The organism is Methylomonas sp. (assembly GCF_023228165.1).
In the GTDB taxonomy this organism is placed as follows: domain Bacteria; phylum Pseudomonadota; class Gammaproteobacteria; order Methylococcales; family Methylomonadaceae; genus Methylomonas.
Map to the genome: position 1 here is coordinate 1 of NZ_JALOBS010000029.1, position 57671 is coordinate 57671.

General features: G+C 53.3%; 41 protein-coding genes and 1 pseudogene (1 of these 42 running past the window's edge). 34 read left to right on the plus strand and 8 right to left on the minus strand.

What is annotated here, in order from left to right:
• Positions 1 to 144 precede the first annotated feature (144 nt).
• The 5 genes from M0R33_RS18590 to M0R33_RS18610 all read left to right on the plus strand — a co-directional run bounded on the left by M0R33_RS18590 (position 145) and on the right by M0R33_RS18610 (position 11192).
• Positions 145 to 1389: an exonuclease SbcCD subunit D C-terminal domain-containing protein gene (locus M0R33_RS18590; RefSeq protein WP_292572809.1), complete on the plus strand. Its 1245-nt coding sequence runs from the start codon at positions 145 to 147 to the stop codon at positions 1387 to 1389.
• Positions 1386 to 5120: an AAA family ATPase gene (locus M0R33_RS18595; protein ID WP_292572812.1), complete on the plus strand. Its 3735-nt coding sequence runs from the start codon at positions 1386 to 1388 to the stop codon at positions 5118 to 5120. The genes M0R33_RS18590 and M0R33_RS18595 overlap by 4 nt, the downstream gene beginning before the upstream one ends.
• Before the next feature lie 138 nt (positions 5121 to 5258).
• Positions 5259 to 5693, plus strand: coding sequence for a hypothetical protein (locus M0R33_RS18600; protein ID WP_292572815.1), 435 nt, complete (start codon positions 5259 to 5261; stop codon positions 5691 to 5693).
• A 48-nt stretch (positions 5694 to 5741) separates the two neighbouring features.
• On the plus strand, positions 5742 to 5951 hold the full coding sequence (locus M0R33_RS18605) for a hypothetical protein (RefSeq protein WP_292572819.1): 210 nt from the start codon (positions 5742 to 5744) through the stop codon (positions 5949 to 5951).
• Positions 5952 to 6110: 159 nt separating this feature from the next.
• A complete protein-coding gene (locus M0R33_RS18610) occupies positions 6111 to 11192 on the plus strand; it encodes a hypothetical protein (protein WP_292572822.1) in 5082 nt (1693 codons plus the stop codon).
• Positions 11193 to 11325: 133 nt separating this feature from the next.
• Here the strand turns inward: M0R33_RS18610 and M0R33_RS18615 are convergent, their stop codons facing one another.
• From M0R33_RS18615 to M0R33_RS18625, 3 genes are read right to left on the minus strand one after another with little or no spacing between them, the layout of a single operon-like run.
• Positions 11326 to 12564, minus strand: coding sequence for a DUF1173 family protein (locus M0R33_RS18615; RefSeq protein WP_292572825.1), 1239 nt, complete (start codon positions 12562 to 12564; stop codon positions 11326 to 11328).
• Positions 12561 to 12881: a hypothetical protein gene (locus M0R33_RS18620; RefSeq protein WP_292572826.1), complete on the minus strand. Its 321-nt coding sequence runs from the start codon at positions 12879 to 12881 to the stop codon at positions 12561 to 12563. The genes M0R33_RS18615 and M0R33_RS18620 overlap by 4 nt, the downstream gene beginning before the upstream one ends.
• A complete protein-coding gene (locus tag M0R33_RS18625; RefSeq protein ID WP_292572829.1) occupies positions 12865 to 13911 on the minus strand; it encodes an integrase domain-containing protein in 1047 nt (348 codons plus the stop codon). Before M0R33_RS18625 ends, M0R33_RS18620 begins: the two co-directional genes overlap by 17 nt.
• Positions 13912 to 15695: 1784 nt before the next feature.
• On the opposite strand from M0R33_RS18625, the gene M0R33_RS18630 reads away from it, so the two are divergent.
• Positions 15696 to 17264: a Fic family protein gene (locus M0R33_RS18630; protein ID WP_292572831.1), complete on the plus strand. Its 1569-nt coding sequence runs from the start codon at positions 15696 to 15698 to the stop codon at positions 17262 to 17264.
• A 731-nt stretch (positions 17265 to 17995) separates the two neighbouring features.
• Here the strand turns inward: M0R33_RS18630 and M0R33_RS18635 are convergent.
• A complete protein-coding gene (locus M0R33_RS18635; protein ID WP_292572833.1) occupies positions 17996 to 18877 on the minus strand; it encodes a pirin family protein in 882 nt (293 codons plus the stop codon).
• A 72-nt stretch (positions 18878 to 18949) separates the two neighbouring features.
• Between M0R33_RS18635 and M0R33_RS18640 the strand changes: the two genes are divergently transcribed.
• From M0R33_RS18640 to rfaD, 22 genes and pseudogenes are all read left to right on the plus strand, one after another.
• Positions 18950 to 19882 carry a LysR family transcriptional regulator gene (locus tag M0R33_RS18640; RefSeq protein ID WP_292572836.1) on the plus strand — a complete coding sequence of 311 codons (933 nt, stop codon included), beginning with the start codon at positions 18950 to 18952 and terminating at the stop codon, positions 19880 to 19882.
• Positions 19883 to 20172: 290 nt separating this feature from the next.
• Positions 20173 to 20271 (plus strand): annotated as a pseudogene (locus M0R33_RS18645) (rubredoxin); the annotation flags it as partial.
• Positions 20272 to 20488: 217 nt separating this feature from the next.
• Positions 20489 to 20698: a hypothetical protein gene (locus M0R33_RS18650; protein ID WP_292572839.1), complete on the plus strand. Its 210-nt coding sequence runs from the start codon at positions 20489 to 20491 to the stop codon at positions 20696 to 20698.
• 133 nt (positions 20699 to 20831) lie between these two features.
• The gene (locus M0R33_RS18655; RefSeq protein ID WP_292572842.1) at positions 20832 to 21992 is read left to right on the plus strand and encodes a D-alanyl-D-alanine carboxypeptidase family protein; all 1161 of its coding nucleotides are present in this window, start codon (positions 20832 to 20834) and stop codon (positions 21990 to 21992) included.
• The gene (locus M0R33_RS18660; protein WP_292572844.1) at positions 21992 to 22831 is read left to right on the plus strand and encodes an aminotransferase class IV; all 840 of its coding nucleotides are present in this window, start codon (positions 21992 to 21994) and stop codon (positions 22829 to 22831) included. The genes M0R33_RS18655 and M0R33_RS18660 overlap by 1 nt, the downstream gene beginning before the upstream one ends.
• A complete protein-coding gene (locus M0R33_RS18665; protein WP_292572847.1) occupies positions 22828 to 23094 on the plus strand; it encodes a DUF493 domain-containing protein in 267 nt (88 codons plus the stop codon). The genes M0R33_RS18660 and M0R33_RS18665 overlap by 4 nt, the downstream gene beginning before the upstream one ends.
• A 7-nt stretch (positions 23095 to 23101) precedes the next feature.
• Complete coding sequence (lipB, locus tag M0R33_RS18670; protein WP_292572851.1) at positions 23102 to 23716, plus strand: lipoyl(octanoyl) transferase LipB; 615 nt, start codon at positions 23102 to 23104, stop codon at positions 23714 to 23716.
• Complete coding sequence (gene lipA, locus M0R33_RS18675; RefSeq protein ID WP_292572854.1) at positions 23713 to 24687, plus strand: lipoyl synthase; 975 nt, start codon at positions 23713 to 23715, stop codon at positions 24685 to 24687. The genes lipB and lipA overlap by 4 nt, the downstream gene beginning before the upstream one ends.
• A 442-nt stretch (positions 24688 to 25129) precedes the next feature.
• Positions 25130 to 27448, plus strand: coding sequence for a DUF3772 domain-containing protein (locus M0R33_RS18680; RefSeq protein WP_292572856.1), 2319 nt, complete (start codon positions 25130 to 25132; stop codon positions 27446 to 27448).
• 128 nt (positions 27449 to 27576) lie between these two features.
• Positions 27577 to 28815, plus strand: coding sequence for an MdtA/MuxA family multidrug efflux RND transporter periplasmic adaptor subunit (locus tag M0R33_RS18685; RefSeq protein WP_292572859.1), 1239 nt, complete (start codon positions 27577 to 27579; stop codon positions 28813 to 28815).
• Positions 28816 to 28817: 2 nt separating this feature from the next.
• On the plus strand, positions 28818 to 31925 hold the full coding sequence (locus tag M0R33_RS18690) for an MdtB/MuxB family multidrug efflux RND transporter permease subunit (protein ID WP_292572862.1): 3108 nt from the start codon (positions 28818 to 28820) through the stop codon (positions 31923 to 31925).
• Complete coding sequence (locus M0R33_RS18695) at positions 31922 to 35035, plus strand: multidrug efflux RND transporter permease subunit (RefSeq protein WP_292572865.1); 3114 nt, start codon at positions 31922 to 31924, stop codon at positions 35033 to 35035. Before M0R33_RS18690 ends, M0R33_RS18695 begins: the two co-directional genes overlap by 4 nt.
• Positions 35036 to 35050: 15 nt before the next feature.
• Entirely contained in the window at positions 35051 to 36523 is a 1473-nt protein-coding gene (locus M0R33_RS18700) for an efflux transporter outer membrane subunit (RefSeq protein ID WP_292572868.1), read from the plus strand.
• Positions 36524 to 36879: 356 nt separating this feature from the next.
• Entirely contained in the window at positions 36880 to 37332 is a 453-nt protein-coding gene (locus M0R33_RS18705) for a hypothetical protein (protein WP_292572871.1), read from the plus strand.
• Positions 37333 to 37450: 118 nt separating this feature from the next.
• Positions 37451 to 37729 carry a hypothetical protein gene (locus M0R33_RS18710; protein ID WP_292572874.1) on the plus strand — a complete coding sequence of 93 codons (279 nt, stop codon included), beginning with the start codon at positions 37451 to 37453 and terminating at the stop codon, positions 37727 to 37729.
• Between the two features lie 287 nt (positions 37730 to 38016).
• On the plus strand, positions 38017 to 39360 hold the full coding sequence (locus tag M0R33_RS18715; protein ID WP_292572877.1) for a hypothetical protein: 1344 nt from the start codon (positions 38017 to 38019) through the stop codon (positions 39358 to 39360).
• Positions 39361 to 39473: 113 nt separating this feature from the next.
• On the plus strand, positions 39474 to 40502 hold the full coding sequence (locus M0R33_RS18720; protein WP_292572880.1) for a M14 family metallopeptidase: 1029 nt from the start codon (positions 39474 to 39476) through the stop codon (positions 40500 to 40502).
• 155 nt (positions 40503 to 40657) lie between these two features.
• Positions 40658 to 41092, plus strand: coding sequence for a 30S ribosomal protein S6 (gene rpsF / locus M0R33_RS18725; RefSeq protein ID WP_292572883.1), 435 nt, complete (start codon positions 40658 to 40660; stop codon positions 41090 to 41092).
• A 24-nt stretch (positions 41093 to 41116) separates the two neighbouring features.
• Positions 41117 to 41347: a 30S ribosomal protein S18 gene (gene rpsR / locus M0R33_RS18730; protein WP_292572886.1), complete on the plus strand. Its 231-nt coding sequence runs from the start codon at positions 41117 to 41119 to the stop codon at positions 41345 to 41347.
• Between the two features lie 24 nt (positions 41348 to 41371).
• On the plus strand, positions 41372 to 42283 hold the full coding sequence (locus tag M0R33_RS18735; protein ID WP_292572889.1) for a hypothetical protein: 912 nt from the start codon (positions 41372 to 41374) through the stop codon (positions 42281 to 42283).
• Positions 42284 to 42328: 45 nt separating this feature from the next.
• Complete coding sequence (gene rplI / locus M0R33_RS18740) at positions 42329 to 42775, plus strand: 50S ribosomal protein L9 (protein ID WP_292572891.1); 447 nt, start codon at positions 42329 to 42331, stop codon at positions 42773 to 42775.
• Between the two features lie 4 nt (positions 42776 to 42779).
• The gene (gene rfaD / locus M0R33_RS18745; protein ID WP_292572894.1) at positions 42780 to 43724 is read left to right on the plus strand and encodes an ADP-glyceromanno-heptose 6-epimerase; all 945 of its coding nucleotides are present in this window, start codon (positions 42780 to 42782) and stop codon (positions 43722 to 43724) included.
• 30 nt (positions 43725 to 43754) lie between these two features.
• Here the strand turns inward: rfaD and M0R33_RS18750 are convergent, their stop codons facing one another.
• Positions 43755 to 44939: a hypothetical protein gene (locus tag M0R33_RS18750; RefSeq protein WP_292572897.1), complete on the minus strand. Its 1185-nt coding sequence runs from the start codon at positions 44937 to 44939 to the stop codon at positions 43755 to 43757.
• 668 nt (positions 44940 to 45607) lie between these two features.
• On the opposite strand from M0R33_RS18750, the gene M0R33_RS18755 reads away from it, so the two are divergent.
• The 4 genes from M0R33_RS18755 to M0R33_RS18770 are packed head-to-tail and all read left to right on the plus strand — an operon-like array spanning position 45608 to position 51614.
• Positions 45608 to 45871 (plus strand): hypothetical protein, encoded by a 264-nt coding sequence (locus M0R33_RS18755; RefSeq protein WP_292572900.1) that lies wholly within the window; start codon positions 45608 to 45610, stop codon positions 45869 to 45871.
• Between the two features lie 33 nt (positions 45872 to 45904).
• A complete protein-coding gene (locus tag M0R33_RS18760) occupies positions 45905 to 47275 on the plus strand; it encodes an efflux transporter outer membrane subunit (RefSeq protein ID WP_292572902.1) in 1371 nt (456 codons plus the stop codon).
• A complete protein-coding gene (locus M0R33_RS18765; RefSeq protein WP_292572904.1) occupies positions 47272 to 48453 on the plus strand; it encodes an efflux RND transporter periplasmic adaptor subunit in 1182 nt (393 codons plus the stop codon). Before M0R33_RS18760 ends, M0R33_RS18765 begins: the two co-directional genes overlap by 4 nt.
• Positions 48450 to 51614: an efflux RND transporter permease subunit gene (locus M0R33_RS18770; protein ID WP_292572906.1), complete on the plus strand. Its 3165-nt coding sequence runs from the start codon at positions 48450 to 48452 to the stop codon at positions 51612 to 51614. The genes M0R33_RS18765 and M0R33_RS18770 overlap by 4 nt, the downstream gene beginning before the upstream one ends.
• A 243-nt stretch (positions 51615 to 51857) precedes the next feature.
• Here the strand turns inward: M0R33_RS18770 and M0R33_RS18775 are convergent, their stop codons facing one another.
• From M0R33_RS18775 to M0R33_RS18790, 3 genes are all read right to left on the minus strand, one after another.
• The gene (locus M0R33_RS18775; protein WP_366044261.1) at positions 51858 to 54257 is read right to left on the minus strand and encodes a TonB-dependent receptor; all 2400 of its coding nucleotides are present in this window, start codon (positions 54255 to 54257) and stop codon (positions 51858 to 51860) included.
• Between the two features lie 178 nt (positions 54258 to 54435).
• Positions 54436 to 55419 (minus strand): FecR family protein, encoded by a 984-nt coding sequence (locus tag M0R33_RS18785; protein ID WP_292572915.1) that lies wholly within the window; start codon positions 55417 to 55419, stop codon positions 54436 to 54438.
• 69 nt (positions 55420 to 55488) lie between these two features.
• The gene (locus M0R33_RS18790) at positions 55489 to 56001 is read right to left on the minus strand and encodes an RNA polymerase sigma factor (RefSeq protein ID WP_292572919.1); all 513 of its coding nucleotides are present in this window, start codon (positions 55999 to 56001) and stop codon (positions 55489 to 55491) included.
• A 602-nt stretch (positions 56002 to 56603) separates the two neighbouring features.
• Between M0R33_RS18790 and M0R33_RS18795 the strand changes: the two genes are divergently transcribed.
• A complete protein-coding gene (locus M0R33_RS18795) occupies positions 56604 to 57086 on the plus strand; it encodes a Uma2 family endonuclease (RefSeq protein ID WP_292572922.1) in 483 nt (160 codons plus the stop codon).
• 61 nt (positions 57087 to 57147) lie between these two features.
• On the plus strand, positions 57148 to 57671 hold the start of the coding sequence (locus tag M0R33_RS18800) for a sialidase family protein (protein ID WP_292572924.1). 727 nt of this gene lie beyond the right edge of the window; only the first 524 of its 1251 coding nucleotides appear in the window; its start codon is at positions 57148 to 57150; the stop codon falls past the right edge of the window.

The following is a 57671-nucleotide window of genomic DNA, read 5'->3' on the forward strand; positions in this document are numbered from 1 at the left end:
CATCGCCGAAGCCGCGCTCGATGAGGATTTCGATAGGGTTTGCCCAAAACCCGGCAATCCCACCAAAAATTCACTGGTCTCGGTGTTGCTGCGCATGGTGGCTTGATTATTTTCTGGGAAACTTCAGGTAAATAAAAATATTTCATGAAAATCATTCACACCTCTGATTGGCACCTTGGCCACAGCCTGAAAGGCTTTGACCGTCATTATGAGCATCAATGCTTCCTCGATTGGCTACTCGTGCAACTGCGCGAGCAAGACGTCGATGCGCTGCTGGTCACCGGCGACATTTTCGACAACGCTAATCCATCGGCGGCAGCACAAAAGCAGTTGTACCGGTTTTTGCAGGCGGCACGAGAAGCTGCGCCTCACTTACGGGTGGTGGTGATTGCCGGCAATCATGATTCGCCCGGTCGCTTGGAAGCGCCTTCGCCGTTATTGGATTTATTCGATACCACGGTGGTGGGCCAAACGGGGCGTAATGGAGCAGGCGAAATCGATCTCGAGTCGTTGATCGTACCCTTGCATGATCGCGAGGGCCTGCGCCGTGCCTGGTGTTTGGCGGTACCATTTTTACGCCCCGGCGATGTGCCGCGCATCGAAACTGACGGCGACACTTATCTGGCAGGCGTGGATGCCTTGTATCGCGATGCCTTGCAGCAGGTTCTGCTGAAACGGCAAGCTGGCGAAGCGATTTTGGCCATGGGCCATTGTCACCTCGATGGCAGCGCGGTGTCGGCCGACTCGGAACGGCGGATTGTCGTCGGTGGCTTGGAAGCCTTGTCGGTGGCGATGTTCGACAAGCATATCGCCTATGCCGCACTCGGTCATTTGCATTTGCCGCAAAGTGTCGGTGGTCGCGATTGGGTGCGCTACAGCGGTAGTCCGCTGCCACTGTCGTTTTCCGAAATCGAGTATCCGCATCAAGTGGTGGTGTTGGAGCTTGAGGGCGAAGCAGTCAAATACATTGATAGTTTGCGCGTGCCGAGAGCTGTAGACTTGTTGCGAATACCCACGCGGCCGACACCGTTGCCGGAAGTACTGGCGCAATTAGAGCAATGGACAGCGGCCGAGCCTGAGTTGCCGGAAGAGCGTTGGCCTTATCTGGAAGTTCGGGTGTTGTTTGATGCGCCGGAACCCGGTGCACGGGTGGCGATTGAAGCAGCATTGGCCGGCAAAGCCCTGCGCCTGGCGGCGATTGATGTCAGTTACGCACGGGTTCAGCGTGCGGCGGATGAGGGTGCCGGATCGTTGCAGGGTGATCTGAGTCGATTGCAGCCGGAGGATTTGCTGCAACGCCACTATCAAAATCAATATGGTTCCGCCTTGCCTGAAGAATTGTTACAGGCCTTTCAGACCTTATTGCTGGAAACGGGGGACGAAGCATGAAGATTTTGGCGATTCGCGGTAAAAATCTGGCTTCACTGGCTGGCGAGTTTGCCATCGATTTTCTGCAACCGCCGCTGGCATCGGCCGGATTGTTCGCGATCAGCGGCCCGACCGGTGCCGGCAAATCCACCCTGCTGGATGCGCTGTGCCTGGCGTTGTTTGATAAAACCCCGCGCTTGCACCAGGCCGGCAGCCGAGGCGTGCAATTACGCGATGTCGGCGATGAAACCCTGCCGCCCAATGATTCTCGCAACCTGTTACGCCGGGGCTGCGCCGAAGGCTATGCGGAAGTTGAGTTTATCGGCAACGACCGACAGCATTATCGTAGCCGCTGGAGCGTGCGGCGGGCACGCTTGCGGACGGACGGCAAGCTACAGGCGACCGATATGGAATTATTTCGTTTGCCGGATCAACAGCCGATTGGCGGCAAGAAGACCGAAGTGCAGGAAGCAATTGTCGAACGGCTTGGCTTGAGTTTCGAGCAGTTCACCCGCGCGGTGTTGTTGGCACAGAATGAGTTCAGCGTGTTTCTCAAAGCCCCCGACGACGAACGCGCCAGCTTGTTGGAAACCTTGACCGGCACCCATGAGTACAGCCGCATCTCCATCCGGGCCTTTGAACGCGCCAAACAGGAGCGGCAAAAATTGGAGGCGTTGCAGCAACAACTGGTTAGCCAACAGCCTCTGGCCGAGGACCAACGCGAGGCGTTGCTGGGGCAAATTCAAGTGGCGCAGACTGCGGTAGATACCGCGCAGAACCAAAAATCCGAATTGGACGGTCATCTGGACTGGCATCGGCGCTACCGGGCCTTGCAAACGGCGGAACAACAAGCCCAAAGCCAATGGCAACAAGCTCAGCAGAGCCATGAACATGCGCAGCCGCAACGTCAGCACCTGGCGCTGATCGAGTCCTTGCAAGCCGCACGGCCATTTCTGGTTGATTTGGATCGCTTGCAGAGCGAATGTGCCGAAATGCAAACGCAGTTGGCTAAGGCTGAACAGATGGTAACGTCTGTCACAGCGTTGCATGAACAGGCGCTACTCAATCAGGCGAACGCCGAAACCCACGTACAGCAGGCCGAACAGCAAAAAAGCGCAGCGGAGCAGGACATTGTTCAGGCGCGCAGTCTGGATGCGCAAATCCAGACCCTGCAACCGCAACATCTGAAGCAACAACAGGATAAATTGACGGCCGTTCAGCAGATGGCTGATTTGCGCCGGAAATACCACCACACGCAGCAGAACGAACAACAACTGACCGGTGAATTGGTGCTGTGCCAGACTTGGCTGAACCAATATCAACATTGGCTGATCTTGAGCGAGCAATGGCCGCGTTGGGACACGCTATTCCGCCAAGGCAAAATACTGAACGGCGAAATGCATACTGCGCGCTCTGTGTTGACGCAATCTGAAAGCGCTTTGGCTCAGGCCGACGCGGCCGCGCAAACAGCCCGGCACGCACTCGACGTGTTGTTGCCGCAACTCTCAGCCGCCGAACTGCAATGGCAAACGGCAGACGCCGAGGCTAAGGGGTTTGATGCGGATGCACTAACCCAAACATCGGAACGGCAACAACTCCGCTTATCTCAATTGCGTCAGGCTGATACCGTGTGGCGGGAACTGGCGCGGTTGAAATCAGAAGTCGATCAAAAGACAACCACGTTGCAAACCGTATCGGCCCAGCAACATCAAGCCAGCGCCGCGTTACAGGACGTCGAAACTGCGTTACCGCGTTTGATTGCCAGTCACGAACAGGCGACCAAGATGCTCGAATTGGCCAAACTGGCCTGCAGTGAGCGCGTGGAGGCTTTGCGCGCTCAACTCAAACCCGACACGGAATGCCCGGTGTGCGGGGCCATGCAACATCCGTTTGCCGAACACGATCATCCCCTGCGGCACGAATTACAGGCGCTGGAACGCGAAGTCGAGGCGTGTTGCCAGCGTCGGCAACAGGCGGAAAGTGATCGTCAGCGTTGGCAACTAGACATCGCGCACTGCGACCAAACGATACAAGCAACCCATGATTTGCTGGCAACGCTGAGTCGCCAAGTCGAATCTCAACAGCAAAGCGGGTTGGCATTGGCAGCGGCATTATCCATTGCGGACATGCCCGACGAAGGCATCGCCGTGTGGTTGGCGCAGGAAACCCTAGCGACGGAACAAGTCTTGCAAGGAGTTGGTGAGAGTTTGAAAGCCATGAGCGCGGTGATGAAGGTTCGTGATCAGGCTTACGCAAAGTTGGAGCAACTCAAATCGCAACAGCAATCCTTGCAGCAGCAATGGGAGCAAGCCAAGGTTGACCGGCTCAGCGCGGATCAAGCATTAGTCAAGGCCCGTGACAATCTCCAAGCACTGTCTTTAAAGTTGGAACAGGTATTGGACGAACTGGATGGTGCCTTTGACGACTCGAGCTGGCGTCAAGCCTGGCAAACCGATGCGGAGGGGTTTTATCAAACCTGTTTGCAAAACGCACAAGCCTGGCACAGTCATCATCAACAGCAAGCTCAGTTGAGCCAAAAACTGTCTATTCTTCAAACGGAATTGCAGGCGTTGCAGGGCCAGGTAACCCAAGCGGAACAACGACAAGCCGAAGCCGATGCTGCATTTGCGGCCATAGATGCAGAGCTAGTCGCCAAACAGCAGCTGCGGCAAGGTCTGCTTAACGGACGTTCGGTCACGGAAGTCGAACAAGCGTTGGTCAAGACTTTGAACAACGCCAAGACCAAACTGCAGAGCGCCGTGACTGCCGTGCAGGATGCGGTAACCAAACTAGCCACGGCACGAGAGGCTGTTAGCCAAATCACTCAGTCGCTTACCGCGCGGCAGACCGCGTTGCATGCCGCCGACGCGGCGGTGTCGAGTTGGCTGCAAACCTTTAATGCCACGCACCCCAACCGGGCGGCCCTGGGGCTCGACGATTTGCGCAGACACTTGCTAAAGGATGCGGCCTGGTTGCAGCGCGAACGCGAGGTATTGCAACAATTGGATCAGACATTGATGCAGGCGCAAACGGTATTTGCCGAGCGTCGCGCGCAATGCGAACACCAGTTGCAATTGCGCCGCTCTTTGGAAAGTTTCGAAAGCTTGGAAATTCAGCTGACCGATCTTACCGAACAAATTAAGGCGTTGATCAAGCAATTGAGCGATTTGCATCTGCAACGCCGCCTGGACGATGAGCGCCGCCAAGCTTGCGCAGGTTTACAAACCCAAATTGCCGCGCAAACTGCCGTCAACGACACCTGGGCCAAGCTCAGCAGCCTGATCGGTTCTGCCGACGGGAAACGCTTTCGCAATATCGCGCAGCAACTGACGCTGGATATTTTGCTGGGTTATGCCAATCAGCATTTGAAAGACCTGAGTCGGCGTTATCGTCTGGAACGGGTTAACGATAATCTTGCACTGCAAGTCGTCGATCAGGACATGGGCGACGAAATCCGCTCGGTTCATTCCTTGTCCGGCGGCGAATCCTTTCTGCTGTCGTTGGCCCTGGCTTTGGGGCTGGCCTCGCTATCCTCGAATCGGGTGCGCGTCGAATCGCTGTTCATCGATGAAGGCTTTGGTAGTCTGGATGCCGACACGCTGCGAGTGGCTATGGATGCCTTGGACAGTCTGCAAGCGATGGGTCGTAAGGTTGGGGTAATTTCCCATGTGCAGGAAATGACGGAGCGTATCGGCACCCGAATCGAAGTCAAACAGGTCGGCAGCGGCTTGAGCAACGTCAGGGTGATTTGAGGGAAGAAACCTTGGACCTTCGCAATTCGTGCTGGTGCTGGTGCTGGTGTTGGTTTCGGCCATCACCGACCACAGGGTTTGGTATGCTGAGGTAACTTACCGTCTCTAACCTTTAGATTACCATCGATAATCAATCCCATGTCCACCAAATCCAGCATCGCCTGCGGGCCGAATTTCCACTTTTACCACGAAGCGTTTGAACAAGATGCCGTCTATCTGGAACTGGAGCAGGCATTTTTCGAAGCCTCACCCGATAAAGTCACGGTGGCCATACCAGTTGTGGTTTGGGAAGTCATCCGCCAGTATGCCGGTGCCGATTTGTCCTGGGCTGCCAAATCCGATGAGGAGATTTGGCAATGGGTGGAAAATGAAGTGGATGAACGGATTGCGTTGTGTCAGACCGCTACCGCTAATCGTGCATTTTTCCCGATGTGTGGAAATTTGACGTTCGGTTCTGTTGACGATTCTAGAGAAATGCAGCTCGAGCGCGGTCTGGCACATTGTTTTGAAATGCGGGAAAAGCAACGCCAGTTGATTGCTCAGGTCAATGAATTGATGAGCAATCAACGTTAAGCCTAATTTCCACTGAGGATTTACTGACACAACTTCATTTGTAAAACCATGGCTAACCAATTTACCAAAAAAGCCGAACAACGCTGGAACGCGTTGCCGGAACAAGACCGGCAACTATTCTTAAGCACTGTTTGGTGCGGACAGTGCCGGGATAACACCACCATGGTGGACCTAAGATGTACTACGGTACAAAACGACTTGTTGCTGGAGGGCAAGTGTCAGCATTGCGGCGCTAAAGTCAGGCGCTTGATCGATTAGGGGACGGCATGAGTATCAATATTACTAATTCCGGGCGGTAGACAAACCTTTAACCCCGCAGCAGCAACGCGCGTCTGGTTAGATCTCAAAGACCAATTCTACACTAGTCTTTGAATGACTTCCCCGACTAAAGAAACATTAGAACACTTGGTAGATTGCATGAATGGCCCAAGCCAGAAACGAGTTTCAAGTCCGATTTCCACCGGTGGTGAGGGCGTGTTCTTCGAGCAACACGTCGCTGCTTACTGGCTCGTCCAGTTGCTCGTCCGCAGCATCCCGCCGATCTTGACCGATACCGGCGTCACCGAAGTCCATTTCCAGACTGAGCATCTCGGCTTCAATACGGACGACGTCCTCGTCGTCTGCGCGCGCGCAGACGCGGCGACTGCGCGCCTCGTCGGGCAGGTGAAGCGCAGCTTCACCATCAGTGCTGCCGACGACGAATGCAAGAAGGCCATTGGCGATTTCTGGAAGGATTTCAAGAAGGCCGCCCCTTTCAATCCCCAGCACGACCGCTTTGTTCTAGTGACGTTGCGCGGCACGAACGTGCTCCTCGAGAATTTCGTCGGTCTGCTCGACTGCGCCAGAGGCGCGGCTGACGGCGAGGAGTTCGAAAGACGGCTGTCCCTCAACGGATTTATCTCGAAGAAGTCCGTTCATCAGTGCGACGAGCTTTGCGAGATCGTCAGCACCCTGGAAGGGACGCCCATCACCGCCAAAGACCTGTGGCCCTTCCTGCGCGTGCTGCACGTCCTGAGCCTCGACCTGCATACCTCCACGCGCCAGACCGAGGCGCACGTCAAGACGCTGCTCGCCCTCAAATCAACCGATCCGGATCCTGTCGCGAGCGCGAAGGCCGCGTGGGACGATCTTCTGACTTTCGCGAGCGAGGCCGGACCGGGCGCGCGGAGCCTGAAACGCGCCGACCTTCCAGCCGCTCTCGTCCAGGCGTACGGCGAGGTGGGCGCGAACGAGCAGCGCGTACTGACGGCACTGAAGAACCACACAGACTTCGTGCTCCTGAAGATCCGCACCACGATCGGGCCGGCCTTCCATCTGCGGCGCCCCGGCATCGTCCAAAAGGTGCTTGCGGCCATCAAGGCGAAGCAAGTCGTCCTAATAACGGGGCCAGCCGGCAGCGGCAAATCCGTCATTGGGAAGGAAGCTGTGGCCTTTCTCTCCCGCGAATTCTTCGCCTTCGGGTTCCGAGTGGAGGAATTCGCCGTCGCTCACATCGACGAATCACTCCACAACAGCCAGATTCCGGCGCGTGCCACTGAGCTTCAAGCCATCCTCGGCGCGCAGGGTCGCAAGGTCCTCGTGATTGAGAGCGTCGAACGCCTGCTCGAAAAGCCGACGCGCGACGCGTTCAGCGACCTTATGACGCTCGCCCAGGGCGACGACGGCCTCGGCATCCTCATGACCTGCCGCGATTATTCCGTGGAGCAGGTGCAGGCCAGCTTTCTCCAGGCGGCGGGGATTGATCACGCGGTCATCGATGTTCCGCCGCTTGACGACACCGAATTGCAGGAGGTCCAGGCCGCTTTTCCGTCGCTGGCAGTGCCGCTCGCCAACCCCGCCCTGCGCGAGATCCTGCGCAACCCGTACTTCATCGACAAGGCATTGCAGATTCCGTGGGATGCAGGACGTCCGCTTCCAGAGAACGAGCGCGATTTCCGTGCCATCTTCTGGCGGCAAATCGTGTGCGCAAACCAGAATCCGGCCAATGGCATGCCGCGTCTGCGCGAAGAGGCGTTGCAAGAGCTGGCGGTGCGCAGGGCGCGTGCCCTGTCGGATTACGTGCCAGCGACGGGTCTCAATGCCGCAGCCATCGGCCTCCTAAAACAGGATTCCCTCGTTGTTTCGCCGGAAAGCAATGCTTTGCTCGTGGCGACGGCGCACGACGTCCTCGAGGATTGGGCCATCCTGCAATGGATCGAGGAACAGCACCTCACGGATGAGACGGCGTTCAAGGCATTGTCGTCAGCGATAGGGCCGCATCCTGCGGTGCGCCGCTCGTACCGGAAGTGGGTTGCCGAACTGGTCGACCGCGACGCACCCGCAGCGGACCGGCTGTTCAGCGCGGCCATTGCCCAGCCCGACGTGCCCGCCCAGTTCCGCGACGATACGTTGGTCTCGCTGCTCAAGGCACCGTCTGCGCCAGAATTCCTGTCGCGGAACGAGGCTGAGCTGCTCGCCAATGACCGCGCCATCCTCAAGCGGGTCATCCACCTCCTGCGCGTCGCATGTGTGACGTCGCCCGCGTGGCTTGCTGATGTGCGCGGCCACAGCTCCATCCTGAGCGTGCCGGACGGCGCGGTCTGGGCAACCGTCGTGGGACTGGTTCACCGCAACATCGGTAGCTTCGGAACGGAAGACGCACCACTGCTTCTCGCATTGATCGAGGATGCCGTGCGCGGCATCAGTTGGTGGGCACCGGACATCGACGGGGCCGAACATGTTGCCGGCATTGCCCATTGGCTCCTCCCACACTTTGATCACTACAGGGGAGACGATGCCCGGAAACGCATTCTGAAGGTGATTGCGAAGATCCCGAAGGCCGCCCCCGCGCGCTTCGAAGCCGTTTTGCGCGGACAGATTAGGGAGGGATGGCACCACGATCCCGTCGCCGAAGACTTCCAGGACATTCTTCTTACGGGCTTCGACGGCGCGCCCACGGCGCGCGACCTACCGGACCTTTTGATCTCCGCCGCACTGGATAGATTCCTCGCAACGGAGGAGTATCTGCGCGAGGAACCGTACGGCCGATTGACCATCGACGTTGACCTTTACTTCGGTATCAAGGAGCACCTGCACCACAATTTTTTCCCTGCCAGTGCCTTCCGAGGGCCGTGGATCAACCTGCTCTCGCACCACCCGAGAAAGGGTCTCGACTTCCTGATCCAGGTCTTCAACCACAGTGCCGAGTGGTATGCGCATCCGCGTCTCCATGACCCCCTCGAACCCGCCTGGGAAGTCGAGCTCATGTTTGCGGACGGCACAAGGCGGAAGCAATGGGTCAACTCGCGCCTCTGGGGCCTTTACCGCGGCATGACTGTCGGTCCTTATGTGCTCCAGTCGCTGCTGATGGCCTTCGAGAAGTGGTTGCTCGACTACGCCAAATCCCATCCCGAGGGGCTCGACGCGGTGCTGCTCGAAATCCTCCAACGTAGCGATTCCGCCGCGCTCACAGCTGTCGTCGCAAGCGTGGCGACTGCTCATCCTCACCGGTCGGGCGAGGCCCTTCTGGTGCTGCTGTCGGTGCAGGACTACGTCGAGATTGATCGTAGCCGTATGGCCGGCGAGCACCAGTCTTCGAGCCTCACGGGATTGTTTCCTGACTTCCGCGCCGACAACAAAATCTACGAAGAGGAGCGGAAGAAGTCGAACGCACTGCCGCACCGCATACATGACCTTGAAGCGGCTATCGCAAACCTGCAACTCGGTCCTCTGGCGCCGCGGGTTCACGCCATCATCGACCGCTACATCGCGGCACTGCCCGAACCGAAGAAACGCGACAAGGAAGACATCACTTGGCAGCTTTCACTGCACCGGATGGACTTCCGGCAGTACGACGTGGCCGAAATCCAGCCAGCAGAGGACGATACACCGGCAGACGACGGCGAGGAGCCTCAGAAAAACTACATTCGGCTCGAACCCAAGCCTCCGGCTCCCGAAGTGCAGCAACTCGTTGACGAGAGCAAAAAGACACTGGGCGAAATGAATGCCCGGCTGGCTGTGCTCATGTGGGGCCTCAAGACCTTCCGGCGCGACGCAGACTCTGCCGACCCTGCGCGGTGGAGGGAGATGTTAGCAAGTGCCAAGGGCATGGACCGCACCGCGGAACATCCGGGCAACAGCCGCAACGCTCCGGGATTTGTCGCTGCCGTCTGCGTCCGCGATCGCTGGGACGAGATGTCGCCGGAAGAGAAGGACTGGTGTGTCGACATCATCTGCTCCGAAGTCTCACTGCACGCAGACCAATGGGGAACAATCGACCGCTTACAGCGTTTCTCGATGCTAGCGGACCGCCCGTGTGCCTTTGTTGTGCCGTTGGTGCTCTCCAGGCCCCTGACGGAGACCCAGACGCCGTGCGTGCGCCAGGCCTTTGTTGCCGCGCTAACCCATCCGATTGACGAGGTCCGTTGGTACGCCACCTGGGGCATTGACAACAAGTTCTGGGCCGCGAACCCCGCCCTTGCCCTGCGCGCCGTCAATGCAATCGCAACCGAGGCCGCTATTGCCGACCGCGACTGGAACGCCGAGGAGACGAAGTGTTACGACAAGCGGCGCACGCCGGTCACGATCTCCGCCGCTGCGGCCGCAGACGTTCGCGGGCGGTTCTGGACCGAGGGGGAAATCGCCGAAGATGCGCACGTCAGGTTCGACATCACCGAGATATTCGGAGCCGAGGCGCACGCGAAGGTCCTCGCGATCCTCGGCCAGGTCCCCAACGAGCCTCTGGCCGTGGCCGCACACCGACGCGCCAGCGAAGACTTGGTGGAGTGCTGGAACCGTATGAATGATCGTTCTCCCGACCGGCTCAATAGGAATTTTCACAGGGAGCAGGAGATATCCAACCGCATTCAGCAATTTGCGATGCGGGCGCCAGACGCCGATGCCAAGAAAGTCCTCCAGCCGATCCTCGACACCGTCGACCGGCATCCGCGCGAGGTCCACAACGTCATACAAGGGTTCACAACAAGCGAGGACAGCAATCCCAACACACCGCACTACTGGTTCCTGTGGAATCTGTTTGCCGAGCAGGTTAAGAGCGCCAGTTGGCTCGCGCATCTGGACAGGGAACATCCGCACGGCAGCGAAGTGCTGTCGACGATCTTCCTGACTGCGTGGTGGAAGGACAACGTGCGGCACTGGCGGAGTCTGGAAGGCTATGCCCACAACGTCGACGCGCTCTTCGACGCGCTGCCGCCGGTCTGGATCGTGCTGGACAGCTATGTCCGCTTCCTCTACCACATCGGCGAGCGTTCCATGCCCGCCGCGTTTGTGCGCATCTCGAACGCGCTCAGGCGCGGGAACCGTGCCGACATGCTGCGCGAGTCCAACACCGTCTTCATGCTCGAAGTCCTTCTCCAGCAGCATGTCTACGCAAGGCCACTGGAACTCAAGCGCAGTCCGGCCTTGCGCGAGGCGATCCTGTATGTGCTCGATGTTCTTGTCGATAGCGGTTCTTCCGCCGCGTTCAGGATGCGGGACGATTTCGTTACACCAGCTGCCTGATGCTCCCCAATATCTTCCCAAATAATTGGCTGTAAGATGTGCCGTGGACTTTCTCAACACTAGAACGTCACTTGCTATTGATTTAAAAAAGCGTGGTGGTCGGCTTTTGGCCGAGACCTGCCGATGGCACAGTTCATGTCTTAACCGGAAATGCCGGTATCACTTTATCGACTACTGGCTCCCACTGCCAACATGGAATGCCATGGTCCCGATAATACTGCAGCTTTTCCAGTTTATGAGCCTGGTATTTGTCATCATTGGTCATGCCAAACACCTCTAATACCCAGAGTACCTGGCAATCGTGTAACAGAAAATCTGGCAGGTATCGCAGTTCGTCATCCAGTTTCAACGGCTTGCTGAATGTGCGCCGTTCGGTGATCAGTTTGTCGGCTAGCTGCAGTTCATAGGACGAGTCGACCGGAATGAATTGCCGGTTGGTACGGATCAGTCCAATGTCACTGACGACAAAACTGGTTTTGTTGTGAAATACTGCCGCAATCGCCAGAATACGCCGGTCGGGTTTGCCAATTTCGTCGAATAACTGGCCAAAGCTGTTGGTTGCCTTTTTGGCCAAGGGCGGTGGCAGCCACAGCGGGACGTTCAACAGTTTCAATTTGAGCCCAAGGGAGCCTTCTATTTTGGTGGAGTTCCGGTACGCCATGATTTCACCGACCACGATGGCCGCTTGTTGTGGATTGGCTGTGCGGGTTTGCAGCGCAGCCAGGTTAATGGCTTGGCTATGTTCCAGGCTCCGTTCCCAGAGGGTAATGACCAAGCGTTCCGCGACGGGTTGCTGTTTTTCCAGGGTGACGGTTTGCGCCGCTTTCTCAAGTGCTCGGGTAGATGCAGCAAACGGGCGTTCCGTTTGCTGTGGCTGCCAGTCGTTTAGTTGGGCTTTCTGAATCAGGGCATGGAAAAATCCTACTAGCCCGGTGGACGCCCGACCCGGTTTAAGGCTGGGCGCCTTGCTTCGAGGGATATTAGGTTTGTCTTCAGCAACCGGCTTGTCGTCAGTTTGCATTGTCGCGAAACTGGTGCGCATCAGCCGAGTCTGCAGTTTCACATTGACGATATCGCCTTCGTACTGGATGGCGGGTTTTTGTTTAGCTGATGGGCCTGCCGTTTCCGGTGGTTCGTACAAGAGGCACCATTCGGCATGGTGGTGGCTGGTGTCGGCTTTACGAGCCAGATAATAACGTTGACCACGCGCTTTGATGACCAATTGCCGATTCCGTGTATCCCTCAGACACTGACAGCAGGGCCGTTCGGTGCAGCCATGATACCGGTGCAATATCTGTTGGGCTTTGGGATGGCTGCGATCGGTCAGCCACAAATAGTCGTAGGTTTCGCCGTCCAGAAGTAATTCGCTCATGGCTGATCCTCCTTAAGTTCGGATTTGGCAATACATAACGGTTTCGGCGGCTGGCCGGGTTTATCGGTCCAATCCCAGATCACGCATAACGCCAGCCAATAGGCATGGGCGGTTTTCGGTGCCAGGTCGCGGTGCGCTCTCCAGAAGGCAATGACGTGGCGTTTGCCGATTTCGTGCAGGTTATGGGGGTGTTCGGTCTGTTCGATAAATTCCACGAACTTGATCATGCGCCCGACCTGCAAGCGGCGATGAGCTTTGGAACCCTGGCGGACATAGTGGTGGGCCAGAGCCTGGATCTGTTTAACCAATATAGACACGCACCACCTCCAGACGCTCGTGGCCCAGTTCCTGAGAAAGGATGCTGCGGGCGCGTTGGTCCAACGCTTCAGCGGCTGTCAGATCAATGTTGAGCCGGGTGGCCATGTAGCTATGCCAGTCCGATACGGCGATAGATGTGTTAATCGGTGCTGGAACGCCAGTCAAAGTTTCATAACGTTGCTGAGCGTAATGATGGCGCTGGCCATGAAACTGGAATGGCTGTTGTTGCGCTTGGCTGTAGCAATGGTCGCGAAAGTCGACATAGCGCAGATTGGCGGGAACCATCGATGGTCCGTCCTGCAGGGTGGCGGCTGTTTTCAACGCTTCCATGGCTTCTGCGGATACCGGCACGTGTCGCCGTTTGCCGCCCTTGGTGCCGCTGAAGACCGTGATGCGGCCTTCCCGTTGCGCCTGACGAAGCGCTTTTTGCGCATCCAGCAAGGCCGATTCCTTGAAACGCAATCCCAATGTCCGTTGCAGATTGAGCAAGACGGCAATGCGTTTGTCGTCGACACTGGTTTGCAACTGGTCGTGCTGCGACTGTGGCATGGCTTTGCTGGATTCCGGGATGTAACACCGTTTAGGTATGCCGCAATCTCGGGTCGGACTGACCGTTTGCCATTCGCCTTGTGTGGCGGAGTTCATGATGCTGTTGACCGCCGAGACATACAGTTGCGCAGTCGAGGCTTTCAATTCGTTGCGTTCCACCCTAGCTTTCAACGCCTGGCCATAAGCAATCACCAGCTCGCGGTTAATGTCTTCCATGCGTTTGATGCCTTGGGTTTGTTCCAGCCATTTGGCAAATACCGACCAGCGCTCGGCGAGTGTGCCGCGCGTGGCAAACGCTTTGCCGGATTGATGGGCGCAGGTTTTTCCTGCTCGGGTCAGATTGCGACTGCCAAGACCGAGATTGCGGCCTCGCTTTCGACTCGCCATCAATGGTTTTGGCGCTGGGTCATCAGGAGGACTGACACGCGCGCCTGTGCCAGTCTGATTTACTTGGTATTCGTCAGGTCGATCGATTGGCATGGTTAACCTCCAGAAAAAAGTGGGCAACAGACTCCCTTGTCCAAAGCGGACTGGAACTGAACACATTGGCAATGCCATGCACATCAGCAGTCGGCTTTGAACAAGGGAGCCGGGGTGGCCTTGGTAAAACAGTTTTTCTTTCGTCATGAGCGGGGAACCCCGGCTCCAACCCCACTTGGGTATACAAGGCCAAACTCATGACGATGAGTGTTGACGCACGGGTTGCCTACCCGGCGGAGGTGTATACCCAGTGTGAGGTGCGCGGCTTATGACTCGCTGCGCGGGCGAGTAATTTTTGTCGGTCGGTAACGAACTCGGGGTGCTGGCCAGACGCATTCAGCGTCCACTTGCGACGCTAAACTCGGCCCCTTACACGTTCGAGACAGACTGACCCGGCAAAACCCGTGATTGTTACGCAGGTATCCGGTTGATTTACTTAGTAGAAATGCTTAAATCCCTTTCTGTTTCTGTTTTTTAGAAACGGCGAAACAGCGGGCTTAGGCTTTTACCGGAAGACGTTATTGAAACGTCCGGGTATGACTTTGAAGGGAATCCGAATCCAATCCGCGTGACGCAATCAGTTGTTTCGCCGGCAAACGCGACTGCCGGTGGCACAGGCCGATCTGAAAACGGGACGACGGGATTCTTAAGAGATGTTCAATCGCCTTGCTCGGGTGGGCAGGCAGTCGCCTGTCGCCGATCCAGATGGGAACGATTGATATAAAACCCTAGCTATAAGATTGCCACCACTGAACCGGTTAAACACCACTTCAGTTATCCATTTTGCGGAACCGGGGTTCCAGGCAAACTTTCTGCGCGGCTGCTTACGCGCAACGGCAACACCACCTTTCGAAACTCTACTCGCGCGGTCTATTGGTTTGCGCCATTGAGGCGCTTTGGATTACTCAGCGATCGGCAGACGATCGTTGATGAACTTATAAAATACTTCGCTATCGACAGCGACTGTGCCTTTCATCGAGGCGCATTTTCCCTGCCGACCCAGATAGAGCGTTTTCAAAACTCCATCTGCACCAAAAATAAATTTAAGCGTGGACGCATTGCCCTAAGGCCCAACGGACACAGTACATCCAGCGGCGTTCCTCTGCCATCCCACTAGGGACTCTATAGCTGGTACGTCTTCGCTTTTTATACTGCCGAAGTGCAGTCTATGAAAATTTCGTCCCGAAAAGTTCTACGTGCGGGGCTATTTTGGGGTTGAAATTGAGCGACTGTCAAATGGTTTTTTCATTTTATTTCAATTGTTTAAGTGGTGAATACAGGCTGGACGGCGTTGGATTTTATTGGACAATTCAGAATTAAAGATATGAATGACTTTCGTACCAACCGCCATTGAAAATCGGGGTATTAAAAACTGGGGTGACGCCAAAAGCGATTAAATCGATTTCGATAAGAGACAGACCTCGATGATCTGGAGGCTTATTTTATTTATAGACATCGTCTGTGAGTAATACCGGTAATACTGGGTAATCCATCGAAATGTCCTCTGCAGCCTACGCCAGATAGGACGGTAACACCGGTAATACCAGTAATCTCACTGCACTAAAAGTCCGATAGTTACGACGCACAGGTCTGCCCAAGAGTGGCAATACAGGCTGTTGTGAGCTGTCAACTGGCGTTGATCGACGTGGTCATCAAAAGTTCTAAATCTAACGAGCCAACCCAACAACGAATGCCAGCCTCTATATAATATTCATAAATTACTTATGATTTTATATAAAAAATCATTATGATAAACAAAAAATGAATAATAGGAGCGGTTTTATATGTCTTTAGGTCAGTGGGTGGGCTATCGATGGCTGGCTGAAAGGTACAACATCAACCCTGTTCAACCGTTTCGAATAGATAGCCAAATCGTAAAATCACGCTTAACCGAGCGAGTCGATGGGTTTATCCATGAATTCTATCCGCCAGCCTTCAAGCCGGAAGACACCTTCGTGGATCATATGACTTTTGCGCTCAAGCGTGAAGGCATTCATCTCGAGTTTTTAGCGCGACTGTTTGAAGTTGTTCCGGTTGCCGAAATTGAAGAATGGGTTAATGCTGAACCCAGTGGCCAATATGCGCGGCGAACGGGTTTTTTTTATGAATGGCTGACCGGTCGGCAATTAAATTTCAAGGGTGTGAGCGTTGGCAATTATGTCGACGCCATTGATGCCAATCATTATTTTACGGCAAGTAACCCTGACAACAATCAGCGCTGGCGGGTTCGTAATAATTTGCCGGGTAACCGCAACTATTGCCCGGTGATTTATCGAACAGATAAGGTAAAAGCCGCAGAATCCTATGATTGCCAACAAAGCCTGAGCAAGCTCGAAGCTGAGTATGGTCAAGATTTACTCATGCGCAGCGCTGTGTGGCTCACGGTCAAGGAGAGTCAGGCAAGTTTTACCATAGAGCACGAAGACAAACAGACTGATCGGATAAAGCGCTTTGCCGCTGCCATGGAAAAACACTGCGGACAGATTGAAAATCCACTGGGTGTATTGTCCTTATCGGAATTACAGGCCGAAATTCTGGGCTCAAGGGCGACACGGTATGGTCTAAGGCAATCACCGGTATTTGTGGGGGAAAATGATTTTCAGGCCTTAACGATAGTTCATTACATAGCGCCGCACTGGGATGACACCGAATCCATGTTATCGGGTCTTTCGGATTTCGCAGGTCGAACAGTCGATAAATCCCCACTTGTCAGAGCTGCTGTATTGTCATTTGGTTTTGTTTATATTCACCCTATGGCGGATGGCAATGGCCGTATTTCCCGGTTTTTAATCAACGATAGCCTGCGCCGTGATCAGGCTGTACCCGCTCCTTTTATTTTACCTGTCTCAGCAACCATTATCAGCTCACCCCAAAACCGATATGGGTACGATCAAATATTGGAAGTGCTTTCAAAACCATTTATGCGGCATTATCACGATCAATACCATTTTGGATCACAGAGCATAGGGGCCGATGGCGTTGATTACAATTTTCACTTTAAAAGCTACGCCGATGCTTGCTCAGTTTGGCGCTATCCTGATTTGACCGCACACTGCGAATATCTTGCCCAAATCATCGATCAGACTATCAACCAGGAAATGCGCAAAGAAGCAGGCTATTTGCGTAGCATTCGTGTCACGCGAGCCCGCATTAAAGAGGTCCTGGATGGCCCAGACACCGATATTGATCGCATCATTCGTTCGATTCGTAATTCCCATGGCAAAATTTCAAACAAACTTTGCAAGGAATTTCCTTTGCTAAATGAAGCAGATATTGGTTCGGAGATCATTAAAATCGTGCAGGAAGAGTTCGGTATATCGGTTATTGAAGTATCTGACGAGAGCGGCGAGTAAGACTACTGCGAATTCTGCCGAGCACTAAAGATAACCACTAAAAATCAATGGCGATAGCCAAGATAGTTGATGATGGTGAAAGTTAAAAAGCGATTTTTCTCTCAGTTCCCTCATCCAAAATCGTAGAGAACTTCTACAACCCTCATTATTATTGATAGTTCCCTCAGTTCTCTGGTTCTCTTTAAAAAGTCCTCTTTTTATCCCAAGTGCCTCAAGGCACGACTTGGATAAAAATGGAGTGAGTGGATCAACTTGCCAAGCTCTGTGATTCCGATTTTCGTACTCACAGGAAGCCAGCAAATTAAAAATGCAGTAACAATTCCAGTAACTTTTGTTAAAGCCGCTTAAGCTCCTTGAATTAAATGGCTTGCAGACTTGATTCGATTGAGGTCTGAGCACCATTTATGCATTCAAGCGGATGCAACCCAGTCCAAAAACCCGTAAGTTGCAAGGCTTGACGGGTTTTTTATTGGCCGAAGCAATGTAAGTGTTCTTTCAACTTAAATTACCGCATCCCGTGATCTTTTCATCAGGAGTGGGTATGGCCGGCACATCGAAATGGCGTCAGCATATCGGGATCTGGTCGCAATCCGCCCGGCAGCGGGTTAACGACGGAGGCATCAATACGTGATTGGGTAATGTGGGGCTGCCGACTGGTAAAGGTTGAAATAACTTGTTCATGAGTAATTCGCTCCTGTGTGCTCCCTAAAATATGGCAATTGGCCGGGCCGTCAGTCGGCTGCGGTGAGCCTTCCTGCTTGATAGTCGTCAATTGCCTGCTGGATTTGTGCAGGGGTATTCATGACGAAGGGGCCGTGCTGAACAATTGCTTGTCTTAACGGTTTGCCGGACACCAACAGGACGCGGCTGTCTTGTTGCGCTTGCATTTGAATGCCATCCGCAGTCTGGTCGTTCTTCAGTACAGCCAGCCGACCCTTGGGCGCCGATCGGTCGCCTACCGATACTTCACCGCGATAGACCACGAAAAAGGCATTATTGACAGCGGGCAAGCTCTGGCTATAGTGGCTACCGGCCGGCAAACGAATATCCAAAATCGTAGGCTCCGTAACAGGGCGTTGTATTGCGCCGTTCAGTCCATGACTTGTGCCCGCGATGACCCGCACGGCGACCCCGTCAGCTATAATCAGCTCGGGTAATTGTGCTTGTTTTACATCGCGATAACCGGCAGGCTGCATTTTGGCTTCCGCGGGCAAGTTGATCCACAGTTGAAAGCCTTCCAACAGCCCGTCTTGTTGTTCCGGCATTTCGGAATGAATAATACCTCTGCCCGCCGTCATCCATTGGATTCCGCCTGCTTCCAGCAAGCCTTGATGGCCGGCGTTGTCGCTATGCCGCATTCGTCCGGCGATTAAATAGGTCAAGGTTTCAAAGCCGCGGTGTGGGTGGCTGGGGAACCCGGCGATGTAATCCTGGGGCGAATCGCTGCCGAACGCATCCAGCATTAAAAATGGGTCCAGTCGTTGCTGTAGCGACCGACCGAATAGCCGGGTCAATTTCACGCCGGCGCCATCGGAAGTGACTTGACCGGTTATCTGTTGTTCGATAGTGCGCGAATTGAGCACAATGTCGGCATAAGGTTGAGACGTTTTCATGGTGATCTCCCCGTGTTGATTGGAATGTGGTTACACTATATTCCGCTACAAAATAGAACGGTAGCCCCTGAAATGGATAACAGTGTTCCGTTGGAGGAACAATTGATGCATATAGAACCGAACGATCTGTGGTTGTTTGCCAAAATTGCCGATATTGGTAGCTTCTCTAAAGCCAGTGTGTCGATTGGCTTGCCCAAATCCACACTATCGCGCCGTATCAGCCAATTGGAAAAACAATTGGGCGAACGAGTGTTCCAGCGCACGACGCGGCAGTTGAATCTCACCGAGTTCGGTTTGAAGTTGCTGCGGCACGGCCGGCAGATAGGTGAGGACATCGATGCGGCGGTCGCACTGGCCCAGCATCGGCAATTGCAGCCCAGCGGGATATTGCGGGTATCAATGCCGAACGACTTTGCCAATTTGGTGTTATTGCCCTTATTGGCCGAGTTTATTTCAGGTCATCCGGCGATTTCCTTGGAGATCGATTTATCGGCTCGGCGCGTGGATCTATTGAGCGAACAGTACGATCTGGTAATCCGTATGGGCGATTTGCCTGACGATACCAGTTTGGCCGCAAAACCGGTTTTTCAAAATGCCTGGGGGCTTTACGCGTCCAACGAATACCTGGATTCGTATGGTGTACCGGAACAACCGGACGATTTGTGCCGGCACGGCATGTTGCAGTTATTGGCCAGGCAGCGCGAATTGCAGCCATTGCAATTAACGCGTGGTGATAGCAGCTGGGCGGCCATCGTGCCGGCCAAAGTGACTGCCAATTCGCCGGAATTATTGGTCAAATTGGCCCTGCGGCATTTAGGTATCGTCGCCTCGCCTACGGTGTACGCCAACGCGTATGTCAAAACGGGCCAGTTGACGCGGGTGTTGCCGGAATGGCAGTTTCCCACCGTCACTGCCTGGGCCGTCTTTCCCGGTAGAGGCTTGATGCCCGGCAAAACCAGGGCGTTGCTGGATTTTTTAGCGATCGGTCTGAGTAAGCTCAAGTAAGTTATCCGCCGTGCCGTTGGATATTCCCAGATATTTTATCGGCTCGCCATTAAGTATGGCTCGCTTTTGCGCGTTACGGCTAAAGCCCGTCGAAGGCTGCGCGCCACCCTGCTTCGACCAATATGTTTTAGCTTGCGCGGCTGTTTGCGGTGAAGTGGGTTTAATATATGTGGCGGTTTTGCCAAGCCCGCCGGGTGACTCTTGCATTTATGAGGTGTGCGTTTAGGGTGCCGCCAAAACTGCACGTGTTTTTGATCTGTTTTTTTATCCGTTCTGAAAGGCTGGCTAAGATGAGTGAATACAAAATATACCATTGCGTGGAAAGCGCACATATTTACGATGAAGCCAAGGGAGACACCGATAGTGGTATTGCGCCGGGTACGCATTGGTAAGATCTTCCTGAAGATTGGGCTTGCCCCATTTGCGGGGTGCCCAAACGTTTTTCAAGCCTTTGAAGCATTAATTGGCGGGAAGTGACGTCAAGGTTGTCATGATTTCGTCGCGCGGCAGATATTTTATAAGGTAACTATTTGTTCTTATTGGTTGTTTGTTTTATGAGCCCGTTGGTTGCATTGTAAGTGTGGAACCCGATAATGGAGCAAAGTCATGAAAACCCTGTATCAAGAACAAGCCAAAGTAGCTCATGCGGCATTTTTAGATGCCTTAAGCGGCGAATTTATTGCCCGAACCGGATATGGCGCGTATGTGCATTTAAACCCTTTCGATGTTCACCGGCTATTTAAGGATTATTTGAAACACGGCGTGTCGATTCGGGATTACGTCAAACAAAGCGTCAAGGCTTATCTATCGGCCTGAGTATAGGCGCCAGAACATCATCAGAAATCCCGTATTTTAGGCGACGGCTAGGCAGCGTTTTCCAGCGGTTTTTCTAAGCAGCTCAGGACGGTGTTACAATAGCCACTCCCAGAACGACTTACGAATTGCAATCATGATGTTATCTTTCCGTTCAACAGGTAGCCTTTTTGTTGGGCTGTTTTTGTTGCTGGCTGTGCAGACATTGCATGCGGCCGGCCCGATTTTTACCCCAGCCGCACCCAGTGTTGCCGGCACCAGCTTTTATTTGATGGATTTTGACAGCGGCCGCGTTCTGGCCGAAAAAGAGCCGGATAAGCGAGTAGCACCTGCCAGTTTGACCAAAATCATGACGGTGTATGTCGTGTTTCGTGAACTGAAATCCGGACATTTGGCTTTGGACGAAAAAGTTACCGTCAGTCAAAACGCTTGGGAAACAGGCGGATCCAAAATGTTTATCGAGGTGAATAAACAGGTTGCGGTAGAAGACTTATTGAAAGGCGATATTATTCAGTCGGGCAACGATGCCAGCGTGGCCTTGGCCGAACACGTAGCCGGTAGCGAACAAACCTTTGCCACCATGATGAACGAGCAGGCTTCCCGTCTGGGTATGGTGAATAGTAATTTCGAAAACAGCACCGGTTTGCCTACTCCCAATCACTACACCAGTGCCCATGATTTGGCGCTGTTGACGCAAGCTTTGATCAGAGAGTTTCCGGATTATTACCGCTGGTTTTCGCAAAAAGAGTTTACCTATAACAACATCACCCAGAGAAACCGTAATCAATTGTTGTGGCGGGATGAGACTGTTGATGGCGTTAAAACCGGTTTTACCGATGATGCCGGTTATTGCATGGTGGCCTCCGCAAAGCGCGAAGACATGCGTTTGATTTCGGTGGTGATGGGCACTTCCAGCCCCAACGCGCGGGCCAATGAAAGTCAGTCCTTGTTGAATTACGGTTTCCGCTTCTTCGAAACGCACAGACTATATGAAGCAGGTGCGGCTTTGACTGAAGCCCGGGTCAGAAAAGGCGAAACGTCCAAATTGTCGGTAGGTGTTGCGGAGGATATCTATGTCACCGCGCCGCGTAAGCATTTCAATGAATTAAAAGCCGAGTCTCAGGTGGATAAAGCCATCATTGCTCCAATTAATAAGGGTGATACCGTGGGTAGTTTGAACGTGACCTTGGCTGGCGAGACTATTCTCAGCAAGCCGCTAGTGGCCATGGACAGCATTGCCGAGGGTGGGTTTTTTCGCCGTTTATACGACGCCGTGCTAGTCTTGCTGGAGCGCTAATGTCTGACACGGTTTATTTAAACGGTGAATATTTACCGTTGGCGGACGCTAAAATCTCGGTTTTGGATCGCGGCTTTTTATTCGGCGATGGGGTCTATGAAGTAATCCCCGCCTATGCCGGGCGCTTGTTCCGGTTTGAAGATCATATCCTGCGCTTGAATAATAGTTTGCGGGAAATTCGCCTGGACCTGAACAAAAGCGCGGCCGAATGGCAGGCAATTTTTCAACCCATGCTGGACAGCGGCAAGGATGAATACATTTATCTGCAAATTACCCGAGGCTATGCACCTAAACGCGATCATGGTTTTCCGGAACAATTGGTGCCGACCGTGTTTGCCATGTGTTCGGAAATCAAACCGTTTCCAGGTCGGGTCACGGGCGTCAAAGCCGTAACACTGGACGATACCCGCTGGCAGAAGTGTCATGTCAAGGCAACCGCACTGTTGGCGCACTTGTTGTTGCGTCAAGAAGCATTGGATCAGGATTGCGCGGAAGCGATACTGGTGAGAAACGGTTATGTCACCGAAGGCGCCGCCAGTAATCTGTTTGCGGTGCTTGATGGTGAACTGATTACCCCTCCTAATAGTAACGAAATCCTGCCCGGCATTACCCGCGATGTGATATTGGAACTGGCCAAAGCCAACAGGATGGCTTGTAAGGAAGACGTGATTGCCGTAGAGGCCTTACAAAATGCCAGTGAAATCTGGGTAACCAGTTCCACCCGCGAAATCGTGCCGGTGATTGAACTGGACGGTCAAGTCGTCGGTCCAGGTAAACCAGGACCGGTATTCCAAAAAATGGACCAATTGTTACAAGCTTATAAGCAATCGTTAGTATGAGCGAAACAGAAAGCCTCTTAGAATTTCCTTGCCAGTTCGCCATTAAGGCGATGGGCAAAACCAGTGCCGATTTCGATACGATTGTGGTGGAAATCGTGCGCCGGCATGTCAGCGATATTCACGAAGGCGCCGTTAGTTCTCGGCCCAGCAAAGCCGGTACTTACACGTCGGTGACGGTGATGATAGAAGCGACCAGCCGCGAACAGCTGGATGCCATTTATCAGGGCCTGACCGACCACCCCGCCGTGTTGGTGGCGCTGTAAAAAACCGGTGAAGCAGCAAACCGTCCTCAGGCAGTTGGGCTTGCGGGATTATCAAACCGTTTGGCGAAATATGCAGCAATTCACAGCCGATCGGACAGAGATAACCCCGGACGAAATCTGGATTACCGAGCATCCGCCGGTTTTTACGCTGGGTTTGAACGGCAAGCCGGAGCATGTGTTGCAAGCAAGCGATATTCCGCTAATTCAAACCGATAGAGGCGGGCAGGTGACTTATCACGGGCCCGGCCAGTTAGTGGTCTATTTTCTGGTTGATTTACGCCGGTTGGCCTTCGGGCCCCGACAGGCCGTGACTTTGTTGGAAAACGCCATGCTTGTCGCGCTGGCACAATACGGCGTGCGGGCGGAGGCCCGAGCGGACGCGCCCGGGGTGTATGTGGAAGGTAAAAAAATCGGCGCGTTGGGGCTAAGGATTAAGCGGGGTTGCAGTTACCACGGTTTAAGTTTGAATAACGCCCTGGATTTGACGCCGTTTAGCTATATCAATCCCTGTGGTTATGCCGGTTTGAAGGTAACCCAGCTGGCCGATTTTGGCGTACAAATACACACTCACGAACTGGCGGTGCCGGTTGTTCATCACCTTATCAAGGCCATCGAATCATGACGCTGAATAACCTTAAAGACATTAATGCGCCGTCGCGCACGACGCCCGAAACCCATCAACGCAACGCCGACAAACTGTCGCGGATACCGGTCAAGGTCGAAAAACCGGACACCCTGTTGCGCAAGCCGGACTGGATTCGGATAAAATTGCCGGCCGGCGAAAAAGTCAATCAAATCAAACAATCGCTGCGGGAGAACCGCTTGCACACCGTCTGCGAGGAAGCGGCTTGTCCGAATCTGGGTGAATGTTTCAGTCACGGCACCGCCACGTTCATGATCATGGGCGACTTATGTACTCGTCGCTGCCCATTCTGCGACGTTGCGCACGGCAAACCGCAAGCGCTGGATGCTGATGAGCCCGATAATCTGGCCAATACCATTGCGGCGATGGCGTTGAAATACGTGGTAGTGACATCGGTCGACCGCGACGATTTACGCGACGGCGGGGCGGGGCACTTTGCGGCTTGTATCGCCGCGATCCGGCAAAAGTCCCCCAACACGACCATAGAAGTGTTGACTCCGGATTTTCGCGGGCGTATGGAAACGGCATTGCGGATTTTGCAACAGCAGCCGTGCGATGTGTTTAATCACAATCTGGAAACCGTGCCGCGGCTATATCTGGAAGCCCGGCCCGGTGCGGATTATCAAACTTCGCTGCAATTATTGCAGCGCCATAAACAGTTGTTGCCTAACCTGCCCACCAAATCGGGTTTGATGCTGGGTATTGGCGAAACGGAACAGGAAGTCGTGCAAGTGTTGAAAGACTTGCTGGCGCATGGTTGCAGCATGTTGACTCTGGGCCAATATTTGCAACCCAGTAAAGAGCATCTGGCGGTAAAGGAATATGTCCACCCGGATCAATTCAAACGCTATGCGGAGATTGCTCGTGAACTGGGTTTTCAACAAGTTGCCAGCGCCCCATTGGTGCGTTCCTCCTATCATGCAGATTTGCAGGCGGCGGGTGTTATATAGCAAGCGTGTTTGCTAAGATCAGGCCGTGTCTACAAAACGCATGACTGAGTTTTTAGGCTAACCCGGTACTTAAACAGCGTTCCCTCCGAGCCTGACGAAAGGACGGTTAGGTCGGGCTTTGCGATATTGCCAAAATATCACTTTTGCACATCGAATTTCGGCGGCTCTATTCGCACTCTTGCTAAAGAGGGTGAGGAGATTTTTAATATCGATACTTGAAGTGCGATGAATATGTAACATCCGTATACATCCTGGCGGTTTAGTCTTTGCGTTTGATAGCTAAACCGCATAGTTGTAATGAACAAGAGTTTCTAAGAGCAATGGCGCGTTCTGTGCTTGTTTAAATTAAATTTTTTTATTTAAAACTATGAAAAGCCCACTGTTCCGAGTCTGTGTTTTTGTCTTTTTAAGTGTCTGCTCAAGCCTGCTTTATGCAGAGCCCGTGCAAACGACCGCGGTTGCCGAATCGCTTCGACAATGGAATGCCGAACTGGAAGAAGCCGGGCAATCGTTTGCCAATACGGATATTGACGATGAAGAGCTGAAACGGATACGCACACGGTTGAACGGCTTGCGTGTCGATGCTATCGCTATCAGCGACAATCTGGCGGCAAAAACAGCCCCTTTGCAGGCTGAATTGACGGCTCTCGGCCCGCCACCGGCTAAAGATGCGCCAAAAGAACCGAAAAGTCTTGCCGTCAAAAGAAAGAGTCTGAATGATCAGTTGACTGACATGGATGGGCAAGCCAGGGAATTGGGCTTGGTCATTTCGCGAGCGGACGCCGCTCTCGATCAGCTATCGGGATTGCGGATTCGGCGGTTTACCCAAAAAATATTCAGCCGCGGATTTTCTCCGCTGGCGCCTGAAGTGTGGCAAAAAGGCCTGCCGGAATTGCAGGAGAAATTCACCGCGCTAACTAAACAGGTTGCGGCTTGGCGAGACCATGAGACCGGTCAGGCCCTCAATTCCAAGCTTATTCACTTAATCACAACGCTTGTGGCTGCACTGGTCGTCGCATGGCCTCTGTCGAGATGGTTTTCCCGTCAATTCGGTCGAACATCCGCCGTGCAGATACCGACTTATGTCGAGTTGTTGAGGGCCGCTTTAACGGTGGGTTTCATCCGCTTATTGTTGCCGATGACCGTCACGATGTCGGTTTATCTGGTCTTTGAACACGATATGCACTGGACGGACGCCGAGCATGGGTTAGCCCTTTGTGTGCTAAAGGCCCTGTTTATGATCATTCTGGTTTCCGCCGCCAGCCGGGCGATACTGGCGCCTTTTAACGGCCGTTGGCGTCTGATGCCGCTAAATGATAATGATGCCCATTATGTGCATAAAGTCATTGTGGGTCTGGCTTGGGTATTTGCCTTCGACTTGGTGCTGGATAACTGGTTGAGTGGAACCTCCCTGGAATTAACCTTATTGCGCAAGTTTTTGGTGGGGTTGTTGATAACCGGTTTACTGTTGGCATTGCTGATGCATCGGCAGCTTTGGCGCATGGATATCCAGCACAGACGAAAACAGAGCGACAAGGCCGGTGTTTGGCGCGCCATAAGGGCTTTGATGGGCATGCTGGTGTTGATGATACCCGTGTCCGCTATTGGCGGTTATGTTGCCTTGTCGCGTCTGTTGGGCACCCAAATCGTGCTAACCGGCAGCCTTTACATTCTGGTTGGGGTTGTGGTTGCCTTGTGTAATGAATTAATCGAAGAGGCCTTCAACAAGGAATCCGAACTAGGCTCAAAAATAAGACAAAACCTGGATTTGACGGATGAAGGCAGCGAATTGTTGATATTCTGGTTTAAGGCCGCGGTCAATACCGCTATCTATGTTGCTGCTGTCTTGGCGCTGCTGGTGATATGGGGCGCGGGAGGCGAAGATATCAGCGTATGGCTTTATAGCGTGCTATTTGGCTTTAGCGTTGCCGGCGTCACCATCTCGCTCTCCACCTTATTTTTCGCGGTGGCTTTATTCTCGGCGGTTTTACTGATTACCCGGCTTTGCCAACGTTTTTTGCAACAGGTGATTCTACCCCGTACCCGAATCGATTTAGGGATACAGCATTCGATCCGGGCGTCGGTGGGCTACATTGGCTTTATCTTCGCCGCGGGTCTTGCCATATCCACGCTGGGCATCGATCTGAGCAAACTTGCGATAATCGCCGGAGCCTTGTCGGTGGGTATCGGTTTTGGTTTACAGAATGTGGTGAATAATTTCGTATCCGGTCTGATACTGCTGATAGAACGGCCGCTTAAAGTAGGCGATTGGGTGGTCGTCAACGACATGCAAGGTTATGTCAAAAATATCAATGTGCGAGCCACCGAAATTCAAACTTTCGATCGAGCTTCTGTATTCATTCCCAATTCCACGCTGATTTCCAATCCGCTGCTGAATTGGACGCATGCCGATAAGACCGGGCGAGTGGTGCTGCCGGTGGGCGTCTCCTACGGCTGCGACACCCGCAAAGTGGAGAAAATATTGCTCGAAGTTGCCGATGCCCATCCATCCGTGTTGACTGTGTTGGCGCCTTCGGTACTGTTCAAGGGCTTCGGCGACAGCTGTCTAAATTTTGAGCTGCGCGCCTTTGTGCAGGACGTCGATAAAGTCATGAAGGTCAGCAGCGACCTTTGCTTCGAAATCGATGCTGCTTTCAAGCGTGAAAATATCGAAATACCCTATCCGCAACAAGATGTGCACTGGAGAGACATGGCGAGAATTGAAGCGCTTGTGGCAAAAATCCTGCATGATAAAAAATAGGCTCAAAATGGCATGGAGCTTCGAAAATCGTGTCCGCCGCGCCAATACTTGGTGAGATAGGGATGATGCGGAGCCGATGACTGGTCCCTTAGTCTTTACTCTTTATATAACCACTACCCATTACATTCATGAATCCAGATTTTGATCCAAGATCAGCGAAATCGAAGCCCGGAAAAATTGGGTCGCCGGGCTGGCAATGGCCGGTAATATTGTTATTGATGGTCGCTGCGGGCGGTTATGTCATCTGGCGTTCGGATCATGCCGGGACGGCGAGCGAGGATGCTCGTGCCAAACGCCGCGAGCAGAACCCGGTGGCCGTGAGTGTGGCATCCGTTACCCAGGGCGATATGCCGATTTTTCTGGATGGCTTGGGTACGGTAACGCCGCTACGCACCGTCACACTGCATTCACGGGTGGATGGGGAATTGATAAGGGTGGCCTTTAGCGAAGGCCAGCAGGTCAAGCAGGGGGATTTGCTGGCGGAAATCGACCCAAGAGCTTTTCAGGTGCAATTACAACAAGCGCAAGGACAATTACTGCATGACCAAGCGTTGCTAAAAAACGCCGAGATCGATCTGGCCCGCTATCGGACCTTGTTGGAACAAGATTCCATCGCCGGCCAACAGGTCGCGACCCAGGAGGCCTTGGTCGAGCAATATCGCGGTACGGTCGAGGTCGATCGCGCTCAAGTGGAAAATGCCAAATTGCAACTCAGCTATACCAAAATCACCGCCCCGATAAATGGACGGGTGGGCTTGCGCTTGGTCGATCAGGGTAATCTGGTACACGCCAATGATAGCAATGGCTTGGTCGTGATTACCCAGCTCCAGCCCATCACCGTGGTGTTTACCTTGCCGGAAGACCGGGTACAGGCGGTCATGCAGCGCTGGCATGCCGCCGGAACCCTGCCGATAGAGGCTTACGACCGTGCCGGCCAGCAAAAATTGGCCGGCGGCAAGCTGTTGGCCCTGGATAACCAAATCGATCCGACCACCGGTACTTTCAAATTAAAAGCCCAATTTGAGAATGCCGACCAAACTTTGTTTCCCAATCAGTTCGTCAACATCAAGATGAAGCTGAACAACTTGCCCGCGGCGACACTGGTGCCCACCGCCGCCATTCAGCAAGGCGCTATCGGCAGCTTTGTATATGTGGTTAATGACGATAATACCGTTACCGTCAGAGCGGTCAGGCTCGGTCCAGGCATGGCCGAAACCGTTGCGGTGCTGGAAGGACTGACTCCGCGGCAAAAGGTAGTGGTCGACGGAGCCGACAAACTACGAGAGGGCAGCCGAGTCAAGGTGATTCCGGGCGACGAGCTGCCGATTGCTAATGAAAACCCCACCCATCGGCAGGCCCCTTCCTGAGTATGACTATGGAAACCCAGTCTCGGCAGGATTTCAATCCGTCGCGTATTTTTATTCTACGGCCTGTCGCCACCTCGTTATTGATGGTGGCGTTGCTGTTGGTGGGCCTGATGGCTTATCGGCTACTACCGATTTCAGCGCTGCCGCAAGTCGACTATCCCACTATCCAGGTGGTTACACTGTATCCCGGTGCCAGCCCCGAAGTGATGACCTCGGTGATTACCGCGCCGCTGGAGCGACAGTTCGGCCAAATGCCGGGGCTCAAACAGATGGCGTCCGCCAGTTCCGGCGGCGCTTCGGTGATCACCTTGCAATTTAATTTGGCGCTGGAGCTGGATGTTGCCGAACAAACCGTGCAGGCCGCCATCAATGCGGCCGGCAACTTTCTACCTACCGATTTGCCGATGCCGCCGATCTATAACAAGATCAATCCGGCCGATGCGCCGATTCTGACCTTGGCGGTCAGCTCGCCCAGCATGGCGTTAACGCAGGTGGAAGATATGGTTGACACCCGCCTGGCGCAAAAGATCGCTCAACTGCCCGGCGTGGGTATGGTCGGCATCAGCGGCGGTCAGCGCCCGGCCGTGCGGATTCAGGCCAACCAAAAAGCTTTGGCGGCTTACGGCCTGAGTCTGGAGGATTTGCGCATCGCCATCGCCGCCGCCAATGTCAACCAACCCAAAGGGGTGTTCGACGGACCGGCCCGTTCCGCCATCATCGACAATAACGATCAACTGCGTAGTGCGGCCGAATATGAAGATTTGATCGTGGCCTATCGTAACGGCGCGCCGGTAAAACTTTCGGCGGTCGCAACAGCGGTGCAGGCCAACGAAAATGTACGGTTGGCGGCTTGGGCCAATAACACCGCCGCGGTTATCGTCAACATTCAGCGCCAGCCCGGCGCTAACGTGATTGAAGTGGCTGATCGTATCAAGCAGTTATTGCCGAAAATTCAGGCCTCGCTGCCCGGCGCAATCGATGTGGTGCCGCTGACCGATCGCACCGTGACCATTCGCGCCTCGGTGCGGGATGTGCAATTCGAATTAATGCTGGCAGTGGCACTGGTGGTTATGGTGATATTCGTGTTCCTGCGCAATCTGGCGGCCACGTTGATTCCCGGTGTGGCCGTACCGCTGTCCCTGATCGGCACCTTTGCGTTGATGTATTTGGCCGGTTTCAGTATCAATAACCTGACGCTGATGGCCCTGACTATCGCCACCGGCTTTGTGGTGGACGATGCCATTGTGGTCATCGAGAATATTTCCCGCTACCGGGAGCGTGGCGAATCGCCATTGCAAGCGGCCTTGAAAGGTTCGCAACAAATTGGTTTTACCATTATTTCGTTGACGGTTTCCCTGGTGGCGGTATTGATTCCGCTGTTATTCATGGGGGATGTGGTGGGGCGCCTGTTTCGGGAATTTGCCATTACGCTGGCGGTGGCGATTTTGATTTCCGCCATTATCTCGCTGACGCTGACACCGATGATGTGCGCGAAAATGCTGCGTCAAACACCGGCGCAAGCCGAACCCGGCGGCTGGTATGCGCGCGTGATTGCCGCTTACGGCCGTAGCCTGGAGTGGGTGTTAAATCGCCGGCGCCTGACCTTGCTGGTGGCCGCCGTCACCTTGCTGTTAACCGTGGCGCTGTATGTCGTCATTCCAAAAGGATTTTTTCCGGTGCAGGATACCGGGTTGATACAAGGCATTTCCGAAGCGCCGCCCAGCATCTCTTTCGCGGCCATGGCCGAACGGCAAGCCAAGCTGGCCGAAGCCATTTTGACCGATCCGGCGGTGGCCAGTTTGTCATCCTTTATCGGTGTCGACGGCACCAACCCAACCCTGAACAGCGGCCGGTTCTTGATCAACCTAAAACCGCATGCTCAGCGTGACGATGACGCCGCAGCCGTGATCCGGCGCTTGCGCATCGAATTGGCGAAACTGTCCGGCATCGATATATATTTGCAAGCGGTACAGGACATGACCTTGGAGAATCAGGTCAGCCGTACCCAGTATCAATTTACCCTGCAAACGGTGGATTGGGCCGAGCTTAGCCAATGGACGCAGCGCTTGGTGACCAAGCTACGTGAGTTGCCGCAGTTCAGCGATGTGGCCAGCGATATACAAGACCAGGGTCTGCAACTGTTTGTAAATATCGATCGAGCCACCGCCAGTCGCTTGGGGGTGTCCACGGCGGCCATCGATAATACTTTGTATAACGCTTACGGCCAGCGTCTGGTATCCACCATTTTTACCCAGTCCAACCAATACCGGGTAGTGCTGGAAGTGAGCCCGGACAGCCGGAACGGTTTGGCGGGTATTCAAGAATTGCGTATTCCCAGCACCAATGGCGGCCTGGTGCCGTTGTCCGCGCTGGCCAGCGTTTCCGAACAGCTGGCGCCGCTGCTCATAGGCCATTTGGATCAATTTCCGGCGGCGACGATTTCGTTTAACCTGGCACCCGGCGCTTCGCTCGGAGAGGCTGTAAATGCAATCGAAAAGGTCAAACAGGACATCGATTTGCCGCTGAGCATACAAACCGCTTATCAGGGGGCAGCGGCGGCTTTCAATGCTTCGTTGAACAACACCCTGTGGTTGATTCTGGCCGCTATTGTTACGGTTTATATCGTGCTGGGGGTGCTGTACGAAAGCTATATCCATCCGTTGACGATATTGTCTACCTTGCCTTCGGCGGGGGTGGGCGCCTTGTTGGCTTTAATGGTCGCCGGTAAGGATTTGGGCATTATCGCCGTGATAGGGATCATTTTGTTGATCGGTATAGTCAAGAAAAACGCCATTATGATGATCGATTTCGCACTGGAAGCGGAGCGTAAACAGGGTTTGCCGCCGCGCGAAGCCATTTACCAAGCCTGTCTGTTGCGTTTTCGGCCTATCTTGATGACCACCCTGTCGGCCATGCTCGGCGCCTTGCCGTTAATGCTGGGTACCGGCGTCGGCTCCGAGCTGCGGCATCCCTTGGGGATAACCATGGTCGGCGGATTATTGTTTAGCCAACTGCTGACGTTGTATACCACGCCGGTCATTTATCTGGCGCTGGACGACCTGTCGCGGCGATGGCGCGGCAGATGGGCCGACGAAACCGAGACGATATGAATTTTTCGGCTTTGTTTATTCGGCGTCCGGTTGCGACCACACTGCTGACCATCGGTCTGGCACTGGCGGGATTGATGGCCTTTCTGCAGTTGCCCGTGGCGCCGCTGCCGCAGGTGGATTTCCCGACCATTTCGGTCTCGGCCGGTTTGCCGGGTGCCAGTCCGGAAACCATGGCGGCCACGATTGCCACGCCATTGGAGCGATCGTTGGGCCGGATAGCCGGTATCACCGAAATGACTTCGGCCAGTTCGGTCGGGACGACGGGGATTACCCTGCAATTCGATCTGGATCGCGATATCGACGGCGCGGCGAGGGATGTGCAGGCCGCCATCAATGCCGCCAGTAGTTTGTTACCCGCCAACTTGCCCAGCCGGCCCAGATACCGCAAGGTCAATCCGTCCGATTCGCCGATTTTGATTTTGTCTCTGACTTCCGAGATCCTTACCCGGGGGCAAATGTACGATGCGGCATCCACCATTCTGGAGCAAAAAATCTCCCAAATTGACGGCATCGGTCAAGTCAGGGTCGGCGGCAGTTCGCTGCCGGCGGTGCGGGTGGAATTAAACCCCAATATGCTGGCCAAATACCAGCTCAGTATGGAAGAGGTGCGCAGAACCATCGCCGCGGCCAATGCCAATCGTCCCAAGGGCGCCATTGATGAGCATGGCCGACATTGGCAAATCCAGGCCAACGACCAGGCCAAACGGGCCGAAGACTATAATCCGCTGATCGTGGCTTATCGCAACGGTGCGCCGATCCGGATTGCCGATCTGGGCGAGGCGGTGGATTCTGTGGAAGACTTGCGCAACGCCGGGGTCAGAAACGGCCGCAATTCGGTGCTGTTGATCCTGTATAAGCAACCCGGCTCCAACATCATCGAAACCGTGGAGCGGGTCAAAGCCATGCTGCCGCAGCTGCAAGCGTTGTTGCCTAATGCCATGAATTTATCCGTGGCGGTGGATAGGTCGTTAACCATCCGCGCCTCGGTTGACGAAGTGGAGCGTAGCTTGATGATTGCGGTCGCCCTGGTGATCATGGTGATACTGCTGTTTTTACGCAAATTGCAGTCGGCGTTGATTCCCATCATCGCCGTGCCGGTATCGTTGTTGGGTGCTTGCGGGGTGATGTATTTATGCGGTTACAGCCTGGATAATCTGTCCCTGATGGCGCTGACCATCGCCACCGGCTTCGTGGTAGACGATGCCATCGTGGTATTGGAAAACATCAGCCGGCATATTGAAAAAGGCCAAACGCCATATCAGGCCGCGCTGCACGGTGCTCGTGAAGTGGGTTTTACCGTCGTCTCGATGAGTTTGTCGCTGATTGCGGTATTCATTCCGATTCTGTTGATGGGCGGCATTGTCGGCCGATTGTTTCGCGAGTTTGCCGTGACGCTGTCGGCGGCCGTTTTGGTGTCACTGTTGGTTTCCCTGACCGTCACGCCCATGTTGTGCGCGCGCTGGTTAAAGCCGGAGCATCTGTGCCGACCGGGGCGTTTATCGCGGTATTTGGAACGGCTGTTTGTATATATTCAGAGCGGTTACCGGATCAGTTTGCGTTGGGCTTTGCGGCATGCGCCGCTGATGCTGGCGATTTTGTTGGTCTGCATCGCCTTGAATGTGTATTTGTACACCATCGTGCCGAAAGGATTTTTTCCGGTGCAGGATAACGGCAGGCTGGCGGGCAGTATTCAGGCCGACCAGAGCATCTCCTTTCAGGCCATGCAGAAAAAACTGCTCGATTTTGCGGATATTTTGCGAAAAGACCCGGAGGTTACCTCGGTGGTCGGATTTGCCGGCGGTGGGCAAAACAGCAATACCGGGCGCATTTTTGCGGTATTGAGAGAACCCGAGCAACGCCGGGATACCATAGACGACATCATGAAGCGATTACGGACAGAGCTTTCCAACGAGCCGGGCGCCAGCTTATTTTTGCAGCCTATCCAAGATTTGCGTATCGGCGGGCGCTCTTCGGCGGCACTGTATCAATTTACCTTGCAAACCGAAAATCTGGACGATTTACGAGAGTGGACCCCCAAAATCCTGGCCGCCTTACAAACCTTGCCGGAATTGGTCGATGTGAATACCGACCAGCAGGACAAGGGCCAGCAAATCTCTCTGCAGGTGGACCGGGACAAAGCGGCCCGATACGGCGTCAGTCAGGCCGCCATCGATACGGCATTGAACAACGCTTTTGGACAGCGCCAGGTATCGGTCATTTATAATCCGCTCAATCAATACCATGTAATCATGGAATTGGCACCCGAATACTGGCAAAGTCCACAGATATTGAAGCAATTGTATGTCACTCCCGACGCCGGCACCGGCGGGCAAAGTTCGGCCGTTCAGATTCCCCTGGCGGCGCTGGCCGGCTTTAAACCCGGCAACGCGCCGTTGACGGTGAATCATCAGGGGCAATTTGCCGCGTCCACTTTGTCTTTTAACCTAAAACCGGGTGTGTCGTTATCGGATGCCACCAGACTGATCGAAAACAGCATGAAAAAGATTGGCGCGCCAAATACCCTGCGCGGCAGTTTTCAAGGCAGTGCCAAGGCCTTTCAGGAATCGCTGAGCAATCAACCCTGGCTGATCGCCGCGGCCCTGGCAACCATCTACATCGTGCTGGGCGTGCTCTATGAAAGTTACATTCACCCGTTGACTATTTTATCCAGCTTGCCGTCCGCGGGGATGGGGGCCATTTTGGCGCTGATGGTCTGCGATACCGAGTTCAGCATCATTGCCTTGATCGGCGTGATTTTGCTGATCGGTATCGTCAAAAAGAACGCCATCATGATGATAGACTTTGCCTTACAGGCCGAGCGAGAGGGGGGGCTGAGCAGCGAAGAGGCTATCTTCCAAGCCTGTTTGTTGCGGTTTCGGCCCATCATGATGACTACGCTGGCGGCCATGCTGGGGGCGCTGCCTCTGGCGATGGCTTCCGGTTACGGCGCCGAATTCCGGCAGCCGCTGGGGATTTCCATCGTCGGCGGCTTGCTGGTTAGTCAATTATTGACGCTGTATACCACACCGGTGGTGTATTTATATCTGGACCGGCTGAGTCTTGCCGGCCGGCATTGGTTTAAGGATAAATATGCCGCTCACACCATTTAGGCCTTTTTAAAGTTCATGTTGATCCGCGTATTAGGTTTATTTTTTTTGCCGATGCTGTTGGCCGGCTGCACTATGGGGCCTGATTATGTAAGGCCGCAAGCGGTTGTGCCCGCCGAATTCAAGGAAATGAAAGGCTGGAAACAGGCGCAACCGCGGGACGATAGCCTGCCCGGTAAATGGTGGGAAATTTTCGGCGATGCGCAATTGAATGCGTTGTTAGAACAAGTAGCCGACGGTAATCAATCCTTGGCGGCTGCCGAAGCGCAGTACAGACAGGCCCAGCATTTGGTGCAATCGGCGCTAGCGGCCTATCTGCCGACGGGCGGTGTTACCGGCAGCGTCAACCGCTTTAAGGCGGCCAGCGGGCAGAGTGTGGCGGTGTCCGGTATTCGTAATCTGTTCGGTACGGCGCTGAACATCGCCTGGGAGCCGGATTTGTGGGGTAGCGTGCGCCGTCAGGTAGAGGCCGATACCAGCAGCGCTCAAGCCAGCGCCGCTACCTTGCAGGCATTGCGACTTTCCACGCAGGCCACCTTGGCCCAGGATTATTTTCAATTGCGGGCCCTGGATGCCCAACAGCAATTACTGGAAAAAACCGTTGCCGCTTATCAAAAGACTCTGGATATTACCCGAAACCGTTACGCTGTCGGTGTAGCGGCGCGCAGTGATGTGTTGCAGGCCGAATCACAACTGGAGGCGGCCCGGGCGCAAGCTATCGACCTTGGGGTGTTGCGTTCGCAAATGGAGCATGCCTTGGCGGTGCTGATCGGTAAGTCGCCGGCGGAATTGAATTTGTCGCGTACCGAACGGCTCCCCAGCCGCTTGCCGCAAATTCCGGTGGGAATTCCGTCGACCCTATTAGAGCGTCGGCCGGACATCGCCAATGCCGAACGGTTGGTGGCCACCGCCAATGCCAAAATCGGCGTGGCCAAGGCGGCATACTTCCCCAGTCTGACTTTGTCGGCCACCAACGGCTTTCAAACGGTCAATCTATCCAAACTGTTTTCCATGGCTAGCCGTTATTGGGCCTTGGGTCCGGCCGCCGCCGCCTGGACCTTGCTGGATGGCGGGGCCAAAAATGCTCAGCTGAAGCAGGCGGTCGATAGTTTCGATGCCAGCGTTGCCCAATATCAGCAAACCGTGTTGACCGGCTTTCAGGAAGTGGAGGACAGTTTGTCCGCCTTACGAACATTACAGGAAGAGCAGCGGGTGCTGGACAAAGCGGTTCAGTCCGCTCAGTCCGCATTGACCATTACCGAAAACCAATATAAGGCCGGCACGGTCAGCTATTTGAACGTAATGACCGCGCAAGCGGCCGCATTGACCAATGAAAAAGCCGCGGTTGCGGTATTAGGCGAACGGCTGAGTTACTCGGTGCAACTGATCAAGGCCTTGGGCGGCGGCTGGGATAACAGCAGCTTGCCGGATAGCGATGCCGCAGCCGGAGATAGCAGTTGGACGGATGTGTTGCCGTTTCCGATTCAGTAATCACTGTCGGCAATCTAAACTATTGTGTCAACTTTTGGTTCGGTCTGTATTTGCTAAACGCCCGATTTATTCATTCGATTAGGGCGATATTTTTCTAATAATTTGGTTTAAACAAGCCGCTTCACCCATTTTTTAAACCATTGGTCTTGCCATAATTGTTCAAAAACCGCTCATCTTTGTGCGTATACCGGGGAAAACCAAGCCCAAATAAATTGGCATGGCAATAGCATTAGATTATTCCGGAACGCCGCGCTAGGAAATGGCAGTCATCATCGTCTTCTCCTGGCCTAGTTCATATTGTTTTTTCAGTTCATGCAATGCGTTCACATTCTCCGTGAAATTTAGGTGAAATAGCGATGATAAAAAATTCCCCCAAAACTAATTTTTTAAAATACCTGTCCATATTGCCCATATTCGGTGCCGGCATCGACGAAGTGAAGGCCGCTGAATGGCGTGATGAAAAGGGTAATGTTCGGGAAGTTAGATCCGAAGACCGTGCAAGAGTTTATGAAAATGCTTTGAACAAAGGCCGGGTCTGGCTGGCCGACCCCGTGTACGAAACCGGTCAATGGGACTACGCTTACCAAAGCAAACTCCGCCAACCGCTCAGTAAATACCCAGGCGATGATTTGAGCAATTGGACGGATTACAGTTGGCTGTCCACTACCAGCATGCACAAAACCGGCGTTGACGCGCAGGTTGTTATGCCAAGGTTTCAGATCAGCCTGCCAAAAAACATTGACACGCTTATGGTTAAAACCCTATGGGATAACAGTTTTTTGCGTGGCAACCACGCGAATGAAGTTTGATGAATCTAGTCGTTATCTTCAAGTTGGGATGATTGAAACTTCAGGAAGTTAGGCGGATTTTGCGAAAATCAAAACCTCATGCGTCCCCCAAAAAGGCACCCATAATAGGGCGTTTTACATGAAAACACCTGTCAAGGTAGCTGCCGCGCTGTTTGTGATTCGCGGCTTGTATGGAGGAATCAATTTGGCGCATGGGGGTGGTCACGGTGCCGGCAAGTCTGCAGCGGCTAATCAACAAAACCCAGCCAATTATTGGCATTATTGCCCTAACCCGGAGGGTTATTATCCTTATGTAAAAGAATGTCCTGGTGGTTGCTGGCAGATCCTACTCCGCCGGCACCGCATTAAGGAGAATAGCGATGTCGCGCTACATATCGGTTTTACCGGTTTTAAGTAGCAGTTTTCAGAATTACATTGAACAAACAGGGGCCTTGCAGGTAGTCTTTGTCAATTAAGCAAGCGAAATCCCGAAGTGTTGTCTACCGAAACGCACTAAAATGGTTTGGTTTTTCGTTATTTTGTTGCCGATAGACGCGTTACGGCCATTGGGTCGTCGGATTGATTGGCTATGTATGCCATCAACAAACCCTTAAAAGCGCTCTTCAATACGTTTTCGCTAAATACTTGATGCAAAAGGGATTTAGTGCTTTTATCGGCATGTCATGTTTTTAGCCGCGCAACCCAATGATTTTAAAGTCTAACGTTTTCCCGCCCTTTAAAACTCTGCCAGTTATTTGGCCGGTACTGTTATGTTTGATGATTTCCGCTTGTTCTTCCAGACCTAAGCTGCCGAGCCCGGAACAGCAGGCTGAAAAGTTAGCTCAAGCGCTGGATGATAGCGGTTACAAACCAACACGAGATTTTGAGATTAGCAGTGTTAACGATATTTGGCGGCATGACCAGGTTGAGCTAGAGGTCGCGATGATTGCGCCAACAAAACCTGGTGCTTATCCGCTGATTATTTATTTGCCTAGTTTAGGTGAAGATGTAAAAGCTGGGCGACTTTGGCGCGAGAATTGGGCCAAAGCCGGTTATGCGGTTTTTAGTATTCAGCCAGTGTCTATCAGTCAGGCATTAAAAGATTTAGGTCCCCAGCGTGGTGGATCACCTATGAATAGTGACGATAGTCTTGATGATCAGAGTATAGAGGCTAAAGCCGACGATTCCGATGATTCAATAACGAAGGATAGGCGACGGTCGTTGCGTATGGCGCGTGACAGTGATTTACGCTATTTAGGCCACCAATATTTTGCTGTCGAGGCCCTCAAAAACCGTATGGATCAGTTGTTCTGGGCTTATCAGCAGTTGAAGATAAAAGCCGGCATGAAACAGTCCTTATATGGTTCTGCCGATGTATCCAAAGTCATACTGGCTGGTTACGATTTAGGCGCGCAAACGGTGACGGCTGTATTAGGTGAAAATTTCAACACCACTCTACCTAATAGTATTGAGCTCAAGCCCCTGGCGGCTATCGTGTTGAGTCCGTCTATCGATCTGGCTGAAGGTAATGCCCGCAACCGATTTCAAGCCTTGAATCTGCCTATATTGGTAATTACCGGTAGTGAAGATAATGACCCCTATGCCATTTCTTCTGCATCGGTCAGGACAGGATTATGGGAAGACTCACCTTCCGGTGATAAATATCTGTTATTGCTTAAGGGAGGCGGGCATCGTCTGTTGAGCGGTTCGGGAATATTCAGCCATTTTGATCGGGGTGAAACGGGTGGTTTAGAGTCAAGACGGCATGGCGGTTTGGATGCTGCTGGGCAATTGAATGAGTTTAGTAATCAATTTGGGGGGCATGGCCGTAACCAACAAAACTCAAATGATGAGGGGATGTTGGCGTGGGGTAGTGGAAACAAGGAAGCTGATAAGGGCGAGCGGGCATACAAACAGGTTGCAGCAGTGATTAGTACTACCTTGGCTTTTCTGGACGTGGTGTTCAAAAAAGATGAGTTTGCTCGATTCTGGCTTCGGGAAAACGCCAATATTTGGTTAGATAAGACAGGTTCTATAAAGGTCAGATAGCGTGGGGGTGGCCTCAAACTGTAGGGAAACTATTGATTATTGTCTGGGAAGAGGTGTTTCTTGCAGCGGCAGTGAATTTTTAGCGATAAAATCCCTCAAGTTAATTTTTTAATATGCAACCGAAGCAGGCCGTCAACCAAGTGCTTAAACAATTTGATATTTTGCCCGAAAGCCTGCCGGATATTTCTGTCGAGCAGCTTTACACGCTGATTCCGGAGCCGGCCTTGTTCCATTTGCCCGGCAAGCGTCAGGATACGCTGTTTGTATCGGTGTTGTTGCACGGTAACGAACCCACGGGCTTTCTGGCGGTGCAAAAGCTGTTACAGAAGTATCAGGGGCAGTTGTTGCCCAGAAATTTGACGCTGTTTTTCGGTAATACGCAAGCGGCCCGTTTTAATCTGCGGCGCTTGGATAATCAGCCGGATTTCAATCGTATCTGGCCCGGTACGCCGTTGTCCGATTCGCCTGAAACGGCCTGGACGCAACAGATTTGCGATGTGATGAAGTCGCGCGCTACGTTCGCCAGTATAGACGTGCACAACAATACCGGCCTCAACCCTCACTATGCCTGTATAAACAAGCTGGAGGATAATTTCCTGCATCTTGGGTCGTTGTTCGGTCGACTGTTGGTGCACTTTACCCATCCCAAAGGTGTTCAATCCGGTGCCTTTGCGGAATTTTGCCCGGCAGTGACCCTGGAATGCGGGCGTCCCGATCAGCCGCATGGCGTTGAACATGTTTTTCAGTTTATCGACAGTTGTTTGCATTTGCAGGCCTTTCCGGTCAACCCGGTTGTCAGGCAGGATGTCGACATTTATCACACCGTGGCGCAGGTGACGGTAGACGAGCGAGTCGCATTTAGTTTTAACGACGACACGACGGATTTGTCGCTGAACCTGGATTTGGAGCGGTTGAATTTCACCGAAATTCAGGCCGGAACGGTATTCGGCAAGGTAAAAGGCTCCAGGATGCCGTTGCTGGCGCGAGATAACGACGGACAACCGATTACTGAAAAGTTTTTTAGATTAGCGGATGGCCAATTACAAATCACCAGGCCCACCATGCCGTCCATGTTGACCTTGAATGAACGGGTGATTCGGCAGGATTGCTTGTGTTATTTGATGGAACGGCTGGAGTTTTAACGGCCAGCGATCTTAAAAAGTTACCACTTCTTGAAAAATAAGTTTGCAAGAATCCTGCCTGATTTTATAATGGTCGGCTTTTGGGGTATTTCATCCCAAATCCTTGCTTCACTGCTCGTCCGAGTGGGAGGCTTTTTAAACCGTAAGGAGAAATCATGCGTCATTATGAAATCGTCTTCTTGGTACACCCTGATCAAAGCGCTCAGGTACCTGCCATGATAGAACGTTATAAATCCACTATTGAAGAGGCTGCCGGCAAAATCCACCGCCTGGAAGACTGGGGCCGTAGACATCTGGCTTACCCTATCAAGAAAATTCATAAAGCACACTATGTGTTGATGAATATCGAATGCGATCAAGCCACTCTTGAAGAACTGGAAGCGGGTTTCCGTTTTAACGACGCGATTCTGCGTAGCCAGACTCTGCTGCAAAAAGAAGCCGTTACTGCGCCTTCCGCCATTGCTACCAGCGGTAACGACGGTCAAAAAACCAGCAATCGCGTAAAGGAAGAAGTTGAAGAAGAGACTGCGGAAGCTGAGGTTACGGAAGAAGTTGCAACCGAAACCGAAACCGAAACGGATTCCGAATAAACTTTTTATATCAAGAGAATTAATATGGCACGTAACAATATTAGACGTAAAAAAGGCTGCCGCTTCAGTGGTGAAGAGGCAATCGTAATCGATTACAAAGATCTGGATTTGCTGAGCGAATACATTACCGAAACCGGCAAAATCATCCCTAGCCGCATTACCGGTACCAGCGCGAAATATCAAAGACAGTTAACGTCGGCTATTAAACAAGCCCGTTTTCTGGCACTGCTACCGTTCTGCGACGCGCACAAATAATTTAAGGTAATCCGGAGCGCAGGCGTGAAATTTTTGGCAGCCTATATCATGAAAGGCCGTCTGCAAGCCATGACGGTTGCGGCTGCCTTTGCGTTGCTGTCATTGAAGTTTCCTCCGGCAAGTATCGTAAGTTCAGCTGCTGTCGCACTGGTCAGTTTGCGAAGGGGCGGAAAAGAAGGATTGTATGTACTGGTGTGCGCCTGTTTGGCCGCTGCGGTACTGAGTGTCTTCTTGAAGATCGGTTATCAATTTGCCTTGTTGTACGGCGTGGTGTTGTGGACGCCGGTTTGGCTGATCTCCATCGTGCTACGCGAAGGCAGGAATCTGGCCGTGGCAATCGAGATTGCCGTGTTGTTGGGTATGACGGCCGTCTTGGTATTTTATGCTTATCAACCGCAACCGGCCCAAGTCTGGAGTGGCGTGTTATCGGTCATGATGCAACCCATGCTGGAAGCGAAACCGGATGTGCCGATCGAACAAATCAAACAATCGGCGCAAGCTTTTGCTCATTTCATGACCGGGGCCATCGCCGCCGGTAGTGTGTATGGTTTGTTGTTCGGCTTGTTCCTGGCGAGATGGTGGCAGTCGGCACTGTACAATCCGGGTGGATTCAGAACCGAGTTTTTAGCCATGAAAGGGCATGTCCAGCTGAGTATGGCGACATTCGTACTGATCGCGATCGCCGCATTCTCTTCGGGAGCGTTGGCTGAAGTCTGCTGGAATATGCTGTTGGTGCTGTTCGTGCTGTATACCTTTATCGGAACTGCCGTGCTGCATGCCTGTTTCGCGGTAATGAAAGGTAGCCGATTTATGGTGCCGTTTTTATACCTGACCTTGGTGATTATTCCGCACGTGATGGTGATCATAGCCGCAGTTGGCTTGATCGATAACTGGTTGAACTTACGTAATAAAATTTCAAATAAAACGGCTGACTAATCGCAGCCATCATTCGACATGAGTCGATTAACGAGGTAAGTAAAGATGGAAGTCATTCTTCTTGAGAAAATCGCAAACCTGGGCAATTTGGGCGACAGAGTCACCATAAAAGCAGGTTACGGCAGAAACTTTTTGATTCCGCAAGGCAAGGCCGCCAAAGCCACTGCCGCCAAAATCAAGGAATTCGAAGAGCGTCGCGCCGAGTTGGAAAAACACGCTGCCGAAAAATTGGCTGCGGCAACTTCACGTGGCGAAGCAATCGGCAAACTGAGCATCTCAATCGCGCATAAAACCGGCGACGAAGGCCGCTTGTTCGGTTCCGTCGGTACCCAAAATATCGCCGAAGCCATTACGGCCGCAGGCGTAAAGGTGGAAAAAAGCGAAGTGCGCATGCCTAACGGCGTGATTCGTCAAATCGGCGAATACGACATCGATATTCACCTGCATACCGATGTAGTGGTGACGCTGCCGATTAAAATCGTTTCAGAGTAAGCCCATGATCATCGTGACCGGCGGTGCCGGTTTTATCGGCAGCAACCTGGTACTGGGTTTAAATGCTCGAGGTTACGATGATATTCTGGTAGTCGACCATTTGACCAATGGGGTCAAATACAAAAATCTGGTCGATTGCCGGATTGCGGACTATATGGACAGAAGCACCTTTCTGGAAAAACTCCAGCAAGGTGTATTTCCCGCCGAAACCATAGAAGCTATTTTCCATCAAGGCGCTTGCTCATCCACCACCGAGTGGGACGGACGTTACATGATGGATAACAATTATGAGTACAGCAAAATCCTGTTTCATTATTGCCAAAGCCATAAAATCCCGTTTATTTACGCCTCCAGCGCAGCCACTTACGGCGCCGATCCGACTTTTAAGGAAGATCTGGCTTACGAAGGCCCGTTGAATGTGTACGGTTATTCCAAGTTTCAATTCGATCAATATCTGCGCAGGTATCTGCATAAACTAACCGCGCAAGTGGTGGGTTTACGTTATTTCAATGTCTACGGTCCGCGAGAATTCCACAAAGGCAGCATGGCTAGCGTTGCCTACCATTTGAACAATCAGATCAAGGACTCCGACGAGCTTAAGTTGTTCGAAGGTTGCGACGGTTACGGTAACGGCGAACAACGGCGCGATTTTGTCTATGTTGGCGACGTGGTGGATATTAACTTGTGGTTCCTGGACAACCCGCAAGTCTCCGGTATTTTCAATTGCGGCACCGGACGTAGCCAGACTTTTAACGATGTTGCCAATGCGGTAATCAAATATCACCAGCGCGGTCGGATCAAATACATTCCTTTTCCCGAGCACCTGAAAGGCTGCTATCAAAGCTTTACAGAAGCTAATCTGGAAAATCTACGTGCTGCGGGCTGTAATCACTCGTTCAAAACAGTAGAAGAAGGCGTGCAGCTATATATGCAGTGGTTGAACCGCTAAATTCCGCGGGATTTTCGCTTACACACATCCTTAGCCGGGCACAAAATCCAAGGTGCAGGATTCTTTTGCAGCATGTAATTGGCCGTTCATAAGTTGTTTGGTTAATGCCTCGCTGCGCGCCATGTAAACATCGGTTAATTCTTTAAAGGCTTCAGGCAAATGATGACGTTCCAGGCGTGACAAATGGCCGTCGAAAGCAGCAGACACACAAAGTAAATCCAGTAAAAAATAGCGTTCATGGGTTTCGACTTGATCCAAAAGTGCTAAAAAGTCCTCCCAATTGTCATACTCGTAACGCTGATCAATCTTAAATTTATTACACAGCTTGACCAACAGCATCAACATGTTGGGGTGGTAGTGCTGCGACAATACCATCATGGTTGCAACGGCGCGAATTGCGCCCTCCCGGCATTTGGGGCTGAGTTGCGCCACAAATTCATCCGTCAGCAGATTATTGACTATATGTTCGGCCAGCTTATTGCCGAATAAACGCAGCCTGGCTTCACGAGCGACTTTATACAGTGTGAAAGCATCCCAGAACCCGGTGATCGGCACACCCAGCCAACTGACGGCAAGGCGAACTTCACCTTTACCGACCAAGCGTATCAACACGAATTTCACCAAGGCCGTGCTGAGGATGACTTTGGCTTTATATAAAAACGCCACTAACAGCAGCTTGGATTTGGAAAGGTGTTTAAGCGGATCGATACCCAAATAATGAATCACCGGGTCAGGTACCTCCAGGGCAGCTCGTGCCAGTAGATTGGGTACTTCATCGTCACCCGGTAACACAACGCCCTGGTTAGACTGGTTGTGCCCGCTCAGGCAGGCCAGACTGTAAACCGTTTTTAAGCCCAACCAAAACAGCACCGCCATTTCCAATATCAGCATCGCAACTAGGGTGAAACCGTATAGGAAATAGTACGGTACGGTCTCCATGCCGGCCTGATAAGTCCACTCGACCCAGATTGTGACAAAAGTGGTCAAGCCGCCTATGCCGAAGCCGATGACGGCCGCAAAGGCCGTAATATTGCTGGCCAGGGTAGTTAACGTGTTATCCGGCGGTAAGTCGTCGATGGCGACGTTGTTTAACCCGGAGGTGCCGTATTTTTCAGACAGGTAGCGGTAATATCTAACGCCGATACGCTCCAGATAACCGGGTGTTTCCTCTTTGAGATTGGGCGATTTTGAGCTGGCTTCAGCGGGTGTAGACATATTTGGCCTCTTGTTTTCAACGCAAAACTTTTATCCATCACTTTGTACCATAGATACGTTGCGGCGGTGCGCGGGAAGCAACAGGGTCAAAGTCTTCGACATGGCCTGACTTACACCCGAAGTCGATTGGTTAACCCATTTGGTAGGCGTCAGGTTGTGGAGCCCATGGAAATGGACCAAGGAATGTCCACTCCAGATAGCTGCGGAATTTGTGTCCAGTTTTTTCTGCAGGGGTCAGCCTGCTCAATACAGGCAAAGAGTCCGAAATTCACGTCTTTTAAAATCCAACTTAAGGCATAAAACAGCCGTTGGAATTGGTGATATACCTTTTGCTTGTCAAATTTCGGCGCCTCAATTCCCGGCTGGACGACTGCCAGGATGCAGAAGATAAGGTAACGCCGGGAGCGGTTGCCGAGAGGGTAAAGGTGAGGAGAACTTAAAACAGAAATTCGACCTGTGGCATGTGACGAGTATTGATACCCGAAAACATTAAACCGGGGGCTTTCTGAAAATTTTTCGAATATTTTAGACTAATAGGGTGGGGATTTTGCGTTGATAATCGTCTTAATGACTAAAGGAACTAGATGCACTGTTCTCTGAAAATGGGAAATAGGCCATGGACAGGATCAAATTGTAAAGCCTATCGATCAATTACTCGGGAAGGATGAATGAAAGCCGTAAAAATACAAGCAAACCCTTCTCATCCGACGCAACTTCTGGCCCAAGACCGATTGGATCATTCGAATAATGATGGCTTGAGCGAACAGTTTCCCTCGTCCCGTTATTTTCAAGTCCACTTTCAACATATTCACGAAAATGCCGATGCACTGCATAAAGAACTCAAGCAACTTAAACAATATGTCGCCGCCCTGGATGCCAAATTAGACCGAGTATTGGCTTTACTACTCTCTTCGCCGAAACAAAATTCCTAAACATTGCTATTGGTTGGAGTCATTTGCAGTTTGATGCCTGTGAATAATCACCGCTTGGCCGCCGGTTTTTGGCTGGCTGGCCTCTGCTTATCTAGTTTGCCGGGTTGTGGTGTCGATCCCGTGCGTGAAACGCTTGATATGACTTTACCGTCGCAATGGACATCCGAGCCCTCAACGCAGCCGGCGATCGGAAACTGGTTGCAAACGTTCTCCGATCCGGATCTCGAAGTACTATTGCAAGAAACCTGGCATAACAATTATGACTTAAAAGCCGCGGCCGCCCGTGTCCAGGCCGCCCAAGAACTGGTCAAGATAGAAGGCTCCGTGCGTTTGCCGCAGTTGGCGTTTGCGCCCGGTTATCAGCGCGGCAAGGAACCCGCGAGCGATCAAGCAGGCCACTTTAACGCGCTGTTCGGTTTCAGCTGGGAGCTCGATGTCTGGGGACGCATTCAGGCCGCCCAGCAATCGGCGCAACAACAGGCAAACGCAACGGCAGCCGATTACCAATACGCGCGTTTATCGTTGTCGGCGCGTACTGCTCAAACATACTTCGAACTGGCGGAAGCGCGTTTGCAAACCGAAGTGGCAGAGCAATCCGTCCATGATCGGGGTGTGATTGTCGCGTTAATCCGTGGCCGATTCAATAAAGGTTTGACCCGAGGGCTGGACTTGCGACTCGCTCTCACCGACTTGGCAAACGCTGAAGCGCAGTTAGCCAATGCCCGCAATCAGACGCAAGTGTTCGCGCGGCGCCTGGACGTATTACTAGGGCGTTACCCCAGCGCCGGGCTAATTGATAAGGCCCACTTTGCAGAACTGCCGCCTCCCATCGCGGCGGGACTGCCGGCGGAATTGCTGAATCGCCGCCCCGATATCGTGGCGGCTTTCGAGCGGTTGCGCGCTGCCGATTCGCGCTTGGAAAGCGCCCATAAAGCCTTGCTGCCGCGTATCACCTTAACCGCCAACGGCGGAACCGGCAGTCCGGCGTTAACCGAACTGATCGATCCGCGCGCAGCGGCATGGAATGTGGCAATGGGCTTGGTACAACCCCTATTCACCGGCGACCGCTTACAAGCCCAAATTCGCTTGAACCAAGCCGAAGTCGACGCCGCGATCAATGCTTATAAGAGTACGGCCTTGAACGCATTCCGCGAAGTAGAGCAAGCATTGGCCGCCGAAACCTGGCTCAGGACCGAGGAAAAGGCCCTGAGGCAAGCCGTCGAACAAACCCGAGCCAGCCGCAAGTTGGCGGTCTATTCTTATCAACAGGGCCTGATCGAAATCCTCACCCTGCTTGACAGCTACCGCAGTACCCTCAATGCCCAAAGTGCTCATCTGGTGGTGCAGCGGCAATTACTGACCAATCGTATCAATCTATATCTGGCCCTGGGTGGTGCCGTTTGAGTTCGCCACAATCCTCCTTGAAACTAATTTTACCGCTGCTGCTGTTGCTGACGGCGGTAGGCGCCGCCGGGGCGATTATCGCTTTCAAACCGCAAACCGTAAAGCAAGCCTCCGAATCGACCATACCCAAGGTCGATATCATTCGCGTTGAACCGCAAACCTTGAAATTGAATGTTTTTTCGCAAGGCGTGGTCACGCCACGCGAGGAAATCGATTTGATCTCGGAAGTGGCCGGCAAAGTGGTGCAAGTGCATCCAGCCATGGTGGCCGGCGGCTTTTTTACCGCTCATGAAATACTGTTGACCATCGATACCCGCGATTACGATTACGCCATCGTCGTCGCCGAAGCACAGCTCGCCGAAGCTAGACGGGTATTGATTAACGAGCAGGCACAGGTCGCGCAGGCCGAGAGCGAGTGGCAGGCGCTGGGCGAAGGCGAACCCAGCGAGCTGGCGCTACGCAAGCCGCAGTTGGCGGAGGCGGAAGCCAAATTACAAGCCGCCAAGGCCGATCTTGCCAAAGCAAAACTCAATCGTGGCCGCTGTGAGTTGCGCGCGCCGTTTGCCGGGCGGGTCCTCAGCAGGCGGGTGGGCTTGGGACAATACATTCAAGCCGGCAGCGTGGCGGCAAGAATCTATGCTAGCGATATTGCCGAAGTTCGTCTGCCTATCGGCACCGATCAGCTGGCCTTTGTCAATCTGCCGCTGGGCAAACGCCACGTTAACGCCGAGAACTGGCCAAGAGTAACTTTGCGCGCCGAACTGGCCGGCAGGCTTCGCAGTTGGGAAGGCCGTATCGTGCGTAGCGAAGCGGCGCTGGACGGTAATAGTGGCCAGCTTTACCTGGTCGCCCAGGTGGCCGACCCGTTTGCGGCCCAACCTGATCAGTTGCCGCTACTAAGCGGTTTGTTTGTGCAGGCGGAAATTGAAGGGGTGAGTCGCGAAAACATGATTGTCTTGCCGCGCGGCGCCGTGAACAATTTACAACAGGTCAAACTGGTCGATGCCGACCGGCGTCTGGAGATTCGGCAACTGGAACTGCTGCGGACCGAGTCCGATCGGGTGATCGTCAAATCCGGACTGGCCGCCGGAGACAAGGTCGTGGTATCGGAAATGCCGGTGCCGGTTGCCGGCATGTCGGTCAACATTGCCGAACCGAACATCTCTCAAGCGCAATGACCGATCAAAGCGATCGTTCGCAAAATCATCAAGCCCATCGGGGCGTATTGGCTTGGTTTGCCGGCAACCCGGTGGCGGCCAATTTGCTGATGTTGCTGATTATGGTCGGCGGCTTGCTCGGTATGATAGGCGTGGACAAGGAAGTGTTTCCGCGCTTTAGTCCGCACCAGATCGTCATTACCGCGATTTATCCTGGTGCCGGCCCCACCGAAGTCGAAGAATCGGTATGCGTGCCGATCGAGGAAGCCATTCACGACATAACGGGCATCAAGCATCTGCACGGCGAAATCAGAGGCGAGACCTGTACGCTGACGGTGGAAATATTGCCTGATCATGACCGCGAACAGCTGATGGCTCTGGTTCGGGGCCGGGTCCAGGCCATTCAGCGCCTGCCGAAGCAACTGGAAAAAATCGATGTGCAGCCGGCGGATCGCCAGGATGACGATGGCGTGATTTGGGTGGCATTGCACGGCGCCACCGATGCGGTCACGCTGAAGCGGTACGGCGACAGGATACAGGAACAACTTGCCGCCATTCCCGGCGTGAGCAAGGCCCGCAATTACGGCGAAATTCCTTACGAGATCGCCATCGAAGTCGCGCCTCAACAATTGCGGAAATACCAGCTGACGTTGGATGAAGTAGCCCAGGCGGTGCGGCGGGCGTCAGTCGATCTGCCGGGCGGCTTGATCAAGAATCCCGACGGCGAACTGCTGTTGCGCGTCGATGGTCGTGCCAGAAAGGCCGAAACCGTTGGGGCGTTGATCGTCAAAACCCTGCCGGACGGCAATCGGGTGCGTCTGGATCAGGTTGCGCGTATCAAGGATGGCTTGGAGGAGCGCTTATATACCTGGCGCCACAATGGTCAAACCGCGCAAGGCTGGGAAATTCATACCGAGCTGGACAGTGTGGCGGTAGCGCGGCGGGTCAAGGCCGCCGTCGAAACCATGCGCAAACAATTGCCGGAGGGTTTGCGCCTGATCACCTGGTGGGACGATTCGCAAGCCTACGACGAACGTATAGGCACCCTGTTGGAAGACGGTTTCAGCGGTTTTTTGTTGGTGTGTCTGGTATTGACGCTGTTTTTGCGGTTGCGGGTGGCCTTATGGGCCGGGGTCGGCATTTTCACCTCCGTGCTGGGGGCCTTTTGGCTGATGCCGGCACTGGATATTTCCTTGAATATGCTGTCGTTGTTCGGCTTCCTGTTGGCCATGGGCATACTGGTGGACGACGCCATTATCATCGGCGAAAGCATACATAGCCGGCAAACCTTAGCCAAGCAGTCGCCACTGAATGCCGCCGTACAAGGGGTGCAAGAAGTGGCGTTACCGGTGATATTGTCGGTGTTGATCGTCTTGGTGGCTTTCCTGCCCGGCCTGTTTCTGTCCGGCTGGGCGGGGCAAATGATGAAACCGATTTGCCTGGTAATGATTCTGACGCTGGTGTTCTCGTTAATCGAAGCGCTGCTGATTTTGCCGTCGCATCTGGTTGCCGAGCTTGAGGATCATACTCGGCCGAATCGCCTGCAGCGAATACGCGGCCAACTTAATAAGTGGCTGGAGAACTTTGTCGAGCGGCGCTACCGGCCGCTGCTGGAAACCGCGCTGGCGTGGCGTTATTTGACCGTGACATTGTTTTTTGCGCTGTTGTTGATTTGCGCGGCGTTGGTATACAGCGACCGGGTCAGGCAATCGATTAGCCCGGATGTGGTCAAGGATAGTTTCTGGGTATCCATGCAGTTGCCCCAAAGCGCGCCTTACAGCGAAACCCAGGCCCTGGCGACTCAAGTGGAAAATGCCTTGTTTGCCTTGCGCGACGAACTGGATGGCATAAATAAAACCGACCGGCCCGCCGTAGACAGCATTGCGGCCGCCCATGCCAACGACCATAGCGTGATCGTTGGGGTAGAAACCATTATCTGGGAGCATGGCGCCGGCCTATGGTTGGAGTTCTCGGCGGAAGGCCGGCGTCGCTTGAAGGTGGAAAATTTTATCCGCGATTGGCGGCAACGTATCGGCGATATCGGCCGCGGCAAGGTCGACTTTATCTACAAGGAAGGCGATGTGCCCTACGACATCGAGCTGATGCTGAATACTGGCGATCCGGATTCCTTACAGCCCGCGGTCGAACAGCTCAAACAACGCCTGCGGGCCTTTTCGGGCGTATATGATGTGATCGACTCCTCGGAACCCGGCAAGCCGGAAGTGCGTTTGAGTATCAAGCCGCAGGCGGAGCGGCTGGGATTGCGGCTGGAACAACTGGCCGAACAGGTTCGATACGGTTATTACGGCCAGGAAGTACACCGTTTCCTGCGCGGCCGCCAGGAAGTCAAAGTGATGGTGCGCTACCCGCTGGACCAACGTCGTTCAGTGGATGATTTGAAGGCCCAGCCGATCCGTCTGCCCAATGGCGCCAGCGCGCCGGTGGCTGATTTGGCCGACATCAAACTGGTGCAAGGCTATTCAAGATTCAACCGCGAAGACAGGCATCGGGTCTTAAAGGTTCAAGCCCGTGTCGATCCCACCCAGGCCGATGTGAACGAGATTTATGCGGCGCTGGAAAACGGCATTATTCAGGAGTTGCAACATGACTTTGTGGATTTACATGTTGAGATCGGTCAGGAGCGACTGGAACAGCAAGCCATGCTGGCCGCCTTTGGCAAGAACACCTTGATTGCTATATTGGTGATCTATGCCTTGATTGCGGTGCCGTTTCGCTCTTACAGTAAGCCGCTGATCTTTCTGTTGGCGGCACCGGTGGCCTGGAGTGGGGCCGTGTTGGCCCACTGGCTGGCCGGGTTGCCGTTGTCCATGGAATCGCTGGTCGGCATGATTGCAGCCAGTGGCGTGGTGGTCAACGACAGCCTGGTACTATTGGATTACATTCGCCAGCATGGCGACGAGGAGCAGCCGGTTGAGCGCTTGATTTGCGCTGCCTGCACCTCCCGCTTCCGGCCGATACTATTAGCCTTCTTAACCAACTTCGCCGGTTTTCTGCCGACCCTACTGGAAACCAGCCCGCAAGCGCAATTTTTGATTCCGATGACCCTGTCGCTGTCCGCCGGTTTGCTGGTCGGCATGGCAGCCAGCTTGATCTTGACGCCGGTGTGTTATGCGATTATTGAAACAGGCAAAGCAGGCCAGGGTTATGAGCGCGCCAATTGAACGAGACTTTTTCCGTCACCACCGCGTGGGGTACGTTTTCCAAACGATGGCCCGGCAAACGTACCCGTATTGCATCGCTTCGAAAGCCTATGTCGGGTATAACATCAGCGAGACGAATTTTGTAAACCCGTCCGTATAGTTTTTTTTGAGTGGAAAAGTGGATTTAAAACGTTCGGGGCGAGGTTGTAAACCCCGACCCGCGAGGAGGGCTCGATTCGCGCGGTGAACGCACGATGCTATTCGTTAAAATTCGACTCTAATAGAACCAAGAAAAGTTCGTGGGGTACCTACGTCAATACGTCCTCTTCCAAAACCGCCACTACTGGGAAAATATTCTTTATCCAATAGGTTATCGACATTTAATTGGGCACTAACTTTCGAGTGACCTACCTTGAATTCATAACCAGCCATCAGGTTGACCAACACGTAACCGGGCATTTGAACGTCATTTTCATTATTGACTTCACGCTGACCTCTAGCAACCACGCCACCGCCTATTTTTAAGCCTCTTATTACGTCGTTTTGAAAAGCGTAGGTTGTCCAAAAACTGCCACCATGCTGCGGTATATTTGGGAATCTATTGCCTTGGGTGTCGTCGTTGTTTTGAGTTATTTCCGAGTCTATAAAAGTATAGTTGCTGATGAGATTCCAGCCGGGCAGTATCTCTCCGCTGATATCCAGTTCTATCCCTTGGTTAACCACTTCTCCGGTTTGTACCGCAAAACCCAGGGCAGCCAAGGCCGGATCGGGGTTCCCGGTGGCGATATTCTGTTTGGTCAATTGAAACCAAGAAACGGTCGCACTAAACCGTTCGTCGAAAAACTCCGTTTTGACGCCGGCTTCCCATTGCTGGGCCGTTTCAGCTTTTAGTGGTTGGCCGCCGTTTCCTAAGCCGAAATTAGGTAGTCCGAAATTCTCTACATAGTTACCGTATATTGACAGATCCTTGATTGGTTGCCATAGCAAGCCTACCCGTGGTGAAATTTTTTCTTGTTGGGCTTTTAGGGATGAAGATACAAAGTCAATCGTTGCGTTATCGTAGCGAAAACCTGCCAACAAATGAACATCGTATGGCAGCTTCATTTGATCTTGAAAATAAAGGCCATACCATTCTTCATCGGTGTGGAATTTATCTCCATTGGCAGGGTTAAGTGTTAGTGTTCCAGAATGTATCGGATTAAAAATGTCGATCGAAGGGAAGGTGGGATCGGCCATGAATAATCCGGTGTTTTTAAAATTATACAAGTCGCCACCCAATAACACGGTATGGTTTACACCGAATGTATCAATATGCCCAGTCAAGTCCAGGCTACTGGTATAGGTGTCGATCTTATTATCATCAAATCCGACCAATACACGGTTAAGCGTGCGATTGTCCGCCCGTAATCCTCTGGGGGCTATCGACCGTCCGTCTTGCTCGGTAAATTGAGTATTGAAGCGATGCTGTATTTTCCAGTTGTCGTTAAACTCGTGCGACCAATTAAAACCGGCCTGAATTTCATCATATTTAGCGAAGCCAAATTGCTCGCCAAAATAACGTTCAACTGGTAAATTGGCTGGGCGATTACCAAGGGCAGGAAAACCAAAATCTTGCATCGTGTTACCTGTTTTGTATTCCATGTCGAAGGTGATTTGCGTTCGGTCGCTAATTTTCCATTGGATAACCGGGGCTAAAAAAACGTTGTCACTGTTAACAAATTCACGAAAAGACCTTTTGTCCTCGTAGGCAAAATTGAATCGATACAACAATGAGTCGTCCTGATTCAATCCACCCGTCGCATCTAATGTGGTCCGGTAAAAATCAAATGAACCAAATTGCTGTTGTAAAGAATAATAGGGTTGCGCCCTAGGTTTTTTGGAGACCAGATTGATCATGCCACCCGGCTCGATTCTGCCGTAGAGGATGGAAGCCGGCCCCTTCAAAACCTCGATTCTTTCCAGATTAGCTGTTTCTCTTGGGCCGGTTTGAGTCAGTGCCGATTGAAACCGAGTCCCGTCACGGTAATAATCAAAGGTTCCGAAACCTCTGATGTTAAACGACTCGACCAGACCAAAACCTTGTTGTCGATAAACGCCGCTGACGTTTTCTAAAGCCCGATCCAGACGTATTGATTGTTGATCTTGCATCACTTGCTTAGATATCACCTTAACTGAAAAAGGGGTTTCCATAACCGGCGTGTCGGTCTTGGTTGCAGTGGTGGCATTGGGGCGATTGTAATTCGGGTTATAGGGATCATCCGCGTCGTAAACGGTTTTGCCGGTCACCGTAATCGCGGGCATGATGCCGGGCTCCAGTTTGTTCTGCAATTCGGGCGCGTTACGCTGCAGGCTGATGACGCCTTCGCCGTTGCTAATGGCTCGTAGCGGTGTGCCGCTGAGTAGAATATTCAGGGCTTCCGTAGCCGTGTAATCGCCCTGCAACGCATGGCTATGCAAGTTGTCGGCGATCTCGGTGCCGTACATGATTTGCAGGCCGCTTTGCCGTCCGAAGATCAGCAAGGCCTGATTCAACGGCTGGGCCGGGATATTGAAATATTGTTTCAAAGCAACGGTTTCGCCGTGAGCAGCCTGGGCAATTGCCAGGGCCAATACGGCGACGGTCGGTTGAGCGAATAGCGGACGGCAATACTTTGCGCGGGACATGGATGCTCCTTGGGTTCGGTCTGGGTTACAGTGCAGCGCTTGGGCTGATAACTGTAAAGACGGAATCCTTGCCAAAATCCACGTCGAGAACCTAAAGATAATTTCCAGCCCGGGTTGCTATAGCCAAAAGCCCCTGTGGGCGTGGCCGTAATCCGACGCTTTAGCTGACTTGGCGCGGTTACCGCAATACCAGCAGATACGGCGTGATATGCACGATTTGCAATTGCGGCACGGCGGTTTGCAGGCTGGCAACGGCTTGATCCAGCGCATCGAGCCGGAACAGGCCGCTGATGCGGGTTTCCGCCAAGGCCTGATTTAACAATATCACCTTGCCCGGTCGGTAACGGTTGATCTGTTCCACCGCAGCGCCGAGCGGTAGGCCGTCGAATTGCAGCAAACCGTCGCGCCACAACGCCATGTTTTCGGCATGGCGAGGCGGCTGAATAGCGATGCCGCCGGCGTCGATGGTTGCCGTTTGACCGGCTTGCAGGCGCAGGCGATGTTTATGTGCTGCATCTTGCAGTTCCACAATGCCTTCCACCAATTCGACAGCGGTGCGTCCGGCCAGGCGGTGAACATCGAAAGCCGTCCCCACTGCGCGTATTTCGCGGCCGTCCGTGCTGACGATGAAGGGATGGTCGGCATCCTTGGCCACTTGGAAAAACGCTTCGCCCTGCAACAATTCGATGCGGCGCACGGTGCCGTCGAAATGCAGTTCCACCGCGCTGCCGCTGTTCAAGGTTAGCCGCGAACCGTCGGCCAAGCTGATCCGGCGCTGCTCGCCTTTTTCAGTCAGGTAATCGGCTTGCCAAAGCCGCGGCGGATAATAGGCCGCCAGGCTCACGGCCAGGGCCGCGCAACAGGCCGCCGCTAGATATGCGCGGCGTTTAAAATCGTGCCGGCCGCGAGCGGCGGGTTTTCGGTTGCGTTCGGTTAGCAGCGGCTCCGCGCCGGGGATACGGCGGCCGCGCAGTTGTTCCATGCCTTGCCACAAGGCCAGGGCTTTTTGCCAGGCTTGCTCATGGCTGGCATCGGTAGCGCGCCAAGCGGCCAGTTGTTGTTGAGCGTCCGGGCCAAACTGGCCGGAATGCATTTTGCCGACCCAGCCGCACGCTTCGTCCAGCAGACGCTCGGTGGCGGCAGTCGTCGGTTGGTTAGTCATGGCTGTAACCAGGTAAGAAAATGAAGCGATACATCATAGACGAGGCGGGGGCGTTAAACCACAGCGAAACTAGTTTTGAGCCAGCGTGTTGGCGCAATGCACCAAGGCCCGCTTGATATTGTCTTCCACGGTGCGAATGGAAATATTCAAGGCTTCGGCGATTTCCCGTTGTTTCAAGCCTTCGAAACGGTTCAGGTAAAAGATCCGCTGGCATAACGGCGACAACGTCTCCAGGGCCGCGACCAGTCGGTCCAGCTCCTGTTCGCCCAGAGCCACGGTTTCGGCGCAACGCAGGTCTTCCGCATCCGGCGGGCTATCGTCGTGCCAGTGTACGGTGGAGGTTTCGCGTACCGCCTGACTGCGATAGTGGTCGAACATCAGATTCATCGCGGTGCGAAACAGATAGGCTTTCAGATTGCCGACCCCGCTCAAGTCCTCGGCGCGGCACAGCCGCACGAACGCTTCCTGACAAATGTCGGCGGCGGTTTCCCGGCAACGCAGCCGGGAAAACAACACCGCTTCCAATTCGCCATGGCAATTGAGATATAGCTCCTGGATCGCTTGATTGGGTAGGGCAGACATAGCAGGCCGGTTGCGGTGGTTACCGTACGCTTAAAATTTTGGCATCAGCAATATTGAAGCCATCATCCAAAAAAGCCGGTGGATTGCGAGGTAACGCTATGAATATTGGGAAATTGAGCGAAGCTCCAATGCAAAAAATAGGTGAAATAACCTAGCAACTAGGTGATATGCCGCAATTTTGGTAAATCATGCCAGTTGCGATAATCGGAGGATTGAACTGGTCGAATCCCGGATTTCGGCGCGCTATATCGGCGTAATGTCGCTTCGGGTGATAGGCGCACCGGTACATTCACCGGGGTATTTGCACCGCGCGGTTGCGGTCGGCAGGCTGGGATCGTCCGGCGCGTAGGTCGGGATGAGGCACGCTCCCCCAACGCGACAACTGTTCAGTTGCCGGCCAACCACGAAAGTGAGGCAATTAGCCAACAAAATGCAAAACCGCCAATGATAGGCAAAGGCCAAACCGCTCAAACATGTTGGGGCTCATGCCTCACCGCCAACCTACAATCTTAACGTACGGGGTAATCCGATTTGTAATACTTGTTTTTCGGCCACTGGTCGCTAACAATATGAAAATCGGCAACAGATCATTGGAGCAAACGATGGCATTGGATAATCTGCATGACAACATTTATCTAAGCGAAGCGGAGTATCTGGCGACGAAGCCGGTTTCCAAGCTAAAGCGCGAAAATATCGACGGCCGGGTCTATGCGATGGCCGGCGCGGGCTATAACCATAATTGCATCTCGGCCAATATGCCGGGTGAATTCAGAAACCATTTAAAAGGCACGCCATGCACCACTTTTATGGCTGATATCAAACTGCGCCTGGGTAAGGATTACGTGTATCCCGATGTGCTGGTGGATTGCAGCAAAATGTCCGGCGACGATTATTTTTCGACGTCGCCGGTGATTATCGTCGAAGTACTGTCCCGCTCCACCCGCAAACGGATACGACTCCAGCATGCCTGGGTTCCGGCAATCCCTGCCGGAACGGCGAATTTCGGGTTAGCTGAAACCGCTCTAATCAGGATTTTTTTTTCTTACGGTGGGGGGTGGTGTCTTCTGAAACGTCTTACTGAATAAGTAGATCATTCAATATTCGCGCACCTCTATTCCCTCAATCACTCAAATTAGCGAGCCTGATATGAAACAAATGATTATTTGCGTTTCACGCGGCGCACGGCAAACCCATGCCGCCGCAACACTGGCCCTGATCGCTTTGCTTGCCTTAAGTCATGCCCAGGCCGTTGCGGCGGTTTCCGATCCCGCATTGACCATTCAATCGATCACTCCTCCCAGTCCTGCAAAGAGTAAGCAGGCGCACCTCTCTGCCGGCGGCAACGGCAAGCTGATCCTGAGTTGGGTGGAGCCCGGAACAAAGTCCGGGAAAACCTTGAAATTTTCGTTTTACGACGGCAACGTCTGGTCCGCGCCTGGCGAAGTAGTCGGTTTGCCCGACATTTACGACTTGCCGAAAGTCGTCGATCTCGGCAATGGCTCGTTGGGAGCGGTCTGGGGCACGATGACGAAACATAAAAAACAGGCGAGCAGCGAAGTTTACGTGTCGCACTCGGCGGACGGCGGCCTGACCTGGAGCCCAGCGGTCAAGGCCAACAGCGACATAAAGATCAAAACCTCGCGCTACAACGCCTATATGGCCCCCTTGTC

Bases quoted from the DNA above. Each gene is read 5' to 3' on its own strand.
- M0R33_RS18590 (WP_292572809.1), top strand. From the start codon at position 145: ATGAAAATCATTCACACCTCTGATTGGCACCTTGGCCACAGCCTGAAA.
- M0R33_RS18595 (WP_292572812.1), top strand. From the start codon at position 1,386: ATGAAGATTTTGGCGATTCGCGGTAAAAATCTGGCTTCACTGGCTGGC.
- M0R33_RS18600 (WP_292572815.1), top strand. From the start codon at position 5,259: ATGTCCACCAAATCCAGCATCGCCTGCGGGCCGAATTTCCACTTTTAC.
- M0R33_RS18605 (WP_292572819.1), top strand. From the start codon at position 5,742: ATGGCTAACCAATTTACCAAAAAAGCCGAACAACGCTGGAACGCGTTG.
- M0R33_RS18610 (WP_292572822.1), top strand. From the start codon at position 6,111: ATGAATGGCCCAAGCCAGAAACGAGTTTCAAGTCCGATTTCCACCGGT.
- M0R33_RS18615 (WP_292572825.1), bottom strand. From the start codon at position 12,564: ATGAGCGAATTACTTCTGGACGGCGAAACCTACGACTATTTGTGGCTG.
- M0R33_RS18625 (WP_292572829.1), bottom strand. From the start codon at position 13,911: ATGCCAATCGATCGACCTGACGAATACCAAGTAAATCAGACTGGCACA.
- M0R33_RS18630 (WP_292572831.1), top strand. From the start codon at position 15,696: ATGTCTTTAGGTCAGTGGGTGGGCTATCGATGGCTGGCTGAAAGGTAC.
- M0R33_RS18635 (WP_292572833.1), bottom strand. From the start codon at position 18,877: ATGAAAACGTCTCAACCTTATGCCGACATTGTGCTCAATTCGCGCACT.
- M0R33_RS18640 (WP_292572836.1), top strand. From the start codon at position 18,950: ATGGATAACAGTGTTCCGTTGGAGGAACAATTGATGCATATAGAACCG.
- M0R33_RS18650 (WP_292572839.1), top strand. From the start codon at position 20,489: ATGAAAACCCTGTATCAAGAACAAGCCAAAGTAGCTCATGCGGCATTT.
- M0R33_RS18655 (WP_292572842.1), top strand. From the start codon at position 20,832: ATGATGTTATCTTTCCGTTCAACAGGTAGCCTTTTTGTTGGGCTGTTT.
- M0R33_RS18660 (WP_292572844.1), top strand. From the start codon at position 21,992: ATGTCTGACACGGTTTATTTAAACGGTGAATATTTACCGTTGGCGGAC.
- M0R33_RS18665 (WP_292572847.1), top strand. From the start codon at position 22,828: ATGAGCGAAACAGAAAGCCTCTTAGAATTTCCTTGCCAGTTCGCCATT.
- lipA (WP_292572854.1), top strand. From the start codon at position 23,713: ATGACGCTGAATAACCTTAAAGACATTAATGCGCCGTCGCGCACGACG.
- M0R33_RS18685 (WP_292572859.1), top strand. From the start codon at position 27,577: ATGAATCCAGATTTTGATCCAAGATCAGCGAAATCGAAGCCCGGAAAA.
- M0R33_RS18690 (WP_292572862.1), top strand. From the start codon at position 28,818: ATGACTATGGAAACCCAGTCTCGGCAGGATTTCAATCCGTCGCGTATT.
- M0R33_RS18695 (WP_292572865.1), top strand. From the start codon at position 31,922: ATGAATTTTTCGGCTTTGTTTATTCGGCGTCCGGTTGCGACCACACTG.
- M0R33_RS18700 (WP_292572868.1), top strand. From the start codon at position 35,051: ATGTTGATCCGCGTATTAGGTTTATTTTTTTTGCCGATGCTGTTGGCC.
- M0R33_RS18705 (WP_292572871.1), top strand. From the start codon at position 36,880: ATGATAAAAAATTCCCCCAAAACTAATTTTTTAAAATACCTGTCCATA.
- M0R33_RS18710 (WP_292572874.1), top strand. From the start codon at position 37,451: ATGAAAACACCTGTCAAGGTAGCTGCCGCGCTGTTTGTGATTCGCGGC.
- M0R33_RS18715 (WP_292572877.1), top strand. From the start codon at position 38,017: ATGATTTTAAAGTCTAACGTTTTCCCGCCCTTTAAAACTCTGCCAGTT.
- M0R33_RS18720 (WP_292572880.1), top strand. From the start codon at position 39,474: ATGCAACCGAAGCAGGCCGTCAACCAAGTGCTTAAACAATTTGATATT.
- rpsF (WP_292572883.1), top strand. From the start codon at position 40,658: ATGCGTCATTATGAAATCGTCTTCTTGGTACACCCTGATCAAAGCGCT.
- rpsR (WP_292572886.1), top strand. From the start codon at position 41,117: ATGGCACGTAACAATATTAGACGTAAAAAAGGCTGCCGCTTCAGTGGT.
- rplI (WP_292572891.1), top strand. From the start codon at position 42,329: ATGGAAGTCATTCTTCTTGAGAAAATCGCAAACCTGGGCAATTTGGGC.
- rfaD (WP_292572894.1), top strand. From the start codon at position 42,780: ATGATCATCGTGACCGGCGGTGCCGGTTTTATCGGCAGCAACCTGGTA.
- M0R33_RS18750 (WP_292572897.1), bottom strand. From the start codon at position 44,939: ATGTCTACACCCGCTGAAGCCAGCTCAAAATCGCCCAATCTCAAAGAG.
- M0R33_RS18755 (WP_292572900.1), top strand. From the start codon at position 45,608: ATGAAAGCCGTAAAAATACAAGCAAACCCTTCTCATCCGACGCAACTT.
- M0R33_RS18760 (WP_292572902.1), top strand. From the start codon at position 45,905: ATGCCTGTGAATAATCACCGCTTGGCCGCCGGTTTTTGGCTGGCTGGC.
- M0R33_RS18770 (WP_292572906.1), top strand. From the start codon at position 48,450: ATGACCGATCAAAGCGATCGTTCGCAAAATCATCAAGCCCATCGGGGC.
- M0R33_RS18775 (WP_366044261.1), bottom strand. From the start codon at position 54,257: ATGTCCCGCGCAAAGTATTGCCGTCCGCTATTCGCTCAACCGACCGTC.
- M0R33_RS18785 (WP_292572915.1), bottom strand. From the start codon at position 55,419: ATGACTAACCAACCGACGACTGCCGCCACCGAGCGTCTGCTGGACGAA.
- M0R33_RS18790 (WP_292572919.1), bottom strand. From the start codon at position 56,001: ATGTCTGCCCTACCCAATCAAGCGATCCAGGAGCTATATCTCAATTGC.
- M0R33_RS18795 (WP_292572922.1), top strand. From the start codon at position 56,604: ATGGCATTGGATAATCTGCATGACAACATTTATCTAAGCGAAGCGGAG.